We start from the raw sequence: 48,204 nt of genomic DNA, 5'->3' as shown, positions 1-48,204 counted from the left end.
GCGCGCGCCCTGTCGAAGACCCTCTTCGCCCGCCTCGGCGACCTGGAGGAGACCCGGCCGCCGGAACCCGTACGACCGAGCCGCCCGCCCGTCCGCGTACCACCGCGCCGCCCCGCGACCCGGCCGCCGGAACCCGTACGACCGAGCCGCCCGCCCGTCCGCGTACCACCGCACCACCCCGTAACCCGGCCGCCGGAACCCGTACGACCGGGCCGGCCCTCGACCCGTCCGCCCGGCCCCGTACCACCGCCGCCGTCGCCGCCGCCACGGCCGTCACCCTCACCGCCCCCGCCCCCGCCCGCGCCCGCGCCCGCGCCCGCCGAACGGAGTTCCCGGCATGACCCGTCTGATCCGCAGCCTCTCCGACCCCACCGCCCCCGGGCCGAACTACGCGGAGGTCGGCGCCACCCGCACCGGCCCGCTGCCCGCCGGCTACCACCACCTGCACCACACCGTCCGGGTCGGCCAGGGGTCTGCCGCCTACCGGGCCGCGGGCGAGGCCGTGACCACCTGGGCCATGCACCGGACCACCGGCGCCCGGGTGACGAGCGCGGCCGGGCGCGCCGAGCCGGGGGTGACCCTGGAGGTGTCGCTGGGCTTCGGCCCGGTCCGGTTCACCGCGCCGTGCCAGGTGATATGGACGACGCACACCGCGTCGGAGACCGGCTTCGCGTACGGCACGCGGCCGGGGCACCCGGAGTGCGGCGAGGAGTCCTTCGTGGTCGCCCTGCACGAGGACGGCTCGGTGTGGTTCACGGTGACCGCGTTCAGCCGGGCCGCCGCCTGGTACACCCGGCTCGGCGGCCCGGTCGTACGGGCGCTGCAGCACGCGTACGCCCGCATGCTCGGCCGGGCCCTCACGGAGCTCGTCGCGGATCTCCCCGATCTCCCCGAGGACCGATGAGAGCTACGCTCGTTCTGTACTCACCCGTGCTCCTCGAAGGAGGCGGCCATGAGCCAGTACGACGAGTACACCAACCCCTCGCAGGCCGAGGGCGAGCGCCTCGACGAGGACATGGACGCGACACAGAAGGCGCACCTCCACGCCGAGGTCACCCGTACCACTCCCTCCCAGGCCGAGGGCGAGCGGACGGCGGACGACGAGGACGACCGGAAGCGCTGACCGGCCGCGCTGACCGCGGGCGATGGACTGGTTCACGGCTCCCGACTACTGGCTGACCCGGATCGTCTTCCAGCGGGGCCTCGCCGGGCTCTACCTCGTCGCGTTCGTGTCGGCGGCGCTCCAGTTCCGGGCGCTGATCGGCGAGCGCGGGATGCTGCCCGTGCCGGAGTACGTGCTCCGGGTCCCGGCCCGCCGGGCGCCCAGCCTGTTCCAGTGGCGCTACTCCGACCGGCTCTTCGCGGCCGTCGCCTGGGGCGGCGCCGCGCTGGCCCTCGCCCTGGTGGCGGGCGCGGGCGACGCGGTGCCGCTCGCCGTGTCGATGCTGCTGTGGCTGCTGATCTGGGCGCTGTACCTGTCGATCGTGAACGTGGGGCAGACCTGGTACTCCTTCGGCTGGGAGTCGCTGCTCCTGGAGACCGGCTTCCTCGCCGTGCTGCTCGGCAACGACGACACCGGCCCGCCGATCGTCGTCCTGTTCCTGCTGCGCTGGCTGCTGTTCCGGGTCGAGTTCGGCGCCGGGCTGATCAAGATCCGCGGGGACCCGTGCTGGCGGGACCTGACCTGCCTCTACCACCACCATGAGACCCAGCCGATGCCCGGCCCGCTGAGCTGGTTCTTCCACCATCTGCCGCGGCCGCTGCACAAGGTCGAGTGCGCCGCCAACCACGTCGTGCAGCTGGGTGTGCCGGTGCTCCTCTTCACCCCGCAACCAGTGGCGACGGTCGCGGCCGGGCTGATGATCGCGACCCAGCTGTGGCTGGTGCTCTCCGGGAACTTCGCCTGGCTGAACTGGCTGACCATCGTCCTCGCGCTGTCCGCCCTGGACGGCTCGCTCGTCGCGGGCCACGACCACTCGCAGCCCGAAGCGCCGCTCTGGTACGTGGTCGTGGTGTGCGCGGCGGCGGTCCTGATCCTCGTCCAGAGCCGGCATCCGGTGCGCAACCTGCTCTCCCGGAGCCAGGCGATGAACCGGTCCTTCGACCCGCTGCACCTGGTCAACACGTACGGGGCCTTCGGCACGGTCGGCCGGGTGCGCGACGAGATCGCGGTCGAGGGCACGGACGACCCGGAGCCGCACGCGGGCACGGTGTGGCGGGAGTACGGCTTCAAGGGCAAGCCGGGCGACCCGCGCCGGCTGCCGCGCCAGTTCGCCCCGTACCACCTGCGGCTCGACTGGCTGATGTGGTTCGCGGCGCTCTCCCCCGGCTACGCCCGCGACTGGTTCGGGCCGTTCGTGGAGCGGCTGCTCGCCGGGGACCGCGACACGCTGCGGCTGCTGCGTCATAACCCGTTCCCGGACGCGCCGCCGACCCATGTGCGGGCCCGGCTCTACCGCTACCGGTACACGACGTGGCGGGAGCTGCGGGAGACCGGGGCGTGGTGGCACCGGACGCTGCTGCGGGAGTACATGCCTCCGGTACGGCTGCGGGAGCAGCCGGAGGAGGACTGAGCCCGCCCCCGGGACGTCCTCCGGCCGGGGGACCGCACCCCGGGCGCCGGACGTACCCGCGTGCCCCCGGCGTGCCCGCGCCCCGAGCGCCGGACGTACCCGCGTACCCCCGGCGTACCTGTGCCCCGGGCCGAGGGGGCTCGGCCGGGGCACGGGGCGAAGCGTCGTTGCGGTTCAGTCGATGCCGGGCAGGATGTGCGGCTCGGCGAGGTCGTCCTCGTAACCGGCGAGGCGGATCGGGGCCGAGCGGGCCCACACTTCGAGGCTGCCCAGCTCTCCGGGCCGGCGCTTCCGCTCGGTCGGTTCGGCCGGGCGCTGCTCCTGCTGCGTCAGTTCTGATGTCACCGCGCACTCCTTCGTGTCGCGTGTCGATGGGGACTTGAGGCCGTTCGGTCGCGGTTGCGCCGTCTTCCGGGCGGGACCGCGGCCTTGGTGGCAGGCCAGTCCCCCGGCCGGCCGTGGAGGTTCGGTGAAACCTCGGATGGCCGACCGTGGACATCAGACTAACCAGATGAGCGCCTCAGCGCTCTATGGGGCGCGAAAGTGTGACGCGATCGAGTGACATTGGCCCGTTTACCGGCCCTCACCAGGCGAAACGCTCGATCATCGATCAGAATCCGGTCACCACTTGCCGGGGTTGTAGTCCTTCAGGAACACGCCGTAGACGTCGTCGCCCTGCTCGCCGCGGACGATCGGGTCGTAGACCCGGGCGGCGCCGTCGACCAGGTCGAGCGGGGCGTGGAAGCCCTCCTCGGCGAGCCGCAGCTTGTCGAAGTGCGGACGCTCGTCGGTGATCCAGCCGGTGTCGACCGAGGTCATGAGGATGCCGTCGGCGTCGAACATCTCCTGCGCGCTGGTCCGCGTCACCATGTTCATGGCGGCCTTGGCGGCGTTGGTGTTCGGGTGCCCGGCGCCCTTGTAGCCGCGGCCGAAGACACCCTCCATGGCGGAGACGTTGACGACGTACGCGCGCTTGCTGGCGGCCTTGGCGGCGGCCTCGGCCATGACCGGACGCAGCTTGCTGATCAGGATGAACGGCGAGGTGTAGTTGCACAGCTGGGTCTCCAGCAGCTCCACCGGGGAGATCTGGTCGATGGTCTGCACCCAGGTGTTGGACTCCACGACGTCCGGGACCAGGCCGCCGGCGTCGATGGCCGTGCCGGCGTGGTGCCGCTCGATGCTGGCGTTGCCGGCGACGAGGGCGAGGTCGGCGACCTTCTGCGCGTCGAGGCCGCTGACGCCGACCGGCAGCGCGGCCAGACCGTCGACCGCACCGGAGTTGAAGGCGCCGATGACGTGGTGCGCGGGCAGCTCGCCGGCGGGCAGCGGGGCGCTCTCGCCCTCGACCAGGGCGGCGTACGCGGAGGGCAGCCGGCGCACGGTCTGGGTGGCGTTGTTGACCAGGATGTCGAGCGGGCCGGCGTCGGCGACCTGGTCGGCGAGGGCCACGGCCTGCGCCGGGTCGCGCAGGTCGATGCCGACGACCTCCAGGCGGTGCATCCAGTCCGCGGAGTCCTCCATCGCCTTGAAGCGGCGGATGGCGTCCTTGGGGAAGCGGGTGGTGACGGTGGTGTGGGCGCCGTCGCGCAGCAGCCGCAGCGCGATGTACATGCCGATCTTGGCGCGGCCGCCGGTGAGCAGCGCGCGCTTGCCGGTGAGGTCGGCGCGGGCGTCGCGCTTGGTCCGGTTGAGACGGGCGCAGTCCTGGCAGAGCTGGTGGTAGAAGTAGTCGACCTCGACGTAGCGGGTCTTGCAGGTGTAGCAGGAGCGCGGGCGCTGGAGTATGCCCGCGATCTTGCCTTCCTCGGTGATCGACGACGGCAGGATGCCCTCGGTCTCGTCGTCGATGCGCTGGGCGGAGCCGGTCGCGGTCGCCTCGGTGACCGCCTTGTCGTGGGCGGTCTTGGCGGCCCGGCGCTCCTGGCGGCGGCGCTGCTTCACGGTCCGGTAGATGCCGGCGGTGGCACGGCGGACGGCGATGGCGTCCGGGTGGTCGACGTCCAGCTTGTCGAGCTCGTCGAGCACGCTCAGGCAGACGGCCAGGCGCTCGGGGTCGATTCCCGGCCCGTACTCCTGGGACCCGTTCTCCTGGGACTGGGTCTCTTCGGTCACCGTCATGGCCTTCGTCGTTCCTCGATCGCTCGCGCCTGCAGTAATTCCGGTACTTCCGGTACTTCCAAAGACGCAACTTTACGGAGCCGGGGGCCGCCGCTCCAAACCTGTGCGCGGAGGGTGGTCGAACACACAGTCGCCGCACAGACCGCCGGACGGGCTGCGGTAGTAGAGACAGCAGCTGGTACGGCGCAGGGCGGGGCCGCGGACGGTGCCGGCCAGGTCGGGGTGGTCGAGGAGGCCCCGGACCAGGGCGGCGGCGCGTTCGGCGGCGTCGGGGCGGTCGTGGGCGCGGGCCCAGCGGAGGAGTTCGCGCAGCGCGCCGGCGAGCGCGGAGCCGGCGTTGCCCCGGAGCAGGCGCGGGGAGATCCGGCTGTCACGGGCGAAGGCGGCGTGCAGCGGGAGGAGGTGGGCGTCGTGGACGGCGGCGTGCAGCTCGGCGACGGTGGCGGGGCGGGTGGCCGTGCCGGACCACCAGAGGTCGTCGGGCGCGGCGAGGGCGCTGTCCCAGTGCAGGGTCGCGGGCGCGAGGTCGGGGAAGCGGCCGTGCAGGGCGGCCGGGCCGAGGGCGGTGGACCAGAGGCGGGCGGCGAGGCCGAGCTGGGCGACGGAGGCGGCGACCCGCCGCTCGGTGACTCCGAGGCGGGCGGCGACCGTGTCGACGCGCGCGGCGAGCGGGCCGTCGTCGAGGCCGTCGTACAGCTCGGCGAGCGGGCGGTGGGCGGCGAGGTCCGGCCGCGGGGGCGTGGCGGGCGGGGGCGGCGGAGTGGGCCCGGCCGGCGGAGTGGGCCCGGCCGGCGGAGTGGGCGGGGCGGTGCGCAGCACGAAGAAGCCGCCGAGTTGTGCGCTGAGATCGGGTCCGTCGACATCCACCCGGGCATCCTTCCATCCCTTGAGATGAAATCGATCACGTCCGGCCACTTTTGGTCATCTATTGGTCAAGTGGCGATCAAGGGGCTCTCAAGAGCGCAGGTCGGCCGCGACTCTCAGCGCATGTCTGTCACGACTCCCACCTCTCCCACCACCACGAAGACCGGCCGCCGCGGTGCCCTCGCGCTCGGCCTGGCCGCCCTGACGACGGCCACCGTCGGGGCGGCCGCCCCGGTCGCCGTGCCGGCGCCCCGCCACGCGCCGGGCGGCCCGCTCGACGCGGCCGCCGCGCTCGCCGAACTCCGGGCCGGCAACGCCCGGTTCGCCGCGCTACGGCAGCGGCACCCGCACCAGGACGCGGCCCGGAGAGCCGACGTCGCCGTCGCCCAGCACCCCTTCGCCACCGTCATCGGCTGCATAGACTCGCGCGTCCCGCCGGAGCTGGTCTTCGACCAGGGCCTCGGCGACCTGCTCATCGTGCGCTCGGCGGGCCAGGCGCTCGACGAGGCCGTGCTCGGCTCGCTCCAGTACGGCGTCGAGGAGCTGCACGTACCGCTGATCCTCGTCCTCGGCCACGAGCGCTGCGGGGCCGCGGCCGCCGCCGTCGAGTACGTGCGCACCGGAAACCCGGTCGAGGGACACCTGGAGCGGGTCATCGAGGAACTGGCCCCGGCGGCCCGCGCGACCCGGCACCTGCCCGGCGACTGGGTGGAGAACACGGTGCGGGCCAATGTGGACCGGGTCACCCGCCGACTGGCTCGGGATGCGGCTTTTTCCGGTGCGCGCGTCGTCGGCGCCCGCTTCGACCTGGACACCGGAAGGGTCGCGTTCCACCACGCCTGACCTGGGCGGGCGTACACCCCAGGGCGTACGAGGCGGCTTCGTACTCCATCCGCGGTACGTCCGATCGCGTTCCCGGGTACGACGACGGGAGCGCGCTGAAGAGAGATCGTGGAGTCATGAGCTCCCTGGTGCTGTCCGTGCTCCTCTCGCTGGTCTCCGCGGTCGCCTACGCCGCCGCGGCGATCGTGCAGGAGCGGGTGGCGGCCTCGGCCGCCGCTCCCCGTTACGCGCCCCTGCGCCGCCCGGCGTGGTGGGGCGCCGTGCTGCTCACCGGCGTGGGCGCGGCCCTGCACGTGGCCGCGCTCGCGTACGGGCCGCTGAGCCTGGTCCAGCCGCTGGGCGCCCTCACGATCGTGTTCGCGCTGCCGATGGCGGCGCTCTTCGCGGGCCGCCGGGCCGGCCGCACGGCCTGGCGGGGCGCGCTCATGGCCACCGCCGGGCTCGCCGGACTGCTCAGCCTGACCGGTGGCACGGCCTCCCAGTCCCTCGCCGCGGGCGACCGGCGGCTGCTCGCGTTCGTCACCTTCGGCGCGGTGGCGGTGCTCTTCGCCGTGGCGCACATGATCGGCCGCTCGGCGCTGCGCGGCGTCGTCCTGGCCACCGCGGCCGGCATCGCCTTCGGCATCGCCTCCGTCTTCACGAAGACCGTCGCCGTCGACTTCCGCCTCGACGCGCCGCTCGCGCAGTGGCCGAGTCTGCTCGTCCTCTCCGCGCTCGCGGTCACCGGTCTGCTGCTCTCCCAGGCCTCGTACCGCGGTGCCGGGCTCGCCGCCCCGCTCGCCACGCTCACGGTGGTCAACCCCGTGGTCGCCGCGACCGTCGGCCTCACCCTCTTCGGCGAGTCCTTCCGTTACGGGACGGCCGGCGGCGTCGCCGCGCTGATCTGCGGCGCCGTGGCGGCGGGCGGCCTGGTGCAGCTCACCCTGGAGCGGATGACGCGTCCCGAGGACTCCCCGTCGGTGTCAGAGCCGGGGAACGTGTCAGATCGAGACGCCCCGGGCCCTGAGGTACGCCAGCGGGTCGATGTCGGAGCCGTACCCGGGACCCGTACGCATCTCGAAGTGGAGATGCGGCCCCGTGGTGTTGCCGGTCGACCCTGAACGCCCGATCCGCTGCCCGGTGTTGACCCGCTGGCCCTCGCGCACGGTGAGCGCCGAGAGGTGCGCGTACTGGCTGTAGCGGCCGTCGGCGTGCCGGATGACCACCTGGTAGCCGTACGCCCCGCCCCAGCCCGCGGACACGACCCGGCCGGCGCCGACGGCCCGCACGGAGGTGCCGGTGGGGACGGGGAAGTCGACGCCGGTGTGATATCCGCTGGACCAGGAGGAGCCGGCGACGCGGTAACGGGTGCCGATGTCGGTGTCGGCGACGGGCGAGATGAAGTGCTGCGCCGAATGCTCGGGAGCGGGCCTCGGGGCCGGCTTGTGCACCGGCTTGGCGGCCGGGGGCTTGGCGGCGGGGTGCGGGGCGGGCTTGGTCTCGGTCTTGGGCTTGCTGCCGGTCTTCGGCCGGGGGGCCGGCGTGGTCTGCGGCTTGGTCTGCGGCCTGGACTCGGGCCGGGTGTCGGGCCTGGTCTGGGGCCGGGCGTCGGGCCTGGTCTCGGGGTGCGGCTTGGGCTTGGCGGGGGCCGCCGGAGCGGTCATCCGCAGCGTGAGCCGCTGACCGGGGAGGATCAGGTCGGGGTCGCCGCCGACGACGGTGCGGTTGGCCTCGTAGAGGCGCGGCCAGCCGCCCCGGACGTGCTCGTCGCGGGCGATCTTCGAGAGCGAGTCGCCGGGCTCGACCGTGTACATCTCGCGCACGGTCGGCACGGTGGTGGGGGTGGCCGCCTTCGTCCGCTGAGCGGGGAAGGAGGCCTGGGAGAGCGGGCGGGTGCGCTCGGTCTGTGTGGTGGCGCCGCCGGGGCCGCGTTCGGGGGCGGCGTCGCGGGCGTCGCCCCGGTGGAGTCCGGCGCCCGGGCCGCAGGCGGGCCAGGCGCCGGGGCCCTGACCCTTGAGCACCCGTTCGGCGATCGCGATCTGCTGGTCCTTCGAGGCGAGGTCGGCGCGCGGCGCGTAGTGCGTGCCGCCGTACCGCTCCCAGGTGGACTGGCTGAACTGGAGTCCGCCGAAGTAGCCGTTGCCGGTGTTGATCTGCCAGTGGGCGGAGGACTCGCAGTCGGCGAGCTTCTCCCAGACGTCCAGCGAGGCCGCCTGCGCCGTCCCGGCCCCGATCAGCGGCAGGGCCATGCCGGCGCCGCCGGCGGTGACGGTCAGCGAGGCCCGGTTGATCCGGCTCGGCTGGTACCGGCGGTGCTTTCCGCGTGTTCCGCGTACGGCCATGGGCCCCCCTCGAACGCATCGGCAGTCGCCCACGGTAAGGGCGGGCAACCGTGCGTGACAAGGGCTTCGGCCCAATCCCCCGTATCGTCCGTCACCTCCGCACCGCGCGCCCGGGCCTCAGAGCCCGGCGGGACCCGGCGCCGGCTGCGGTTCGGGCTCCGGCACGGGTACGGGGTTGGGCGGCGGCGTCGGTACGGGCCCGGGCGGCGGCACCGGCTGAGGCGTCGGCGGCGGCTGAGGCGTCGGCCAGGGATCCGGGACGGGTGGCTGTGTCATGACGCGCTCCGTGGACGGTACCGGGGTTCGGGAGAGGACGGGCGGATGCCCGCTCCAGCCTCCCCTGCTGCGCCTGCCCCCGCTCGCGGAGCCCATTCATTCGGGTGGCGGCCCGGCCGCCGACCGACCCGCGGGGTCAGCTCCCCGCGGGCACCGCGTGCGGAGCCCGCACGGTGTCACTCCCCGGCACGGGCGCGGACGCGTCACCGCCCAGCTCCACGATCCGGTTCTCCGCGTCCACATGCACGACACGCGGCACGAGCGCCCGCGCCTCCGCGTCCGAAACCTGCGCGTAGCTGATGAGGATCACCAGGTCCCCCGGGTGCACCAGATGAGCGGCGGCCCCGTTGATCCCGATCACCCCGGAACCGCGCTCGCCCTCGATGACGTACGTCTCCAGCCGGGCCCCGTTGTCGATGTCGACGATGTGCACCAGCTCACCGGGCAGGAGGTCGGCGGCCTCCATCAACTCGGCGTCGATGGTGACGGAGCCGACGTAGTGCAGGTCGGCCTGGGTCACGGTGGCGCGATGGATCTTGGACTTGAACATTGTACGTATCATCGAGGTACTCCTGGACATAGGCTCCCTGCCTGCGTTTTTGCAGGTCAAGGGCTGTTTCCACACCCTACAACGAGTCGCAGGTTCGGGCAGCTGTCCCCAGGTTTTTCAGGACTCATGCTGACCACTTGCTGACTTTCCTGACGCATCATCAGGCGCCGCTCAGGAGCTTCGCCTACTCTCCCTGCCCCACCGCGATGACCCCACAAGCCTACGCAGCAGGCACTCAAGAGCCCTCGTGATCACCGTCACTCTCACAGGGTGGCGACGCTCGATCCGCGCGTGCACGAGGACTCGTCACCGCAGGAACCCTCGAAATACGGCGCGGCAACTTAGCAGCGAATCCCGGCCCAGCAAAACCGGTGCTCCTCATGACCATGGCCTTAGCCCGCCCGGTGACTCTTGACAGCGACACAGGGCGGCCGCCGAAGACCTCAGAATCCCGCCAGGGCGGAGAGCAACTCGGCACTGCGATCACGCTCAGCCCAGCCTCGAAGGAGCCGTCTCACCCATGGAACCGCAGCCTTCCGACACCACCCGACCGCGACGGCGTCAACCCGTCGAACCCGTCCTCATGGAAACCTCCGAGGTCGCCGCGATGCTCAGCATGTCCGCGAGCTGGGTCTACAGGGAAGCGTCGAAACTGGGCTTGAAGGGGTACAAACTCGGCCGAGGTAGGAACGCCAAGGTCCTGTACAAGAGGGCCGAGGTCTTCAAATGGCTGGAGCAGCAGAAGATCCATTGAGGCTTCGTCTGCTCAGCACCTACCGCTCCAATAAGCCCCGCGTCAGGCACTCCCCAGAGACCGGAGGGCGCGGTGCTCCGATGGTGCCGGGTAGGGGACAGGGCTCACATAGGCCCGAGAAGAGGCGCGTGTTTTGGGCCAGGCGCTCACAGTAGACCGCGCTGCCGCGCCCAGTCGGCGACGGCTCCCGAGGTCCGCTGCGAGAAGCCGGAGGGGTTGATCTCCCCGTCCCGGGTGATGAGCCCTGTCTCGGGATAGCCGTAGGTCTGCAGGAGTTCGTCGGCGAGGAAGGCGGTGGCCTGCAGGAGACCACGCTCACAGTCGGCGAGGTCATCCAGAAGGACGCCGGCTTCTGCCATCGCAAGTGGGTAGGTGTGGTGACTCTGCGGTTTCGGTCGGCCTGTAGCCGGATCGATCCGGTCGACCCGGAAGGGTACGGTCTCAGACCTTCCAAGATCGATAGCCCTGGATTGCGACGGATGGACGGCCATGTCGGCCACCAGGGTGACCCTGGCCTGCGCGAGACCGCTGGCGCCTGTCCGATCCCGTGCGTGGACGGCCAGGAAAGGCAAGGCGCACAGCAACGGGTATACGACGTCTCCCGGCTCTGCGGTGTGGAGCTGGGCCTCTTCGTAGTCGTCCACGTGGACACGCCCAGCCAGGGGTAGGGCGATGGTGGCGCTACCGTCACGGTGAAGCTCGGCGCGCGTGGACCTTGCAGAAGGCGCCCCGTCCTTCACAATCAGCCGTCGTGGGCCGACCCTTACCGACCTGTACCTGGTGGCCGACTGCCCCAGGTAGAGCGGGACGTCAAGGATCTCTTGCTGATAGCGGGTGAAACGTGCCGAGTCGATCACCATATTGCCGGCCTGCTCGGGAACGAGGGTGACGATCAGATGCGGTGTGGTGCGCGCCGCCAGTGCCTCAACGAGATCCTCTTCGATTTCAGCAAGGCGCTTCTCGCGCTCGGCAGCCGCTGTGAACCGTGCCCGGTAGGCTGTGGCGATGTCGGTTTCCGTCAGCCACTCGGTTCTACTGCCACCACGTCGGGGGTAGCGCAGAGCCTCTCTGGACGCCTTGCTCACCGGGGCTGTCACGGCGTGTGGACTAGCAGGGCTGCGTGGCACGGCCAGCAGCAGGAAGCCAGTACCCGGCGCGTTGGGGTTGTGTACGGGGATGGACTCGTAGGGGACGGGCGGGGCCGTATTGGCCGCGATGACCTGCCGGATGTGGCGCAGTCGGGCATCGTCCAAGTCCACGTCGAACACCTTGCTGGGGACGCCCCTGCTCTCCGCCATCCCGATGACAAGGAGGCCGCCGGTGTGGTTGGCGAAGGCGGCGATGTCCTTGGCTAGTTCCTCGCGGCCTCGCTCGTCCTGGCTGTAGTGCGCCTGCTTGTAGTCGAGGTCTTCACTCTCGGCTGCTTCAGGGATGCCCACCAAGTCGGTGATGCTTTGATAGTCGACCTCATCGAGCCGCCGGCCCAATAGGCCTTCGATCCGGCCAAGTCGCGTCACCATGTATAGGCCCTCCTTACCCTTCGCCCTGCCGTGTTCGAGCACCCCGGCTTGATCCTCCCCTGCCTCCCTTGGTGTGCTCGTCGGGCGCTTCGGCCACGCACCTCTGCGACCCATCGAAGGCGGCTTCCGTTCGCGACAGCCAGGACACCCCGCCCTTCGCGACACCCCGAGCCCAGGGGCTCAGACAGGCTGGTCCGCCACTGCCAACAGCGCGGCGGCAATGGCAATCAGCGCCTTAGCCTCCTCCCTGTTGTACGTAAACGTCGACGTGACCTTGTCCGCGTGCACCGATCCGCTGGCCTGGTCCTCCACAGCCACGCGAATCGCTGCCCACCGCTCGTCCTTGCCTCGCTGGCGGGTGTCCTTGTTGAGGGGCCACGTCCACCCGCTGTGAAGCCGGATCCATTCCAGGGCCTGGCGAGCTTCCAGGATCGCGCCGTGAATGTCATCGTCCAGGAGCCGGCGCTGCGCGGCGCGCAAACGCTGGGCGGGCTCAGCGCGGGGGTCGTCCTCCAGCGGGAACGGGACCTGCATCTCGAAGGCGATGGAAGGGCCGAGAGCGTTGACCTGATCAAGCCAGCGGCTCTTGGCGACGCTGAAGTGCAGTACCTCCGTCGTGCTCCCGGGGTAGCTGGCGACTTGGGGAAGCGTTCCGACGACCTCCAGCTCCATCCGCAGGTCGCCGTCACGGGCCTCGTTAATGGCATGGAGCTGGGCCGAAGTTAGCAGAAACTTCAGCGTGCGGCGCTCAATGCCGATCTCGGGGGTGAACGAGACCATCTCCGTCGACCGCCCAATGAGCGTCCGCTGGTAGGAGCCGCGGATCCCGTAGAGGTCAGCCTGGAGGGCCAGAAGCCTGCCAGCCTCGGAGCCCTTCGGCACCTTCACCTCCAGGTTCATCTGGAGGCAGATCGTGCCCATGCCCCGGAGGAGCTGCACGCTCTCCTCCTGGACGTCAAGGGCGAAGTCTCCGACTCCCCCGTCGAAACGCATCACGATCACGGTTGGTTCCTCCACAGGGACGCTTCTGCCTGCCGATTCTTCATCAGCAGCCGGCGAGAAGCCCCAGATTTTCTGAAACAGGGATCATGCAGTCTTCTCCGGTCCCCGCGCCGTCCCGGTCACCCCTGAGGAAGGCGGCCACACTACGCCAGCCGACAGGTAAGCGGCGGGCCTGGAAACAGCGACAAACGGTCGCACACAGGTTGATCGGGCCATCGAAATCACCGGAGACATGATCTTCGAATCGCCCGGCACTCCAAGCACCCTCAGTTCGTCGGCGAACACCAGCCAAGGCACAGCCCGGACAGTACACATACGGCCCCATAGCTCAAGCCGCCGCCGACTCGGTTCCGTGCTCTCCGTCGGGCCGACAAGGCGGAGCCGTCGACCGTCCTGATCCAGCTTGTACTCTCCAGCCCCGAACAACGTCTTGCCTGAACCGCTCGGCCCGATGGTGCACCTACGCTCACCATCGTTCCACTCCTCTGGCACGAACGCCGCCTGCCGCACAGCCGTCCCCACTGTCCCCGCGCACGAGTTCACCGCTCGCACTACTCCCCCGTCTTATAGAGATCTTCCAAGCCCCTTCCGAGGGGCTTCGGGCCGTGGACTGCGAATGCACCCTTGGCGCCGCCTGACCGACGAGGGCTTTCAGACGCCCGCTCGTCCATCGTGCTGCAGGCTCGCTGTCCGTCTGTCTACCGGGGATGTTGGCACAAATTAGCACGCAACGACCCTCCGCTGACACGCTGGCACCACGAAGGCTTGTCCCACCTCAGTAGCTCACGCGCTTGCAGAGGTCCAACCACTGCCCGCCCCGTCAGCTCTGTCGTTTCGTGAACCAGATATAGCCGAGATGGGCGGCGCCAGGCGCGGGGCTCGGAGGGCATCGAGACTCTGCGGCGCCAAGACCGGAGTCCTCGCTATCTGTTCCTGGCCTTAGCCCGGTCGACCTGGCGCAGCAGCAGGTCGGCGAACTGGATAATCTCGGCCGCTTCGATCGGGTCGTCGAAGTCGACGGTGCGGTGGCTGGAGGGGTTCTTGTAACGTCCCATGGCACCGGCGAACAGCGCGGACTCGGCCTCCTGCTCGCCGCCCTCGGCGCCCGCGTCGGCCAGCGGGCCCCCGGGCTTGCCGTTCTGGTGCGGTTGGAACGCCTTGCGCATCAACGCGACGCCAACGAGGGAGTTGTCGAGCCCGGAGGCATCGCGGACGGCCACCTCGACCGCCTTCATGGCGGCAAAGCACGCGGTCTCGTAGTCCCCGAGGTCGAAGTTGGTGCGCACCGTCTTCTCCAGGTCCGGGTGGAGCGGGCCGGCGAGCCGTGTGCGGGCTTCGAAGCGTGCTACGCCCTTCGGATCTGCGGCCAGTTCCCGTCCGTCGCGGGAGAGCTGTCGGAAGTTCTCGGATTGCCTAGGGACACGTGACAGCAGTGCGTGTGCCTCCAGCCAGCTCCAGGCGTCGGATAGTCGGTTCACCAGCCTCTCACCGTCCGGCTCTTCCCGGAACGCCTGACGGGCGCTGCCCATCGTCCCGGGGTACTGCAGGTAATCGTTGCTGCGTGCAAGGCTCTGCAGCAGGAGGAGCGCGACGTCGCGAGTGGGAAGTTGTCGGAGCTGGTCCGCCGGTACCGGCGACTCGAACGTGTACATGCATACACGCTACGCGGGCGGCTCGGACACCCGCTGGATTTTTCGGCTCACCCGGCCGCTTGAACACACAGGCCGTGCGGAAGCCCGTGCTTCGACTTAGGCGGAATATCCTGAGCCCTCCCGCGATTGGTCTTCGTGCGGAGATCTCGGGAGGGGGCGCTGGTGGCCGAGCTGATGCTGTTCCGGCAGGACGCGGACGGGCGGGATGTCGAGCTGTCCGGTTCGACGGTGGCGCTGGAGGTGGAGCTGCAGCGGCGGGTCGAGGCCGGGCTGGAGCAGATGCTCGGTATCCGGTTCGTGGCGTCGGAGTATGCGACTGGTCCGTGGCATCGGGGGCGGATCGACACGCTGGGGCTGGATGAGAACGGCAGCCCGGTGGTGATCGAGTTCAAGAAGGGCTCCGACAGCGGGGTGCTGTCGCAGGCTGTCTCGTACCTGTCGTGGCTGCGTTCGGCGCAGCACGAGTTCGAGGCGCTCGTCCGGAAGGTGCTGGGCGCGGAGGTGGCCGAGTCGATCGACTGGCGGCGTCCGCGGATGGTCTGCATCGCGGCGAGCTTCTCCCACCACGACCGGGTGGCCGTGCAGTGGCTGCCCGAGCGGATCGACCTGGTGCGCTACCGGGTCTTCGAGGGTGGCCTGCTGAGCCTGCTGCTCGTCGATTCCTCGCCCGGCTCGCCGACCGCCGCTTCGTCTCGGCGGAGCCGGGAGCGGGACGCGGTGGTCGGCAGCGCGCCGGCGGCACCGGCGACTCCTGCGCCGGCGGGCGCTGGCCTCGTGCCGGAGTGCTTGCGGGACCTGTACGCGGAGCTGGACGAGGCGTTCACGGTGTGGGGCGAGGTCGAGGTGGCGGCGCTGCGGCACTACATCGCCTACCGACGGTTGGTGAACGTGGCGTCGGTGATTTTCCGTCCGAAGCACGAGGTGATCCTGGTCTATCTCAGACTCGACCCGGACGCAGTCGTGCTGGAGGAGGGCTTCACCCGGGACATGCGCGGTGTCGGGCATCTCGGGACGGGGGACCTGGAGGTGCGTCTCGCTTCGGTGGCGGACTTGGAGAAGGCGGCGCCGTTGATCCGGCGGGCGTTCGAGGCGGCCTGACAGAAGCGGAAGGGCGGCTGGAGCATCGGTTTCTCGATGTTCCAGCCGCCCTTCGACGTCTGCGGCCCGTTGGCCCCGGGCTCTTCGTTCTCATGATCACTCCTCCGGGCCGGCCAGGGCGAAGTCGTCCTGTTCCAGCTCGGCGCGCAGGCGCCGTTCGGCGATGTCGGCGTAGTGCGGGGACAGTTCGACGCCCACGAACTTCCGGCCCTCTCGGAGGGCCGCGACGCCCGTGGAGCCGCTGCCGGTGAACGGGTCGAGGACGGTGCCGCCTTCGGGGCAGACCTGTACGAGCTGCTGCATGATCTCGACGGGCTTCTGGGTGATGTGGACCCGGCCCTTGCGGGGCTGCGAGGCGATGTAGTGGCCGGGCAGGTAGAGGTCGCGGGTGTTGTCGACGGATCCCTTGACACCCCAGACGATGAACTCGGAGTCCTGCTTCGGCGCGCCCTTGCGGGGCCGGCTGGCCGGCTTGATCCACGGGAGCGTGCCGCTCCAGGTCCAGCCTGCCATCTGCAGGGCGTCGGTCGTGGTCGGTTCCTGGCGCCAGTCGGTAAAGACCATGGCCACCGCGTGCTCGGTCGAGGCCCGGTACGCCTCGGTGAGCAGTTCGGTCAGCCAGGAGCGGTAGGAGCGCTGGTCGCGGTTCTCGCCGGGGAAGTTGGCGAGTTCGTGGGCCGCGTCGCTGGTGACGTACTTGGCGCGCGCGGAGCGTCCGGTGCGCTCGGAGCTTGTGCGGCCGCCGGAGTTGTACGGCGGGTCGGTGATCACGGCGTTGACGCTCTCGTCCGGAAGGGACTTCAGCACGGTCAGGGCGTCGCCTCGGTGCAGCGTGTAGCTCATGGGAAGGGCCTCTCTCAGGACATGGCAGGGCTGGGGACCGCTCCGGGCAGCGCTCAACGGCGGTCTTCCGGGGCGGGGTTGTGCTGGAGGTTAGCCGTGCTTTCCGGCCGGGCCTAACGAGGCGGGCCGTGCTGCTGAACCCGGTTCGGGAGTCGTTTGGTGCGGCCGGAATCCCGGTCTACTGTCTCGCCGTGTCACCGGGCAGGAGCCTCGCTCCACCCTCGCTGACCTGTGCTTTCCGTGCTTTCTCGTGCAGTCGAGCCGTACCGGAGGCACGTTGCTCTCCTTCTTCCCGCACACCATCAGGAGCCCCGGTGTACTGCCTGAGATTACGAGCGCGGCTGGCTGCCGCGCGTGACCTGAGACCGGCGTCCGGGAGCTACCAACTCCTCTGACCCGGGCCCGCCCGAGCGGCGGATGCACATCGGCGCGGTGCCGGCGGCTTTGCACGAGAAGTCGGCACCGCGCCTCCTACGAACAGCGAGGAGCCGCTGCGATGCAGCATGCCCTGACACATCCGCGTCCCGACCCGACGCCGTCACCCGGCCGGCACCGCCGCCTCGGTGAACGGCGGCGGCGATGAAAAAGACCACCAAGGGCGTCGTCGGTCTCTGTGCAACCGCTCCGCTGCTGCTGGCCGTTCCGATTCTCGCCGTTGGGGCCGGGACCGCCTCGGCCGCCTGCTCGACCGGCGGGGCACAGGATGTGGATACCGCCGCCGTCGCCGCCCAGGTGAAGGCCATCCTGGACGGCGGCGACAAGGGTTCAGTGTCCGTACCGGGCCTGGACGACCCGGCCGAGCAGGTGCCCAACGCCAAGGCGATCCAGGCCACCGGCGTCGCGATGAACATCCCGGCCCGCGGGCAGGTCGTAGCCCTGGCGACCGCCCTGCAGGAGAGCGGCCTGCGGAACCTGACCTACGGCGACCGCGACTCGCTGGGGCTCTTTCAGCAGCGGCCGTCGCAGGGCTGGGGCACGGCGAACGAGATCCTCGACCCGGTGCACGCCTCGACCAAGTTCTACGAGGGACTAGGGAAGGTCTCGGGCTGGCAGTCCCTGTCCGTCACGCAGGCCGCCCAGGCGGTGCAGCGGTCTGGCTTCCCGGAGGCGTACGCGAAGTGGGAGCCCCTGGCCACCGCCCTGCAGAAGGCCATCGAACCCCTGCTGCCGAAGCCCAGTGGCGCGTCACCGGACTCTTCGCCGTCCGGCTCGGCCGGCACCGGCAGTCCTGCGCCCGGTATCGCGGGCAATTGCAGTGCCGAGGGGGACGGGACCGACTTCGGCACCATCCCGCCCGGCGCGCTGCCGGCCGAGTACAAGATCCCCGCAAACGCTCCGCGAGAGGTCCAGACGGCGATCCGGTGGGCGCTCGGCCAGCTCGGCACGCCATACCAGTGGGGCGGGACCTGCACGAACTCCCACGGCAAGGACGCCATGGGCCGGTGTGACTGCTCCTCTCTGATGCAGCAGGCGTACAAGGCCGCCGGGGTCACCCTGACGCGGACGACGTACACGCAGGTCAAGGAGGGCAAGGCAGTGTCGGTCGATGCCCTTCAGCCGGGTGACCTGCTCTTCACCGAGGGGACGGCCTCCGTACCCGAGCACATCGGGATGGCCATCGGGCTGGGCCTGATCGTCCACGCCCCGCGCACCGGCGACGTGGTCCGCATCACGACCCTCGCCTCCTGGAAACCGCGGATTCTCGCGGCCCGCCGAGTCGTCTGACCGGCGCTTCTCCCCCTCTCCCCTTTTCCTCGCACCGCCGCTTCACCCCAGCGGGGCTTTGGCGTGCACGTAATCAAACTGGAGTTCTTCATGTATCTCGCCGACCAGGTCATACAGCTCGCCTACGACCCCGGAATCAAGCCGAACGAGGGCGGCCTGCCGGGCCTGTCCGTCCTCAAGCAGGTGATGGGCTCCATCAACCTCTTCGGGCTCATCGCCGTGGTCGGCGCCCTCGCCGTCAGCGCGGGCGTGTGGGCCTGGGGCCACCACTCCGGCGGCCACCAGGCCGAGGCCAACGGCAAGAAGGGCGTGCTGGTGAGCGCCGGCGCGGCCCTTCTGCTCGGCGCGGCGAACGGCGTGGTGGCCTTCTTCAGCACGCTGGGGACGCAGGTCCACTGATGGCTCAGCACTCCACCCACCCCGGCGGCGCATCTCGCGTGCGCCGCCGGGCGCTGCTCGGCACCGTCGTCCTGGTGGTGCTCGTCGCCCTCGCCGGCCTGGCCGCGTACCTCACCCGCGATGGCAGGGGCCCTTCCGAAGCCCCTGCTCCGCCACCGAGTTCGCCCTCGGTCTCCTCTTCGGCCCCATCGCCATCCGGGTCATCCACCCCACACACCCGTCCTCGTGCTCTTCCGGTCCCGCCGAAGACCCATGACCCGATCGCGTACGGGAAGGCGGCCGCAGCAGCGCTGTGGTCCTACGACACCCGTGCGTACTCGCAGCCCGAGCTGCGGAAGGCTCTGCGCGGGTGGCTGACCACGGAGGCGAAGTACGCCGATCCGGCCTCGGTCGACAAGGTCGTTCCCTCGGCGGTGCTGTGGAAGGAGATGGCCGCCAACGGCCAGTTCGCCACCGCCAAGGTGTACGAGGGGCACTTCCCGAACGCGTTCACCCGGGCCCTTCAGGAAGACTCGGGGGCGATCACTCAGGCGTACGTCTACGCCGTCACGGTCTCCGGCAAGCAGTCGATCGCCTGGAAGGGCTCGCCGGCCGGCGGTGCGGAGAGCCGTGCCACCACGCTCGCGGTCCAGTGCCGGCCCGACCGTCCCTGCGCCCTGGTCGGCGTCATGCCGTCCGTCGCGCCCTGATCCCCGTTCGAGAAAGGAGGTATCGCCATGGGAGTCTGCGACTTCCCGCTGATGGACAAGGTATGCGGTGCCGTCGACTTCGCCACCAACCCCGCCGGAACCGTCACGGACGGCATCGGCGCGTGGATCGCGAAGTCGATGGGCGAGCTGGCGGCCAGCGCGGCCGATCTCGCCGCGAAGGCCGTCAACGAGACGACCGCCATCGACCTCAGCGCCGGATGGTTCCGGGACAACTACGAGCTCCTGCTGCCCATCGGGCTCGCTCTGACCGTCGGCATCTTCTGCATCCAGCTCATGACCGCGGCCTGGCGACGCGACGAACGCGCTCTTGCTCAGGCTGCGTTCGGCACCATGACCGGCGTCCTGTTCAGCTTCTCCGCCATCGCCTTCACTACCGTCGCCATCACCGTGGTCGACGCCCTCTCCGACGGGCTGTTCCAAGCGGCCAATACCTCCGTCGACGACGCGATCCGGCGCGTGGTGAAGGTCAACGAGTTGGGGGCGATGTACGGCCTCGGCTGGGGGGTCCCAGCCCTGGTCGCCCTGGGGTGCGCGATCGGTGCCTTCTTGTACTGGGGCGTCATGGTCGCCCGCAAGGTCGGCGTCCTGATCATGGTCTCGCTCGCCGTGTTCGCCGGTGCCGGCGGCGGCTGGGAGGTCGCCAAGCGGTGGCGGCGCGGCTGGATCGAGGCCACCGCCACCCTGGTCGTCTCCAAGCTGTTGATGACCGTGGTCTTCCTGATCGGCGTCTCCGCCATGGGCAAGAGCGACGCCGGCGACGGGATGGCGGCCCTGTCCGACGCGATGGCGGGCATCGTCGTGATGGTCCTCGTGCTGCTCTGCCCGTACGCGACGTACAAGTTCGTGCACTGGGCCAGCGACGGCGGCGGCCACGACGACCTGCACCGCACCGGCGTCGCCGGCATGGCGGTCGCCGCCGGGGCGGCGAAGACCGCGGCCAGCCTGGCGATGCGGGTCGGCACCGGCGCTCCCGCTCCCCAGGGCCCGAGCCAGGTTCCCGGCGCGGGTGCAGACGGTGTCGCCTCCGGCATCAATCCCGTCGGCGGCAGCCTCAGCAAGGAGGGTATCGACGCCGGTCCGCCCAAGCAGCAGACCCGCTTCCGGTACGGCGAGGACCCGAACGCGACCGGCGACAAGGGCCGGGCCCTGATCCAGCGGCCCGGGATCCCACCGCTGATCACGCGTCCCGGCGCGGACGAAGCGGAAGGGTCCGGGGTGGTCATCCACGGCGTCACCGGCAGTTCCGCTCATCTTGTCGGCGCGTCGGCACCGGGCGGCAGCATGACCTCCCTGCCGCCTGCCGGCCCCGCGACTGCGCCGCCGCCTCCCGCCGGACCGTCGGCCACCGCTTCTCCCACGCCGACGAACTGGGTGTTCCCCAACCCGCCGCCGTCGGGTTCCTGACCCACCACACCCGGGGCGGGCCGTACACCACGGCCCGCCCCACCCTGACCGACCAGCAGAGGAGTCCCCCCATGACCTGCAGAAGAGCGCCGCGCGCCCCGTCCTTCGCCCGCCCTCACCGTCTGGAATCACCATGTCCGGCAAGCACCAGGCTCCTACAGCCACCGTGAAGTTCCCCCACCGCAGCAGGCGCGGCATCCTGCTCGGCCTGACCGCACCGCAGCTGTTCGTCGCCGGCCTCACCGGCCTTCTCCTTCTCGCCGTCGTCCTCACCCGCGGCGTGGTCGGCGCCCTCCAGCTCATCCCGCTGTGGGCCGTCATCGCCCTGTTCGTCTTCGTCCGCCACCGTGGCCGTGCCCTGGCGGACTGGGCTCCGATCGTCACCCGGTACGTCCTACGCCGGATGCGCGGCCAGCTCGTCTGGCTCACCCGGCCCTCCCGTCGGCCGACCCGCGAAGGACTCCTCCACCTTCCCGGCACCGCCGCCAGCCTGCGCGTGGTCACCGCCCCCGACGGCCGGTACGGTGCGGTCCACGATCCCCACAACGGCACGCTGACCGCCGTGGTCAAGGTCTCCTCCCGCGCCTACGCGCTGCTCGACCCGGGCACCCAGCAGGCCAACGTCAACGGCTGGGGACGCGCGCTGGCCGCGCTGGCCCGTACCGGGCAGATCGCCCGCATCCAGGTGATCGAGCGCACCGTCCCGGACTCCGGCGACGCGCTTCGCCGCTACTGGGAAGAGCACGGCCGACCCCACGCCCCCATGGCCGGCGCGATCTACAGCGAGCTGATCCAGAGCGCTGGCCCGGCGGCGGCACCCCACGAGGCATACGTCGCGGTGGCGCTGGACACCAAGGCCGCGCGACGGCTGATCAACCAGGCCGGCGGTGGCCTGACCGGCTCCTTCAGCGTCCTGGCGCAGCTGACCTCCACCTTCGACCAGGCCGCGCGGACCGCCGGGCTCAACCCCACCGGCTGGCTCACCGCCCGCGAGATCGCCGCCGTCGTGCGCACCGCCTACGATCCCAAGGCCCTCACGGCGCTGGACCGGTGGTCCACTGCCGGCCGTCCCGAGGCCGAGCCCGCCGCCGCCGGACCCGTCGTGGTCGTCGAGAAGGCGGACCACATCGCGACCGACTCGGCCGTCCACGCCACGTACTGGGTGGAGAACTGGCCGAGGACCGAGACGTCGGCCGGCTTCCTGCACCAGCTCCTGTTCACCGGCGGCGTCCGGCGCACGCTGTCGCTCTCCTACGAGCCGAAGGGACTGGACGCCGCACTGCGCGACGTCCAGCGCAAGAAGGCCAGCGTGATCGCCGATGCCGCCGAGCGGGCCCGGCGCGGCCAGGTCGACTCCGAGGCGGACTCGATCGAGTACCAGGACATCAAGTCCCGCGAGCGCCAGCTCATCGCGGGCCACGCCGATGTCGCCCTGACCGGGCTGCTGACCGTCTCGGCCGACTCCGAGGACGAACTCCGCTCCGCCTGCGCGGTCGTGGAGACCGCCGCCGTCGGCGCCCAGCTCGACGTCCGGCCGCTGACCTGGCAGCAGGCCGAAGCGTTCACCGCCGCCGCCCTGCCGCTCGCGCTCTCCGCCTGACGCCGGCCCTTCCCTCCCTTCGAAAGAGCACCCGCATGTCCCGCACCGCCAGCCCGACCGCGCAGGACTTCGTGCCCTTCGCCACCGCCGCGCTCGACTTCCACCGCACGCTCAACCTCCCCGGCGGCCCGCTCGTCACCAGCCGGGCCGAGCTGGACGCTCTGCACGCGCATCTCGTCTCGGTGCACGGGCTGCTCGACGCCCATGCCGCCCGTACCGGTCAGCTCGTGCCGGTCGAAGGTGACCAGCTGCGCGCCGCCCGCACCCGGATCTGGCAGGCCGCCGACCACGTCCACGCCGCCTACCACGCGGCGCCCCGGCCGGGCACCGGCGAGGTGCCCGAACCCGAGGCGTGCCAGGCCGGCCTGCCCGAAGGGGCACCGGAGCTGACCATCTGCCAGCGCCACCAGCGCGCCGCACACCTGGTCCGCCGCCGCACCACCCCGGCCGACCTGCACGCCCCGTTCACCGGCCTCGTCCACCGCTGACCTCATCACCTGTCTGGAGAAACGTTCATGCCCCGTACCCGCGCCAGCGCCTCTCCCCTGTACGTGCCGCACAAGGCTTCGCGGGCCCAGCAGAGGGCCGCCCGAGCCGGATTCGCCGAGGCCCGCCGCCAGGCGCGCCTCGCCGGGACACCGACCAAGCACCGCGCCGAGGAAACCCTCGCCCCGGAGCTGCGGCCGACCTACCCGCCGACCGGTCGTCCCGGTCCGGCCTCGGCCCGGGGCGGCAAGCTCAGCCTGCCCGCCCACCGGATGACCACCGCCACGGCTTCGGGGGCCTACCCCTTCGTGGCCGAAGGTGGTCTGGGGGCGGAGGGCATCTTCATCGGCCGCGACGTCCACGCCGAAGCCGCCTTCTGTTTCGATCCGTTCTCGCTGTACAGCAGCGGCCGGATCGAGGGCTTCACGAACCCCAACGCGGTCCTCGCCGGGATCATCGGCATGGGCAAGTCCGCGCTGGCGAAGTCCATCGCCACCCGATCGATCGCCCACGGCTACCGGATCTACATCCCCTGCGACCCGAAGGGCGAGTGGACCGGCGTCGCACAGGCCCTCGGCGGCTACAGCATTGCCCTGGGCCCCGGCCTCCCAGGCCGGCTGAACCCACTGGATGCCCCGGCCCGGCCCGCATCCGTCAACGAGGACGACTGGGCGACCGAGGTCCGCAAGCGGCGTCTGCTGCTCCTGGCCGGCCTGGCGCGCACCGTCCTCAAGCGCGACCTGCTGCCGATGGAGCACACCGCCTTGGACGTCGCCCTCGACCTGGTCGTCGCCGAGGCCGCCGCCCGGGGCACAGTGCCGCTGCTTGGAGAGATCGCGCACGCCCTCGGCTCGCCCGAACGCCTCGACCGGGCCCTCGGCCACCAGGCCGGGCACCTCGGGTCGGCCGCCCAGGACCTCGCGCACGCCCTGCGCCGCCTGGTGCACGGCGACCTCAGCGGCATGTTCGACGCCCCCTCGACGGTGACGTTCGATCCGACCGCGCCGATGCTATCCATCGACCTCTCCCGCCTCGGCGGCTCGGGAGACGACACCGCCCTGGTCCTTGCGATGACCTGTGCGAGCGCGTGGATGGAGTCCGCCCTCGCCGACCCCGGCGGCGGCCGGCGCTGGGTGATCTACGACGAGGCGTGGCGGCTGATGAGGCACGTCGGCCTGCTCGAACGGATGCAGAGCCAGTGGAAGCTCTCCCGTGGTCTCGGCATCGCGAACTTGATGGTGATCCACCGGTTGTCGGATCTGCTCTCCGCGGGCGACGCCGGCTCGCGCGGCCGGGTGCTGGCCGAGGGCCTCCTGGCCGACTGCTCGACCCGCATCATCTACCGCCAGGAGCCCGACCAGCTCGCCGCCGCCGCGTCGCTGCTCGGCCTGACCGGCGTCGAGACCCAGGCGGTGTCCGCCCTGACCAAGGGCCGGGGCCTGTGGAAGGTCGCGGGCCGGTCTTTCATTACGCAGCACATCCTGCACCCGGCCGAACGCGAACTGTTCGACACCGACGCCCGCATGTCGGCATAGGGCCTGTCTGGAGGATCGATCATGTCTGCTTCTTCCAGTTCTCCCGGCCTGGCCGAAGATCAGCTGCCTGCGGCCACGGACCGTCTGGCGTGGCGGAGGCACATCCCGGCGCTGGCCTCCGCCGCCGCCGGTATCAGGGAGGCGTCCGACGCCTGGGACGCGGTCTCGGACTCCTTCTGCGACGGCGACGGCTGGCCCGTCGACGAGCAGGGATACGAGGACGGCAAGGTGAAACGCGACGCCGAGGCGTGGAAACACGTGGAGGTCTTCCTCGCCCACGGTCCCGAGGTCCTGGCCGGCGTCCGCACTGCCGCCCGTGGTGCCGACTACGTCGAGGGGCCGGCCAGCGAAGACCTCCGCCGGCTGCGCGGGATCGAGACCACCCTGGAACGGGCGGGCCAGCTCCAGCGCGAGTGGGACCAGATCATGGCCCTCATGGACGCCTCACTCCCCGGCTCCCGGAAGCTCTACGAGAGCCAGGCGGAGGAGGACCGCAACTCCGACGGCTGGCACTACGCCGACGAGTTGTCCATCCGCGGCCCGGCCCTCGTACGGGCCGCCGACTACCTGGTCGGCCGAGCGGACCGCGAACAGTCCTCGCGGACCGAACAGACACGCGTAGCCCTCGCCCGATCCGCCTCCGTGCAGCGCGGGGCACTGCCCGCTTCTCCCCCGGCGCCACCGACACCCGGCCCACCGGTGCCCGGGCGCTCCCGCTGACGCCCGTCCCGTCTCGGAGTACGCCACATGCCTCTCACCAGCAGAACCGTTCCGTTCCTCGCCCCCATCGTCATCGAGCCATCGGATGGATCAGCCGTGATGCCCATCTCCGCCGAAGAACCGCTTGCCGACGTCACCGTCGGCCGCCATCCCGACTACGGCATCGTCGCCGCGAACCCCAAGAACCTCGCCGCCAGCACCTGGATGCTGGAACGGCTCGACTTCCTCCCCGTTCTGGGTGAGCCGACCTTGTACGCCCTGACCGACCAGCAGCATGACGGGCAGGGCCGCGCCACCCGGGCCGTCGCGCTGCTGCGCAACGCCGGCTTCCGGGTCGACACGGACGCCGTGTTCAACTCCTCGCTGGGCCCCGGCGCGGGGCCCGGCCCGTACCGGGCTCGGTCCGTCGAGCCCGATGTCGCATTCGCCGAACATCCACGGCTCGGCATCGTCGCGGCCATCGACAGCCGCGCCTCCGGACTCACCGGACTCGCCCTGGTCGAACACGGCTGGCGGCACGATCACCGCCTGGACATCTACACACTGCCCGGCGCCAGCCGCGACGAGGCCCTGGGGAAGGTCGCCGACGCCACGCTGGCCCTGCACCGTTCCGGTGTCCAGGTTGCGGTGCAGCCCCGCCTCGCCCAGGACGTAGCGGCTCGCCACCGCCCCGCGCCCACCTCGTCCCGCGACCGTATCCAGGGCGCTGGCCGTAGTTCTCCGATCGTGGCCGCCGCGCTCACCGACAGCCCGGCGCTCGCCAATCTCCCGGGCAAGGCGCCAGCGTCGGCTCCCGCCACTTCCGTCGCGGCGGCCCGGCCGGTCGACCCGCGCATCGCGTTCACCCGCGACCGCTGACCCAACTCCCTTAAGGAATAGCTCCCATGGCCGTAAAGACCATCTGGCCGATCAACCACTCATGCGGCCACAAGGCCGACCGTGACCTGTCCAATCGACCGGCCGACCGCCGCGCGGGTTTCGCCGAGTGGCTCGCCAGCCAGGAGTGCAGCGACTGCTGGCGCGCCTCCAGGGAGAACAGCGAGCAGGACAAGGCCGCCTGGGTGAAGGCCAAACGTGCCGAAGAGCAGGCCGAGTCCGAAGCCTGGTCGCAGCAGTACCGGATGCCTCCGCTGGAGGGAACCGAGCGCGCCGTCCCCTGGGGTGTGCGCTGCCGCCACCAGATCCTGGCTGCCGCCTACACCGCCCTGGTCCTCGAAGGCGAAACCACCGAGACGGAGTGGGAGGAGGTTGAGGAGACCGCTCGCACCATCACCCGCGCCGGATGGTGGATCGACCAGCGCTCCTCCGAACCCGACGACCTCACCGAGCTGCTCCGGGCCGCCACTGACGCCGACCGGCCCATCGAGAACCCCCACTTCTAGCTGTCCCCTGCCCCGCTTCGGCGGGGCACCGGTGCCCTCCTCTCCCGCCCGGGCCAGGGGCCGGGTGAGCAGGGCCTCTATCAGGGATCCCCGGCCGGGCCAAATCCCGAATCCTGCGGATTCTCTCCCTGTTGGTCCCTCTCCCCGGCCCCCGTTTCTTCCTTCTCTTTCGAGGTAGACACCGTGATCGCCCACCTGCAGCGCACCAGCGACACCGCCAGCCTGCTCGCGTACCTGTACGGGCCGGCTGAAGGCGGTGTCCACGTCAATCCCCGGCTGATCGCGGGCGACGGTCACGGGGCGCCGATCGAGCTGCTCGCGGAGCCGGGCTCGCTCCCCTACCTGGCCCAGGCTCTCGACGCTCCGGTCGAGCGGCTCGGGGCCCGTGCTCCCGTCCGGCCGACGTGGGTCTGCTCGGTTCGTTCCGATCCTCACCTGCGGGACCTCACTGACGCGCAGTGGGCCGTCGTCGCCCGCCGGTTGGTGTCCGCCGTCGGGATCGCCCCGGAAGGCGATCCTGGTGCCTGCCGATGGATCGCCCTGCGCAACCAGCCCCGGCAGGTGCACGTCGTGGCCACCCTCGCTCGTGAGGACGGCGGCCTGCACCAGGGCTATCGCGACGCCTTCCGCCTCCAGACCGAGTGCCGTCGCATCGCGGCCGAGCTGGGGGACCTGCCCACCGCACCCCATCCGACTCCCCGTGCCCAGGAGACTGCTGTGCCTGCCCCTCTCATCACCATCTCCTCCGAGGCCAGCGGCAGTGTCGTGGCGAAGGGCGCCAATGATGATCTTTCCGCGTTGATCCTCAAGCACGCTGGTTTCCGGCAGATCGAGGACTGGCACGGCCGGCGCCACCGGCTTCCCACCACCACCCCGGTCGCCGACCAGGTCGCCATCGCCAGCCACGCAGCCGAGATGCTCCGTGCCGCCCGTTACGGCGTCGATCTCGCTCCTTCCCTGGACGTGGCCCGGATAAGTACTCCGGCGAATCCCCTTGGGCCCCATGCCGCCGGAGCCGCGCTCCTTCAGATCACGGACCGCATCAGGTCGACCGAGAACGGGGCAGACCTTCGGCAAGCGGTCGACCAGCTTCTTCACCCCGAGCACGGGGCCCTGGAACGTGTCCGGGAGGCGCTGGAGGCGGCGAGCGAGCACATCACCGACCTCGACGACGAGGCGTACGCGCTGGCTGACCGGTTCGGCTTCGCGGCGGAGTTTGTCAGCTCGGCGCAGTCGGAGCTCGTCGACTCGGAGGACGAGCTGCGTCGTGTCGGCAGGCCGTCCCGGTTCCAGGCCGAGACGCGGACACGGTCCTCGGATCTGCCTGCTGCCCAGAGCGCGGCGTTGGCCGTTTCGCCTGCGGCGGCCAAGGCCGAGGTCGTCTCGGTCTTCGGTATCGAGTTCATGGATGCCCGTGCGGCTGCGCGCCCGCCGCGAGCCTCCGCTCCTCGGCGGTGATCGGGTGATCTCCTCGTCCGCTTCATCCGCCGGCCTTGTCGCCTACGTGTTTCATGCGGCGTCACCGCCGGCAGCCCCGCCGCCCGCAACGGCTCTCGCCTCTCGCCTCTCGCCGACAGGCTGTCCCCGCCGGTGCTGCCGTGACTCCGCCGCCTTTGCCTTCCGGCACGAGACCCAGCGCCGTTCCTGCGGGTGGAGCTCGAGGCGACCCGGGCGATCCCGCCTCCTACAGCCTCGCGTCGCACGTCGTCGGCCCGGACCGGCGGCTCGCCTCCTCTGCCGCGAGCATGCTGGCCGACATGGGGTATCGCGTCTCGATCGCCCCGTCCTTGGCCGTCGGCTACGTCGGAGAGGCCGTCGATCCCCAGGCCCGACGGCTGGCCGCTGCCCACCAGGTCTCCCCCGTGGCCGCCCAGACCAACACCGGCACCAGCGCCCCGCCGTCCATCGCGCCACCCCCATCCGCGGCGCATCCCGCCCCCCGCTCGCGATGAAGCATTCCGTTCGATCCGCAAGGAGTAGGCCCGTGAGCTGCACGAGAGCCGAGCGCGCTCCGCCCCGCCCGCTCGCACCCCAAGGAACTTCCCGTGCCTTCCCCGCGCACCAGTGCGCCGTCGACCACCACCGGCTCCGACGCGCTCCTCTATCTCCTGTTCGGCGCCCTCGGAGCCGCCATGGCCTTCGGCTCCCTCGCCTGGCTGACCGGCAACCTCACCAACTCCCTCGTCGGAAGCGGTCCGTGGACCCCGTTCCGCGCCACTGACGCCCTGCTGCACCCCGAGGCGCTGTGGCCGGCCCTGACTTCCACCGCTCTGCTGGTCGGCGTCCGCGTCGTCCCCGGCCTGCTCACCCTGGCGCTGCTCACCACTGGCCTGGTGCTGTGGCTGCGCTGGCGCTCCGGTGCCAAGAACGGTCTCGCCCGCAAGAGCGACCTGACGCCGCTGCTGGACAAGGAGATCACCGCCAAGGCGAAGAGCCTGCGGCCGTCCCTGAGCGGCCGGGAGTGTAAAAGAGGTCGCTCCCGCCGACCGCGGCATCCTGCTCGGCACCCTTGATCCCGGTCGAGCCGATGTCCGTGCTTCCTGGGAGGACGTGATCGTCGCGATCATGGCCCCGCGAAGCGGGAAGACCTCCGGGCTGGCGATCCCCGCGATCCTCGCGGCTCCCGGCCCGGTCCTGCTCACCTCCAACAAGGCGGCGAACGACGCGTTCACCGCGACGGTGGACGCCCGTGCCGAGGTCGGCACGGTCTGGACCCTCGACCCCCAGCAGATCGCCCACCATCCGCGTGAGATGTGGTGGGACATCCTGGCCGACGCCCGCGACCTGGCAGGGGCGAAGCGGCTGGCCGGGCACTTCGTCGCGGCGAGCGTGGACGAGTCGAGTGGCTCCGACTTCTGGTCCACCGCCGCGTCCAACACGCTCGGCGCCCTGTTCCTGGCCGCCGCGAGCCACCGGCGGCCGATCACCGACGTGCTGGCCTGGCTCGCCTCCCCCGCCGACCGGACCCCGGTCGACCTGCTCACCGACGCCGGCCACGACGCCGTCGCCGCCCAGCTCCAGGGCACCGTCTCCGGCGCGACCGAAACCCGCGACGGCATCTACGAGACGGCGAGGCAGTACGCGAGCTGCCTGCTCGATCCGCAGGTGGCCGCCTGGGTCACCCCGAGCAAGGACCTCCCCGAGTTCAAGCCCCTTGCCTTCGCCACCTCCCGCGACACGCTGTACCTGCTGAGCAAGGACGGCGGCGGCAGCGCGTCGGCGATCATCGCGGCGGCGGCCGACGCCGTGATGCGCGCGGCCGTGGTCGTCGCCGAGCAATCCGGTGGACGGCTCGACCCGCCCGCCCTGTGCGTCCTCGACGAGGCGGCGAACGTGTGCCGCATCAGCGACCTCCCGGACCTGTACTCGCACTTGGGGAGCCGGGGTGTCATCCCGATGACGATCCTGCAGTCCTACCGGCAGGGCCAGCGATGCTGGGGCGAGGCCGGTATGGACGCCCTCTGGTCCGCCGCCACCGTCAAGATCGTCGGATCGGGCATCGACGACGCCGACTTCGCCGACCGCCTCAGCCGACAGGTCGGCGACCACGACGTCCAGACCGTCTCGGTCTCCACGAGCGAGAGCGGCAAGTCCACCTCGGTGAGCATGCGCACCGAGAGGATCCTGCCGCCCGACGCGATCCGCGCCCTGCCCAAGGGCAAGGTGCTGCTGCTGGCCACCGGTCTGCGCATCGCCATGCTCAGCATCCGGCCCTGGTACAAGGAGCCCTCCGCCAAGGTGGTCGGGCCGGCCTCCGCCCGCGCCACGAAGGCGATCACCGAGCGGGCCCTGGCGAAGACCGTCGGCCACGACGACTTCGGGCTGTCGGCATGAGCGCGCCCACGCCGCGTTCCGCGCGGCTCGCGCAGTCGCCGGCCGTCCTGCGCGAGGGCCGATGGTGGCTGGTCGCCGATGCCGGGTCGGTTCCCGTCGCCGATCCCGCATTCACCACCGTGCTGGACGGCTTCGCCGAGGCGGTGGCCGCCGCCGACCGGGCGGTCGCCGATCTGCGTGCCCGGCCGAGTGAGCCGTCCGCTTCCAACACGCGAGGTCGTCGATGAACCCGCTTCTGAAGGCCGAGCAGGCGGTCCTCGGCGCGGTGCTGCTCGACCCGGGCCAGCTCTCGCACCTGGAGTGGCTCGCGCCCGATCACTTCTACCGGCCGGTCCACCAGGCGCTGTTCGCCGCACTGAGCAATCTCCGAGGCGATGGCCACCCCGCGGTAGAGGGCGAGGGTCCGGTGCCGCTGTCGTGGGTGACCGACGCGGTCGCCGAGGCCGGCCTCCATGTCCGGGGATTGACCGCGTCGTACGCCCATCTCCTGGTCTCGGCCTGTCCGCGTCCGGCGCACGCTCCGGTGTACGGCCGCATGGTGCTGGAGGGCGCGATCCATCGCACTGTCGCCCAGCACGCGATCCGACTTCACCAGGAAGCTCGCGCGGGCGCTGTGCGAGGCGAGGTCGAGGGAGCGCTGCACCACACGGACGTCCTGACGGGGGTACTCACCGATCTCGCCCGGCGGTGGGGCACCGAACCGCGCCCTGTCGCGCCCGCGACATCGCAGGCCCCCGACCCGCCTGCTCTTCCGCCGGCTCAGGCCGATCGGGTTGCCGAGGACGAGGAGTTCCTTCTGTCCGTCCTCGTCGAGCGGCCGGGGGCCATGGGTGAGGTGGTGGACTGGCTGCGTCCCGGGGATTTCGCCGACCCGGTCCACGGGCAGCTCTACCGGTGCCTCGGGGCGCTGCACCACCGGGGCGAGCCCATCGACCGGATCACCCTGCTCTGGGAGGCCCAGCGGCGCGGCCTGCTGGCCGGCGGCACGCTGTCGGAAGACCGGTTCGCCGCTATCTGCGACGGCGTGGGGGCCGGTGACGCCGAGTGGCTCGGCAAGCAGGTAATGCGTTCCTCCCTCACTCGCACCGCAGCCGCCTCCGCCCGCGCCGTCCGCGCCCTAGCCGAGGACGAAGCCTTGGCCCCTGGGCGGCTCATCAACCACGCCCTGCACGCGCTCGGCCCGCTCGACGAGGTCCGCGCCCGTTGGCAAACCGCGACCGGCCGGCCGGCTTCACGGGCGCCAACGACCGCCGCTTCCGCAGGCGGGCCGCCGGCGGCGCGGGTGCACGCGGCCCTCACCCGCAGTACGCCGCGCCCCGCGCCGTCTCCACCGGGCCGGCTCGGCCCCAGGCCCACCCCGACCGCCGCACGCCCGCCCTCGCGCAACCACAGCTGACACACCCTTATCCACCGCTCGTCCTCACGTACAGGAGTTCCTCGTGACCACGAACCCTCTCGCCGATGCTCTGGCCATACGTGCCATGGCGTCGGCCTTCGATGCCCAGCGCGGCAAGCTCCCGGTCCCCGGCGACCCTCACCGCCTTCCCGGCAGCGTCGCCGTCGCCCAGCAGCTCTCCGAACTCGGCAAGCTGATCACCGAGCTGGGCGACGAGGTCCTGTTCCGCACCGCCAACAGGGACCACAGCTCCCGCACTTCCCTCGCCGTCTCCAGCTTCTCCGTCGCCGTACGACCCGCCGGTGAGGCGGCGGCCGCCCTCGGGGAAGTGGCCCAGCAGCTCGCGTTCCTGGAACGGACCGAGCACCTGCACGACCTACCCGACTCGCGGGATGCCTGGGAGGCGGCGGGGCGGGTGATCGACGAGGCGCTCGGGATGGCAAACACGGCCCTGCGGGAGGCAGCCGACTCCCTGCACGCCGCCTCGACGTCGGTCTCGCCGCCGTCGAGGCGGCTCCGGGCAGCCCTCGGCCGGACCACCACCCCCATGTACGAGGCCGTACCGGCTACCCCCGCAGTGCCGGCACCGGCGACGGCTGTCGCGCCCCGGACCGTACGAGGTCGGTAACATGCCCACCACCATCTCCCGCCCTCCGCTGATCGGGTCCCTCTGCTCCGGGTACGGCGGCCTCGACCTGGGGGTGCAGGCCGCTCTCGGCGGCGCGCTTGCCTGGCACGCGGAGGTCGATCCGAACGCCTCTCGCATCCTGACCCGCCACTGGCCCGGCGTCCCCAACCTGGGCGACATCACCACCGTCGACTGGTCCACCGTCCCCCGCGTGTGCGTCCTGACGGCCGGCTTCCCCTGTCAAAGACGTCTCGGTCGCCGGCCGCCGGGCCGGACTCAACTCCCAGACCCGATCGGGGCTGTGGCTGCACGTCGCCCGTGCGGTCGAGGCCCTCCGACCCTGCTTGGTAGTGATCGAGAATGTGCGCGGCCTCCTCACCTCCCCCGCCGGTTCCCCTGGCGACGTGGAACCCTGCCCGTGGTGTCTGGGAGACACCGCAGGTCAGCCTCCTCTGCGGGCACTCGGTGCCGTACTCGGATCCCTGGCCGATCTCCGGTACGACGCGAAATGGCTCGTGCTTCGCGCCTCTGACATCGGAGCCCCGCACCGGCGCGAGCGGACCTTCCTCACGGCCTGGCCCGCCGGAGACCCTGCTCAAGACGCCGACCAGCAACATCGGCAAGAACGGCGGCTCCCAGCACCCGGCCAAGAGGAAGAGCGGGGGCCACGGCCCGAACCTGGCCGACGAGGTCGAGTGGCTCCTGCTGCCGACCCCGAAGGCGTCGGACGGAATCAAGGGCTCACCCAACCAGCGGCACGGCAATGGGGACATGACCCTGCCCAGTGCGGCGGCATCGCTGTTGCCCACACCGAGGGCCAGCGACACGGGCACCCCGGGCCGTCGCCCCGGCAAGGGGTGGCGACCTCCCCTGTCGGCGGTGGTCCTGCCGCTGTGGGCGGAGCCGTCCCGGGAAGCCGAGGAGTCGAGCCGCGATGGGGACCGTACGCAGCCGCCATCACCCGATGGGAGACACTCACCCGCCCCGCGCCGGCGCCCACCGACGCGGCCGGTCGGCTCCGTGCCGACTTCGTCGAGTGGATGCAGGGCCTCGACGCCGGCTGGGTCACCGCCACTCCGGGACTCGGACGCCCGGCTCAGCTCACCGCGCTCGGCAACGGCGTCGTTCCCCAACAGGCCGCTCGGGCTCTGCAGTTGCTGGCACCTCCGTTCCCGCGCTGTCCGCGCTGCGCGGCCGGGTAGCGGCTCCCTACCGGGATTTCCCGGCCGGGCCAAACCACGGATTATCCGAATCCTGTCGGGCATGTCGCCGTCTCACAGATGGAGCACGCTCTCATGTCCGACACCAGCCCGACCGCCCCCGCCCCCGGCCCTGAGCCGTTCCGGGTCTCCGACGAGAACCTCGACGACCTCGCCAGCGCCCTCGCCAAGACCATCGCGGAGGTCAGGCGCCAAGGCGTCATCCTCGACCGCCTCGGCTCCGAGCCCGATCCCGTACCTCCTGCCGATCAGCAGACGGACGGCGCTGCGGGAGCCGGGGCGGCCGGCCCCGAGAAGGCCGACGGCCCCACCTCGGTGTTCATCCTCGCCCTGGGCGGCGAGGCGTACGCCGTCGAACTCGCCGCCCTCAGCAACTGGGTGAACCACCTCCTCCTGCCGGTGTACGGCCGGGAGATCAGCACGACGCGTCCGTGGTGCGCACAGTGGCACGAGCACCCGGAGGCCGTCGCCCGGCTGCACGCCCTCTGGCTCGCGTGGCAGCAGCTCACCGACACCGAAGCTGGCCTGGCCGGTCCGTCGACCTGGCACCGCGACCACCTGGACCAGGCCCTCGTACACCTCCGCGCCCCGGACGGTCCTTTCGCCGCGTGCACGACGAGCCCGACCCGCCCCAACCACCGGGTACTGACCACTCCCGCCCCCGCGCAGCCGGGGGTGACGGCATGAGCGACGGCTTCGACTTCGCCTTCGACTTCGATCTCGACGAACTCGCCCCCGCCGATGCCGCGTCCGAGGAGGCCGTGGAGAGGTTCTGGTCCGGCGACCTGACAGCGCTGTCCCAGCACCACACCACGCCCAACGGCTACCACAGCTTCGTCATCGCCCACGACCAGTCGGCCACGTGGGGAGTACCCGGCGCTCCTCAGGTGATGGCGATCGCCGTCGCCCGGGACCTGACCCGGTTCACGTACACCCTGGAGACGAGCCACCACGCCACGGTGTCCTTCGCCCAGAACTGGCTGGTCGAACGCGGCTGCCCGCCCGAGAAGATCGCCAAGGTCCGCGACGGCCTATTGAAGCCCGCCGACGACCTCACGGTGTGGGTCGAACGGCAGATCCGCGAGTCGGGCACCCGATACGAGGTCCTCGACAACCACACCTCGGACTCCGACCCGTGCGAGACGTGGACACTGACGCGCGACTCCCGCGCCAACGAGGCACCGATTCGGGTCTTTCACGAAGAGTGGGACCACGACGCCGGCACGTACACGATGCGCGAGGGCGCCTTCGCCGACGTCGGCGCCGCCCGCGCCTGGCTGGACGACCGCAGCGGTCCGCTGCCGGAACCGCCGGAGTACAGCGATCACAACGGCGCTGCCGTCCGGGCCCGCGTCGCCCGCATCGCCCTCGCCCGGTCGGCCGGGGTCTCCGCGACGCCGAAGGCCAGCATGGACGCCCCCCGTACGCCTCCGGCGGGACCGGTCCAGCGTCCGGTGCAGGGGAAGCTGCTGTGAGCCGCGCCCGCTTCGCCTTCGCCGCACACCCTGACGCCATCGCCGATCTTCGGGAACTTCCCGACCGTATCCGCGACTTGGCGCTGCTGGAACTGCAGAACCTTGTCCACGGAAGTGACGACTGCCTGCCGTTGAAGGGCCGCCTCGCCGGCTTCCACAAGGTCTACGTCGACCCCTCCGTCTCCTACCGGATGGTCATCCAGTTCCGCCCGGCCCCGCCGACCTCGAACCACAAGCGCGAGGTCTACCTCGTCGCCGCCGGAAGCCGGAAGGACTACGCGGTCTACCGCTCGGCGCACCTGCGCACCGCCCCTCAGCAGATCACCGAGACGCCCTCCGCCGCCGAGGCCCGCGTCCAGGCCGCTCGGTCCCGTTCCTCCCTCACCGCAAGCCGCCCTACGGCCGCCGCCCCGGTAGCTCCTCCCACAGTGGCTCACTCCACGGCCGGCACTTCCCGAAAGGTCCCCCAGCGATGACCACTGATCGTGCCCCGCTGTCCCGTACCGACCTGGCCGGCCTCCTCACCGGGGCCGCGCAGAGCGTCTCCGGAATCCTCGCCGCCGAGTACCCGACGGCCGCCAGCCGCTCCTACCTGCACCCCGTACTGGGCGCGCTGTCCGCCGGCCCGCACGTGGTGGGCGAACTGACCGACCGGCTCGAAGAGTTCATGGCTGCCGAGCGGCGTCCCGCCAGGCCGGCGGGTCTGTTCACCCTGGCCTCCTACGCCTCCGCGCTGGGCTGGCTCACCGAGTCCCTCGCCGAGCTGACCACCGCCGTCGACCAGATCTGCACACGCGTCGGCATCCCCACGGAACCTCGAAATCTGGACTTCTCCGCGACCGAGGACGCCGAGGAGGAAGACGGGTTCGACTTCGCCCTCAGCGCGCTGGAGCTGACGGCGATCCGCACCGCCGCCCAGGCCGCAGGGCTCCCGCCGGGCGACTACGTCGACGTGCTCTCCCAGTCGCTGCTCGCGGCCTCCCGGATCACCGACGCCTGCATGGAAATCTCCAGCGGCATGATCGAAGACGCCGCGTACGTCCTCGACGAGGCGGCCGACCAGATCTGGACCGGCGGCGAACCAGGAGGACTGCCCACTCTGGTCCGTTCACTGCTCGCCCGGATGGAGGCGGCCGAATGAACCAGCCCCACGTCCCCGCCCGGCCCGTCTTCCCCATCAACTCGTTCGACGCCCAGCGCATCGAGGACGCGTTCGCCCTGATGGGACCGAAGTGGACCACTTGGTCCGTGATGGCCTTGGCCCAGGAGGGCCGCCCCATGCGAATACGGGACATCGCCGCCAAGCTCCCCTTCGTCAGCGAGCAGGTGCTCGGCTTGCGGCTGGCCGCCACGCAAACCGGCGGGCTGGTCACCCGAACCGACACCCGCCACGGAGCGCCATACCGGCTCAGTGCCCTCGGCGAGTCCCTGACGCACGTGCACCGCACGCTGGCCGACTGGTCCCGGATCTACCTGGCGCCCGACGCGACGGCCGAAGCCGAACGCGTCGAGGACGCTGTAGGGCGTCTACGACCACGGCATTCCACTGCCCTGATCCAAGTCCTTGCCGACGGCGGCCCGATGCGGTTCGGCCACATCGCCGAGGGCATCGGCCGGGCCGACGCCTTCACCCGGCAGCGCCTCCTCCGGCTCCAGGCCGACGGCCTGGTCACCCGCACGGGACCGCAACACGGCGCCCCCTACACGCTGACCGATGCCGGCCAGGAGCTGGGCCCCGTCTACGCGACCGTCGAGCGCTGGAGCGCCCCCTTGGTCCACCCGGTGGACCCCGTCGCCCCCTGTCCACGTCGCGACGACCCAGCGGACCCACTCCGCTGTCCCGTTGGGGTCGGACGGCGCCCGAACCGCAGCAGCCCTGCGCCGGAGCGCTGCCGTACCGAGCGCCCTGTTCAGCCACGGCTCCCAGCCGCAACCGCGGGTGCCGACTGCCGTAACCACTCAGTCGGCCCCGGGACGGGGCAGGTGATCCGGGTGGCGCTGAGAACCAGAGGCACCCCGCCATCGCGACGGCGTCCGCGTGCGCCCCGGCCTTTCACCGCGCTGCGGACGCGGGCGCGTTCCCCTCCTCCCACACGCGCCTGGAGCTTCGACCATGTCCGCCCTTCCCGACCCGTCCCGCCACGAAGAGGTACTGGTCAGCCCCAAGTATCTCGCCGGCTCCAACGGGACCGGAGACGCCGGCTTCGCCCCCGTGGTCCACTGGCCACACCACTACCTCGACGACGGGCCCCTGCCAGCTCCTCGTCACCTCTCCCGACCAGCGGATCCGGATCGGCTGGTTCGGCGACGACTTCGAGCTGTGGAGGATCACCGCGGCCGAGGACGCCGTCGCCACGCCCCGCTGGACGGCGACCTTCAACCACATCACCCCGGCCGAGATCGTCGCCGGCCTCACCACCGCCCTGGCCCAGGACTACGCCGCATCCGACCCGTACGAGAACAACGGACGCTTCCTGGCGGACCCGTCGTTGTGCTGGGCCGATGCCGTCCAGCCGCTGCTCGATGCCGGCTGGCGCCGAGGGGCAGCCAAGTACGGAACCGTCGAGATCACCGCTCCCGACGGGCTGGCAGGTGTCGAGATCGACACTCTTCGCGGCGGACGGGACGCCGAGACCGTCATGCTGTGGGCCGGTCCCCGGGGCTGGGGTACGCGGGCGGAGGTGGTGTTCACGGCCCGCACCCCGTCCCATCTGATCGCCGAGACGGCGGCCGTCATGGCCAGTCCGGCCCCGGTGGTCCGTGAACGGCACATGATCCACCGCGAGATGGAGCCTCTCGTCACGCTGACCCCCGGTCGGCCCGGCCGCCGATCTCCGGGTCTCTCGCTCTCCGACTCCGCTCGACGTACGCCGCACCGCTGTCACCGAGGCCGTACGCCGTGCCTCGCGCGCTCCGCGGACAGCAGCCGACCTGCGCGTGATGGCGGCCCAGAGCCGCACCACGTCCTCGGCGCAGAAGCGGTCGAGCACCCTCGCGCCCGCAGCGACAGCCCGGCCGTCGGCCGCTGCGTCGGCTCCCCGGCACGGCCGCTGACCCACCGCCCGGACCTTCCCGGACGCCCTCCGCCCCTCCGGACAACAGGAGTTCCTTCATGCCCGACACCACCGCGCTCGACCAGGCCACTTCCATGATCGAGGAGGCCTGGGGTCAGCCCATCGAGGTCCTGGAAGTCCTCGCGGTCCGTCGCCCCTGCGACGACCCGCTCCTGCGCTCGGCCATGCACATCCGTACGGCCCTGGCCATCACCGACAACGCGGTGTCCGTCCACCAGGACCGTCTGCACGCAATGACCCGGCCCAGGTACGTGCCGGCGTTCTACGAGCTGGACCGGCTCTCCAGCTCGGCGGCCGACCTTCGCGTCGCGCTCGCGGAGAGCGGTGCGTACGTGCAGGCGATCCGGCGTGTGGTCGAAGCGCGCGAAGCCGCCTCGACCACGGACCGGGGGCCGGCGGCGAACCTGTCCCGGGCCGCTGTCGCCCGCTCGGGGCTCGCTTCACATGCCCCGGGCCAGGTTGTTCCTGCGGCTGTCGTCGGGCTGGCGGCACCCTCACCAGGGCCGCGCCGCTGAACGGTCAGGCAAGGTCTTCGTCATGGTGGGCGTCCTCGGCGCGGGCACCCACCACGCGGGCCAGCTCCTCCACTGTCAGCTCGACGTGCCGTCCTTCCGCGACCCGGTGCTCCACCAGCGCTTCCTCGTCCGCCCACCTGTCGGACTGCGCGCCGACGCCCCACGGGCCGTCGGCGACCATAGCGATGTCACCCACGGTCCATGGCCGCCCAGCGGCGCGGATCTTGCGCTCCAGCCCGGCCCTATCCCAATGTCTGCCCGGCTTCGTCAACTCTGCTCCCCCTTCGGCCCCGTACAGCCCGCCGCCGTAACTCGGTTACGACAACCCCGGACGTCGGTCCATTCCCGCGCCGACGGCCTCCTGGGCGCCTGGCCGTGGCCAGTTCGCCCACGGCAGACGGGTCATCCCCGGAAACGACTACGGACTTCGGCACCCCCCATGTCAACGTACGGGTGTCGGGAAAACCGCAGGTCAACGAAGGGATCGTCCAACCATGAACGCCTCCGCCACCCTCCTGCCCGCCGTCCTCCGCCCCGCCTCCGAAGACCGCCACTGGCTCTCCTCGGACCACTGCGCCACCCCGGTGCTCGAACTCCTCCACGCCCTCGACTGGACGGTCGTCGACACCCCGGAGGCCAACGTCCACGCGACGAGCCCAGACGGCCGTGTCTACGTCGGCTGGCTTCCCGAGGACCCCGCTGCTTGGACGCTGGGCATCGTCTGGCGGGTCCAGGTGCAGCCCGCCGAAGGCGGCGCGTGGGTCCGAGGCGGTGGCCGGATTCGTCGCCGCCCTCGTCGCCCACTCCTCTCGCTGAATCGGTAAGCGGAGCGGCCCCACTGGCCCGTCTCGCCCACCCGCACCTGTTCGGGACCGCGCCGCTCCGGGCCGAGCGGCCCCGTCCCCTCTCACTGGCCCAGCAGGAGGCTCCGATCGCACGCATGCTCCTGGCCACCCGTCCTGGCTACCGCCGTAAGTGCGCCTTCGCTCGCCGCTGCACCTGCTACTACCTGCCCGGTCAGTACGGCCGCCGCGCCAAGCCCCTTCGCCGACGTGCCGCCCGCCGAGCCGAACGACGTCAGTGGCAACGCGACCTCTCCGAATGACCGAGCGCCCTGACGTCCGCCGCCCCGGCCGTCCGGGGCTCCTACCCCAACACGAGGAACTCACCGTGCTTTTCCACGCCCCGCTCACCAACCACCACGCCGACGGCACCCTCTGCCCGGCGGACCACAAGCACACCAGCTCCGGCAAGCCGCTCCACCCTTACTGCCCGGGGCGCTCATACACCCAGGCCGTCTGCTCGTGCGGCGGCTGGGAGATGTAGCAACGCGGCAAGGGCTACGTCAACGAGTGCCGCAAACGGCACCTCGCCGGCCACGCCCAGGGGCCGAAGGTCCTCCGGGACCTGCTCCGCCTCGACGCTCCCTGACTCGCCGCCCCCGCCCGCCCGTACCGCCTTCGGAGGCTTCCTTGCCCCAGTACCTGACCGTCGGCCACCTGCTCCGGCAGCTCCAGGACCTCGACCTCGACCTGCCGATCCGCCTCGCCGTCAACCCCGACTTCCCCTTCACCCACTACCTGGGGAGCGAGGTCATCGTCCAGGACGGCAAGGCGTTCATCCCCGACGACGGCCAAGAGGACTACCTCCCCACGTCGGTACGCGACGCCCTCACCTGGTCCTGACCGCTTCCCCCGCTCTCCGGAGGCTCTCATCTCGTCGCACATACTCCCGCTGCACGGCCTCGCCCCACATCCCATGCCGGACGGCGCGCGTGGCGCGCTGGTCCAGAGCGTCTCCACCCGCCACGACGGCCCACTCGACGTAACGTGGCTCGCCGCCGGAACCCCGAAGCTCCCCCTCGGCCGCATTCGCCTCCACTGGGAGCCCGCCTCTCGCTCCGGTTGGAACGTCACCGCCCACCTGGGCCTGGCCACCACTGAGGTGCACCTCGCCTCCTGGCCCGCCGCCCCGGACGACTGGCCGCGACTGGTCCGCCCGACCCTGCACGAGGTGACCGGCCTCTGCGCCGCCCTCGCGTTCGCGACCGACGCCCTCGACCTCTCGAACCGCCTGGCCAGAATCTGACCGAGAACCGCGGAAGGCTGCCCCTCGCCCATCAGGCAGGGGCGGCCTTGCCGCACGCCCGGCCGCAGGTGCGTACCCTCATCCCCGACGAACGAGGAGGACACCTTGGCCGGCTAGCTGCTCCGGGGATACCCGGAGGTCGCCGCCCACTTGGGCATCAGTGTCCAGGTCCCCCGCGGCCCACAAGAGCCGGGGCAGCCTACCCGCTCCCGACGGCACCAGTGTGTCGGACCGCCCCCGCTGGAAGCCGGACACGTTCCAGGGCTCGAAGCCAATCGGCCGAGGGTTCCGTAGCGATCCGCACGGAGGGTCGACTCCCACGCCCTCATCGGTGCCCGTGGGCTCGGGAGCATCAGGAACCTCTGGTACAAGTGTCATCTTCTCCATCGGTCCGCGTCGATCGGTAGCTCCCTTCGCGGTGGTTCCGTGGGCGCCGAGGCTGCGGATGGATCAAACTCCACCCACCCCCGTTTCTGATGGGCGATGACCAACCCCGTCCTAAGCTCATCAACGGCTGGTCAACCACCCCCACAAGAGGCCCGCCAACGTCCTCAGCACGGCACTGGCCATCCACCGCACAACGACCGTGGCCACCCGCCGCCGCAATCTAGGCGTGTGCCACACATATCGCGCTTTTCGACAGAGATTCCGCATTGCCTGTCCTATCCGTTGTTCGGCCAACCAAGCGATCGGCGCACACGCCACCTGACCGGTTCGGATGGGCGTTCGGCGACATGCAACTCCCCCGAACTGCGGGGAAGTGGTGGTCAGACGGCCAAGGAATAGGGTTCGGAGAAGGTTCGGAACGAACGAGGAGTGGCAAGATGGACGTCCCGGCAGCTGCCTCGCGCCTGGCCGAGGAACTGAGGGCAAGCCGGCAAGCATCTGGGCTCACGTTCGGTCAGATCATCCAGCGTGGCAAGCAACAGTCTCCTCCCGTTGCCCTGACCAAGAGCACTCTCAGCGCGTGGTTCAACGCTCAGAGCGTTCCGCGGGGCGGGCGGCCTTTTACTTTCCTGACCGAACTCCTGGATAGCCGCGCCACTCCGAGGCCCGGGCCACGGTCCCGCTCCCGGTGGGAAGATCTGCGTCGAGCGGCCGAGCAGAGCAGGACCACTGCTTCCCGCGACACTGCGACATCAGGCCCCAGCGCCCAGCAGCAACAGAGCGATAGCACCCGCAACCCAGGGCCGCTGCGTATCGGTCTAGTCCCCGACGCAATCGATGTGCTCGTCGAGCGGGCACATCGCGAGACCTTGGCACGTGCCCTGGACGGCTCCGAAGACGATAAGGCCGCGAATGCAGCCGTCAGGGGGCGCGTGATCACGGGAACCGGGGGTGTCGGCAAGACCTCCCTGGCGGCCGAATACTGCTGCCGCGCCACCGACGGGGTAGATCTTGGAGCGGACGTGATGTTGTGGGTGACGGCAAACACCATTCCTGCCGTGACCGGCGCCTACGCTCAGGCAGCCCGCGAGCTTAGGCTGGTACCCAGTGGCGAGACCACCACGTCTGCCGCTGAGCAGTTCCTCAACTGGCTCCGTGTCACCGATCGCAATTGGATCATCGTCCTCGACGACGTGCAGTCCGCTGGCGCACTGGAGGGACTGTGGCCGCCTCGACACACGGCCGGTCGCGGCAGGGTCATCATCACCACGCGCAGCCGCGAGCCAGATCTCGCCACGGCAAGTGGCCATTCTTTCCTACCTGTTGGCGTCTTCACTCCTGACGAGTCCCTCAGCCACCTGCGCAACACACTACAGCGAGCCATGCCCGGCGACGCCGATGTGGACGTGGAGCTGGCGGGACTCGCCCATGACCTCGGCCACCTTCCATTGGCGCTGTCGCGAGCGGCCGCATACCTCGACTACAACACCTCGTGCAGCATCGCTCGCTACCGGCGCCTGCTCGCGGACCGCCGGCTTACCCTCCAACGACTGGTCCCTGCCGTGCGCGGCAATGCTGCAGCAAGCTCACTGGCAGCGCTGTGGGATATTTCCGTCGACCAGGCCGACCATCACACTGGCATGCTGGCCCGGCCGATGCTGGAATTGGCTGCCGTCCTCGACGGGACAACCGGCATTCCTGCCCCGCTGTTCACCAGCGAGGCCGCCCGCGCTTGGCTAACCGAGCGCAGCGGAACAGAGCGGCCCGTCGACGAGTTCGATGCCGACCACACCCTAGCGACACTGGATCGGCTTCACCTTCTCGATCACACCCCCGGCGAGGCCTGTGATGACGCATGGCTGGTCCGTGTGCACCAGCTCATCCAGCGTGCTGTGCGCGAACAGCAACTGCCTGGTTCATCACCCGACGTTCGGACACAGCGCAGGAACGCCGTCCTGCCGGCAGCTGCACACGCCTTGCTTGATATCTGGCCCGACACTGGGCACGACCAGGGCCACGCACAGCGGCTGCGAGCCAACGCACGCTCACTTGCCGCCCACGATCAGGACGGCGAGAGCCACCCTCTATGGCTGGACGACACCGCCTACATCCTCCTGTTTAAGCTGGGTACAAGCGGAGGTGAATCTGGCGACGTGTCAGGGGCTCGTGCCTATTTCGACGCGCTCTGTTCCCTTGCCCGCCACCATCTTGGAGCCGACCACCCACACTCTCTTGCCGCCCGCGCCGAGCTGTCCCGCTGGCAAAGCCGAGCCGGAGATCACGTCGGAGCGGTCCAGACCCTGCAGAGTCTTGAGTCGGACCACATCCGGTTGTTCGGCTACGAAGCCTCCGAGACACTCGTGACTCGTCACAACCTTGCAGTCGAACGGGGAGAGACGGGCGACACACATGGCACCATCGCCGCCCTCGCTGAGATTCTGGCTGTCCGACAACGCAACGGAGCAGACCGTGGGTCAATACTCTCCACCATCCACAACCTTTCCTATTGGAAGGGTGTTGCGGGTGATGCAGTAGGGGCCGCTGCCGCCTACCGCGATCTGATCCCCCTTATGGAGGAAGAGTTCGGCCCCGACGCCGATGGCACCCTGACCGCCCGCCACAATCTGGCCCGGTGGCAGGGTGAGTCGGGCAACGCTGCTCAGGCCGTCAGCTTGCTGGAAGCGCTACTACCCGACCAGACACGAACTCTCGGACGCCGACACCTGCGCGTACTGACCACCAGGCAAAGCCTCGCCCGATGGCAAGGAGCTGCGGGCGAAACAGATAAAGCGGTTGCTGGTTATCAGGCGCTGATCGCCGACATGGACGAAATCCTGGGGCCAGACCATCCGGAGCTGCTCGCCTCCCGCCATAACCTCGCCCATTTGCAGTCAAGAATCGATCCGGCCACCGCAGCCGAAAGCTTCGCCTCCATCACTGCCGACAGAACCCGAGTCCTCGGTCCTAGCCACCGTGACACACTCAACTCACGACACAGCCATGCCCTGTGCTTGGGCTGGGCAGGAAAGCCTCACGAGGCAGTTCAAGCGTTGGAGGACGTCCTCCACGATCAGCAACACCGTCTCACGGCAGAAGACGTGCAGCTTCTCAACACCCGTTACAGTCTCGCTGTCATGCGTGGGCGTGCAGGAGCACCCGAGGCAGCCATCGCCGCCTTGCAAGAGCTCCTCCTCGATCAGGAACGCGCCCTTGGTCCGAGCCACCTCCAGACCCTGGAGACCTTCGATGCCCTCGGCCACTGGCAGGGCGCCTTGGGCAACGCGCCGGCGGCAAGCGACACCTACCATGCCCTACTCACCCACATAGAACGCCACCTCGGTCCTGATCACGTCGCCACACTGTCAGTACTGGACAAACTCGCCATGTGGCGCGGACGCGCTGGCCACCCCAGGGAAGCAGTCCGCATACTCACCCGGATGCTCACCGATATACAACGCCTCGTTGACCCTGCCCACCCCGACGTATCCGTAATCGCCAACAACATCGCCTACTGGCGGACTCAGGCCGCCAATGCGGGACATCAGCACGGAGACTGAGGGCCACATGTGGGCGCTCACGAAATTCCCCAGGCAGAAGTTCACGGTCTTCCTCAGGGGGATCCCGGAGTCCGTGTCATGGCACCATCGCCTGGAGGTGGAACGTGATGCCCGCCCCTGCATCCTGCCTCGGCTGAACGCGTTGATAGAACCCCGCCATGACGTACCGATTCACTGCGCGTGTCGCCACGACCGAGATCGACCATGACGGGTACTTCACTGAGGCAGCTCTGGCCGAGGGCGGGGACGGAAGCGGCTTCATCTTGATGTTCACGGCAGGTGAGGAAGACCCGGATGGGCAGGAGGTCGCTCTGGGCATGGACACGCACTGCCTGGTCACTGCAGGGCAGGGGACCGCGTACGGCTGTGTACGCGAAGCGGTTCTGACAGGCAACGTCCTGCGCATCTCGCTCCACCCCGAAGCGCTGGCGGACCTGCGGTTGAGCGACGGCGAGATCGAGGCCGTCATCGAAGCCCCAGCCGAGGAAGTCCTGCGGTTCCGCGATGTCCTCGCCAAGGTGCTCGCCTACGGACGTGCCGACGCGCGGCCCACTCGTGTAACGGTCTGAGCCGGCCACCGGATCTGGTCCGGCGGGGTGGGGAATTACGTGAAGCCGAACGCACGGCTCGTGGGGAATTGCGTGACCGTCGACACCACAACCACGGATCCAACAGCCGGGGGGAGTTTCCCCGTCAGTGTGGCTGTCGGCGTTCAGGGTCGGCCAGACTTTCATGTAGTCGCGTGTCTCTGGGCAGGTGCCGTACCGCAGGTTCCGGCGCATGCCAGGCCCCCGTCGGCGTCTGATGCTTTGGTCGTCTACTCCAAGTAGCTCCCTGCGAAGGGGCCGTCGAAGCCGAGCACGGCGAGGCCCTGCTCGACGGTGGGGTAGGTCGTGCCGTACGGGCTGGCGATCAGGGCTTCGAAGTCGGCGCGACTGATCTCGGGTTCGAGCCACTGGTTGCTGCACCGGCAGCGGATCCAGACGTTGCGGCCGTGGTTGATGAGCAGCCAGTCGCGTCGGGCCCGGCAGGCCGAGCACGTCACGGGGATGCCGCCGAGGGCGAGTTCGTGTGGGTGGCTGACGCAGCGTGTCGCGCCGGGGCCGTCGGCCAGCTGCGTCTCGTACTGGAGTTGTAGCAGGGGGTCGGTGCCGGTGGGAAGGACGGGCAGCGTGGGTGCCGGCTCCGTGGTGCGGTCGATGGTTCTGAGCACGAGCGTCATCTCCCGGTCGAGTGCTTCCTGTTTTCATCCGTAACAGCCAGTGGAACCGGCTGTCCATGCATTTCGTGGAGTCCGGTGGGTCGGTGGCCGGCCTTCCGGAGGTGCTGATCAGCGGCGCGGTGGGCGGCTGTGCGGGTCAGTGCCGGCAGGGCGCGGCGCCACCGTGGGTGCGTTCCGTTCACTGGTGTGGTTGGCCGCGGTCTTGGTCGGGCGGGTGCCAGCCTGTGGGCGACGGGGCGCTTCGCCCGGGTGGGCGGGGAGCTGGGCGAGGCGGCGCAGGCGCCAGACCAGGACGTCGTTCACGTCCGCGGCGGTGTCGAGTTCGCGCATGTCGATGGCCTGCTGCAGGAGGGCCTCGGGGTCGTGGCCTGCCTGCTCGGCCTGGGCGAGGGTGGCGACCAGGGCGTCTGTCTTCGTCGACGTGCCATCTGCTCGTACGCCCTGCTCTGGCAGAGCAGCGCGGACGGTGGCCTCGTGCGTCCGGCGTTGGGCCTCGGGGAGGGCACGGCCTTGGTCGTGCAGCACCCGCATCGGCGTGGCGGCGGCCTGACGGTAGGCGGCGCGCAGGTGCTCGGCGGCTTGTCGGGAGGCGTGGGCCTGCTGGGCGTGACCGCGGGCGGAGTGCCAGCGGGCGGCGGCGAGGGTGACCAGGACCAGGGTGGAGAGGAGCATGGCGGTGGTGCCGCCGTCTTCGCCCCGGCCGAGTGCGCCGCCGGCCTGGACGATGCCCCGGGCGGCCGTGCGGAGAGCCCGGGTGTCGGCGCGCTGTGCGCGGACGTGGCTGCGGGTTGCCCGCTCGAAGGCTCGGGCCGCGGCAGCCAGTTCGGCGCGGGTGGCGGCTGGGGAGGTCTGGGCGACCGCGTCCAGGAGTTCTCCGACGCCGACGAGCTGGGCGGCGGCCTCATCGTCGTCGCCGTCGAGCAGGACGGCGGCACGCTCGGCGATCCCGGTGGCACTCCGTCGTTCTCGGGCGGGCGGGGACCAGTCCGCGCGGCCGCCGGCGGACGAAGGTGATACCCGCTCGGCGGTACCGTCGGCAAGCCGGAGGCGGATCTTCGGAAGGGACAGGTCGGGAGCCAGCTCGGATCCGGGATACCAGACCGGTTCGCCGTGGCGGTTGCGGTCGCCGGGCAGGGCCACGTTGTAGCCGAGCGCGTCACCGGACGGGGCGTGGCGCACTTTCACGCGCAGGCCCGCCTCGCGGAGCCGGGTGAAGAACTCATTCTCGTCGTCCGCTCCCGCGACGGCCTGGCGGACGGCTTCGCGGAGCGTCTCGCGGGCGGTCTCGGGTCGGCCGGTGCGTTCGGCCTTGAACTTCTCGGCGCTGGTGGGGTTCTTCGCTGCGGTGCCGTCGCCGGCGTTGAGGCGGCGCAGGCCCATCTCCTTCTCGATGCGCCGGCATTCGTCCTGGGCCTTGTTGAAGTCGTAGTTGAGGCGGGGATTGCGCAGGTCACCGCGGACCAGGGTGGCGACGATGTGGATGTGGTCTTCCGCGTGGCGGACGGCGATCCACCGGCAGCCGTCGGGATCACCGCCCGGGGCGATGCCGGTGGCGTGGACGATGCGCTGGGCGACGGCGTTCCACTCCTCGTCGGAGAGCCGCCGGTCGCCGGGCGCGGTCCGGACCGAGCAGTGCCACACGTGTTTGGCGGGCGCACGGTCGCCGGCCTGCTTGACCCGGAGGTCGAGGGCGGCGGTGAGGCGGGCGAGGGTGACGTGCGGGTCGGTGTCGCGGCCGGGGTCGGGGGCGAAGCCGTCCCAGGAGCCGACGAGGTGCGCGTCGGTGTGTTCCTCGCGCCTGCCGGGACCGTAGAGGTAGACGAGGAGTCCGTGGGTGCGGGAGCCGCGTCCGATGTCGGGAACCATCACAGCCGCCTGTTCACCAGGTCGTTCGCTGCGTCGTCGAGGCGACCGAGGGACCGGGTCAGAAAGCTCAGTGCGTGGTCGAGTTCGCCGGGGCGGGGCTGTCCGCCGGCGTTGTGGACGTAGGCGATCTGGTTGATGTTGTTGCCGATCCGGGCCAGGGCGGTACGCAGGGCGGCGAGTTCGTCGATGGCCGTGTCGAGTCGTTCGTTGGTGTGCAGGGCGGTCGAACCGCGGGCGGCTGCGAGGCTGGCGGCGGCGATGAATCGGGCGACGGTGACGCCGCGCTGCGCGGCGGCCGCGACGATCTCGGCTTTCTCGGTGTCGGAGAGGCGGGTGGTCGTCTTGCGGGTGCGCTCGCTCGGGTTGCGGGTGCGGCGGCGCGGCTTGCGGTCGGGGAAGGCGGGCGTGCTCGGGCTCGGCTGCTCGCGGTCGGTGGGGTCGTCTGCTTCTCCCCCGGTGACCGGCGCCCCCTGGTGCCGGTTGCCCGGCTGGTTCCCGAGTGCCCTCGCTCGGGGACCACCCGGGCTTGCCCCGCCCGCGGGGGCGGGGGCGAGTGGGTGGGTCGGG

Annotated in this window: 48 protein-coding genes and 4 pseudogenes; 39 read left to right on the top strand and 13 right to left on the bottom strand. The window is 70.7% G+C overall.

Going from position 1 to position 48,204, the window contains the following annotated elements; translation table 11 throughout:
• From ACWEJX_RS24220 to ACWEJX_RS24205, 4 genes and pseudogenes are all read left to right on the top strand, one after another.
• Positions 1 to 341: pseudogene (locus tag ACWEJX_RS24220) on the top strand (hypothetical protein); the annotation flags it as partial.
• Positions 338 to 904: a DUF1990 family protein gene (locus ACWEJX_RS24215; protein ID WP_451609500.1), complete on the top strand. Its 567-nt coding sequence runs from the start codon at positions 338 to 340 to the stop codon at positions 902 to 904. The pseudogene ACWEJX_RS24220 and the gene ACWEJX_RS24215, both read left to right, overlap by 4 nt.
• Before the next feature lie 48 nt (positions 905 to 952).
• Entirely contained in the window at positions 953 to 1,123 is a 171-nt protein-coding gene (locus tag ACWEJX_RS24210; RefSeq protein ID WP_451609499.1) for a hypothetical protein, read from the top strand.
• Between the two features lie 22 nt (positions 1,124 to 1,145).
• Positions 1,146 to 2,573: a lipase maturation factor family protein gene (locus ACWEJX_RS24205; RefSeq protein ID WP_451609498.1), complete on the top strand. Its 1,428-nt coding sequence runs from the start codon at positions 1,146 to 1,148 to the stop codon at positions 2,571 to 2,573.
• 174 nt (positions 2,574 to 2,747) lie between these two features.
• Here ACWEJX_RS24205 and ACWEJX_RS24200 read toward each other — a convergent pair whose 3' ends face one another.
• From ACWEJX_RS24200 to ACWEJX_RS24190, 3 genes are all read right to left on the bottom strand, one after another.
• Positions 2,748 to 2,918 carry a hypothetical protein gene (locus ACWEJX_RS24200; protein ID WP_451609497.1) on the bottom strand — a complete coding sequence of 57 codons (171 nt, stop codon included), beginning with the start codon at positions 2,916 to 2,918 and terminating at the stop codon, positions 2,748 to 2,750.
• A 276-nt stretch (positions 2,919 to 3,194) separates the two neighbouring features.
• Positions 3,195 to 4,691 carry an SDR family NAD(P)-dependent oxidoreductase gene (locus ACWEJX_RS24195; RefSeq protein ID WP_451609496.1) on the bottom strand — a complete coding sequence of 499 codons (1,497 nt, stop codon included), beginning with the start codon at positions 4,689 to 4,691 and terminating at the stop codon, positions 3,195 to 3,197.
• A gap of 72 nt (positions 4,692 to 4,763) precedes the next feature.
• On the bottom strand, positions 4,764 to 5,558 hold the full coding sequence (locus ACWEJX_RS24190) for a (2Fe-2S)-binding protein (protein WP_451609495.1): 795 nt from the start codon (positions 5,556 to 5,558) through the stop codon (positions 4,764 to 4,766).
• A gap of 120 nt (positions 5,559 to 5,678) precedes the next feature.
• On the opposite strand from ACWEJX_RS24190, the gene ACWEJX_RS24185 reads away from it, so the two are divergent.
• Both ACWEJX_RS24185 and ACWEJX_RS24180 read left to right on the top strand, forming a co-directional pair.
• Positions 5,679 to 6,398: a carbonic anhydrase gene (locus ACWEJX_RS24185; protein ID WP_451609494.1), complete on the top strand. Its 720-nt coding sequence runs from the start codon at positions 5,679 to 5,681 to the stop codon at positions 6,396 to 6,398.
• A 116-nt stretch (positions 6,399 to 6,514) separates the two neighbouring features.
• Positions 6,515 to 7,498 (top strand): DMT family transporter, encoded by a 984-nt coding sequence (locus ACWEJX_RS24180; RefSeq protein WP_451609493.1) that lies wholly within the window; start codon positions 6,515 to 6,517, stop codon positions 7,496 to 7,498.
• Here ACWEJX_RS24180 and ACWEJX_RS24175 read toward each other — a convergent pair.
• On the bottom strand, positions 7,379 to 8,719 hold the full coding sequence (locus ACWEJX_RS24175; protein ID WP_451609492.1) for a transglycosylase family protein: 1,341 nt from the start codon (positions 8,717 to 8,719) through the stop codon (positions 7,379 to 7,381). The two genes, ACWEJX_RS24180 and ACWEJX_RS24175, sit on opposite strands and share 120 nt — an antisense overlap.
• 412 nt (positions 8,720 to 9,131) lie before the next feature.
• The gene (panD, locus tag ACWEJX_RS24170; protein WP_451609491.1) at positions 9,132 to 9,557 is read right to left on the bottom strand and encodes an aspartate 1-decarboxylase; all 426 of its coding nucleotides are present in this window, start codon (positions 9,555 to 9,557) and stop codon (positions 9,132 to 9,134) included.
• A gap of 508 nt (positions 9,558 to 10,065) precedes the next feature.
• Here panD and ACWEJX_RS24165 point away from each other — a divergent pair.
• Positions 10,066 to 10,299, top strand: a complete 234-nt coding sequence (locus ACWEJX_RS24165; RefSeq protein ID WP_451609490.1) for a helix-turn-helix domain-containing protein — start codon at positions 10,066 to 10,068, stop codon at positions 10,297 to 10,299.
• A gap of 146 nt (positions 10,300 to 10,445) precedes the next feature.
• Here ACWEJX_RS24165 and ACWEJX_RS24160 read toward each other — a convergent pair whose 3' ends face one another.
• From ACWEJX_RS24160 to ACWEJX_RS24150, 3 genes are all read right to left on the bottom strand, one after another.
• Positions 10,446 to 11,861, bottom strand: coding sequence for an AlbA family DNA-binding domain-containing protein (locus tag ACWEJX_RS24160; protein ID WP_451609489.1), 1,416 nt, complete (start codon positions 11,859 to 11,861; stop codon positions 10,446 to 10,448).
• Between the two features lie 138 nt (positions 11,862 to 11,999).
• Positions 12,000 to 12,821 carry a hypothetical protein gene (locus ACWEJX_RS24155; RefSeq protein WP_451609488.1) on the bottom strand — a complete coding sequence of 274 codons (822 nt, stop codon included), beginning with the start codon at positions 12,819 to 12,821 and terminating at the stop codon, positions 12,000 to 12,002.
• Positions 12,822 to 13,744: 923 nt separating this feature from the next.
• Positions 13,745 to 14,473, bottom strand: coding sequence for a TIGR02391 family protein (locus ACWEJX_RS24150; RefSeq protein ID WP_451609487.1), 729 nt, complete (start codon positions 14,471 to 14,473; stop codon positions 13,745 to 13,747).
• A gap of 162 nt (positions 14,474 to 14,635) precedes the next feature.
• Here ACWEJX_RS24150 and ACWEJX_RS24145 point away from each other — a divergent pair, with 162 nt between their 5' ends.
• The gene (locus ACWEJX_RS24145) at positions 14,636 to 15,571 is read left to right on the top strand and encodes a DUF5655 domain-containing protein (protein WP_451609486.1); all 936 of its coding nucleotides are present in this window, start codon (positions 14,636 to 14,638) and stop codon (positions 15,569 to 15,571) included.
• A 96-nt stretch (positions 15,572 to 15,667) separates the two neighbouring features.
• On the opposite strand, the gene ACWEJX_RS24140 is transcribed toward ACWEJX_RS24145, so the two are convergent.
• A complete protein-coding gene (locus tag ACWEJX_RS24140) occupies positions 15,668 to 16,414 on the bottom strand; it encodes a DNA-methyltransferase (protein WP_451609485.1) in 747 nt (248 codons plus the stop codon).
• Positions 16,415 to 16,993: 579 nt separating this feature from the next.
• On the opposite strand from ACWEJX_RS24140, the gene ACWEJX_RS24135 reads away from it, so the two are divergent.
• From ACWEJX_RS24135 to ACWEJX_RS24015, 25 genes and pseudogenes are all read left to right on the top strand, one after another.
• The gene (locus ACWEJX_RS24135) at positions 16,994 to 18,139 is read left to right on the top strand and encodes a C40 family peptidase (protein WP_451609484.1); all 1,146 of its coding nucleotides are present in this window, start codon (positions 16,994 to 16,996) and stop codon (positions 18,137 to 18,139) included.
• Between the two features lie 90 nt (positions 18,140 to 18,229).
• Positions 18,230 to 18,538, top strand: a complete 309-nt coding sequence (locus ACWEJX_RS24130) for a DUF6112 family protein (protein WP_030195549.1) — start codon at positions 18,230 to 18,232, stop codon at positions 18,536 to 18,538.
• A complete protein-coding gene (locus ACWEJX_RS24125) occupies positions 18,538 to 19,227 on the top strand; it encodes a hypothetical protein (protein ID WP_451609483.1) in 690 nt (229 codons plus the stop codon). The genes ACWEJX_RS24130 and ACWEJX_RS24125 overlap by 1 nt, the downstream gene beginning before the upstream one ends.
• A 27-nt stretch (positions 19,228 to 19,254) precedes the next feature.
• Complete coding sequence (locus tag ACWEJX_RS24120) at positions 19,255 to 20,652, top strand: SCO6881 family protein (protein ID WP_451609482.1); 1,398 nt, start codon at positions 19,255 to 19,257, stop codon at positions 20,650 to 20,652.
• Positions 20,653 to 20,785: 133 nt separating this feature from the next.
• Positions 20,786 to 22,252 (top strand): SCO6880 family protein, encoded by a 1,467-nt coding sequence (locus ACWEJX_RS24115; RefSeq protein ID WP_451609481.1) that lies wholly within the window; start codon positions 20,786 to 20,788, stop codon positions 22,250 to 22,252.
• Positions 22,253 to 22,287: 35 nt separating this feature from the next.
• Positions 22,288 to 22,740, top strand: coding sequence for a DUF6238 family protein (locus ACWEJX_RS24110; RefSeq protein WP_451609480.1), 453 nt, complete (start codon positions 22,288 to 22,290; stop codon positions 22,738 to 22,740).
• 27 nt (positions 22,741 to 22,767) lie between these two features.
• The gene (locus ACWEJX_RS24105; RefSeq protein ID WP_451609479.1) at positions 22,768 to 24,273 is read left to right on the top strand and encodes an ATP-binding protein; all 1,506 of its coding nucleotides are present in this window, start codon (positions 22,768 to 22,770) and stop codon (positions 24,271 to 24,273) included.
• A 21-nt stretch (positions 24,274 to 24,294) separates the two neighbouring features.
• A complete protein-coding gene (locus tag ACWEJX_RS24100) occupies positions 24,295 to 24,993 on the top strand; it encodes a hypothetical protein (protein WP_451609478.1) in 699 nt (232 codons plus the stop codon).
• Positions 24,994 to 25,092: 99 nt separating this feature from the next.
• A complete protein-coding gene (locus ACWEJX_RS24095; protein WP_451609477.1) occupies positions 25,093 to 25,851 on the top strand; it encodes a hypothetical protein in 759 nt (252 codons plus the stop codon).
• Positions 25,852 to 25,877: 26 nt separating this feature from the next.
• On the top strand, positions 25,878 to 26,375 hold the full coding sequence (locus tag ACWEJX_RS24090; protein ID WP_451609476.1) for a hypothetical protein: 498 nt from the start codon (positions 25,878 to 25,880) through the stop codon (positions 26,373 to 26,375).
• Between the two features lie 183 nt (positions 26,376 to 26,558).
• The gene (locus ACWEJX_RS24085; protein ID WP_451609475.1) at positions 26,559 to 27,833 is read left to right on the top strand and encodes a hypothetical protein; all 1,275 of its coding nucleotides are present in this window, start codon (positions 26,559 to 26,561) and stop codon (positions 27,831 to 27,833) included.
• Between the two features lie 299 nt (positions 27,834 to 28,132).
• On the top strand, positions 28,133 to 28,327 hold the full coding sequence (locus ACWEJX_RS24080; protein ID WP_451609474.1) for a hypothetical protein: 195 nt from the start codon (positions 28,133 to 28,135) through the stop codon (positions 28,325 to 28,327).
• A gap of 93 nt (positions 28,328 to 28,420) precedes the next feature.
• A pseudogene (locus ACWEJX_RS24075) lies at positions 28,421 to 30,209 on the top strand (type IV secretory system conjugative DNA transfer family protein).
• A complete protein-coding gene (locus ACWEJX_RS24070) occupies positions 30,206 to 30,436 on the top strand; it encodes a hypothetical protein (protein ID WP_041132489.1) in 231 nt (76 codons plus the stop codon). The pseudogene ACWEJX_RS24075 and the gene ACWEJX_RS24070 overlap by 4 nt, the downstream one beginning before the upstream one ends.
• The gene (locus ACWEJX_RS24065; RefSeq protein WP_451609473.1) at positions 30,433 to 31,605 is read left to right on the top strand and encodes a DnaB-like helicase N-terminal domain-containing protein; all 1,173 of its coding nucleotides are present in this window, start codon (positions 30,433 to 30,435) and stop codon (positions 31,603 to 31,605) included. Before ACWEJX_RS24070 ends, ACWEJX_RS24065 begins: the two co-directional genes overlap by 4 nt.
• Before the next feature lie 43 nt (positions 31,606 to 31,648).
• Positions 31,649 to 32,233 carry a hypothetical protein gene (locus ACWEJX_RS24060; protein ID WP_451609472.1) on the top strand — a complete coding sequence of 195 codons (585 nt, stop codon included), beginning with the start codon at positions 31,649 to 31,651 and terminating at the stop codon, positions 32,231 to 32,233.
• 1 nt (position 32,234) lies between these two features.
• Positions 32,235 to 32,417: pseudogene (locus tag ACWEJX_RS24055) on the top strand (DNA cytosine methyltransferase); the annotation flags it as partial.
• Between the two features lie 115 nt (positions 32,418 to 32,532).
• A complete protein-coding gene (locus ACWEJX_RS24050; protein ID WP_451609502.1) occupies positions 32,533 to 33,435 on the top strand; it encodes a DNA cytosine methyltransferase in 903 nt (300 codons plus the stop codon).
• Positions 33,436 to 33,528: 93 nt separating this feature from the next.
• On the top strand, positions 33,529 to 34,140 hold the full coding sequence (locus tag ACWEJX_RS24045) for a DUF4913 domain-containing protein (RefSeq protein WP_451609471.1): 612 nt from the start codon (positions 33,529 to 33,531) through the stop codon (positions 34,138 to 34,140).
• On the top strand, positions 34,137 to 34,928 hold the full coding sequence (locus ACWEJX_RS24040) for a glycosyl hydrolase (RefSeq protein WP_451609470.1): 792 nt from the start codon (positions 34,137 to 34,139) through the stop codon (positions 34,926 to 34,928). Before ACWEJX_RS24045 ends, ACWEJX_RS24040 begins: the two co-directional genes overlap by 4 nt.
• Positions 34,925 to 35,404 (top strand): hypothetical protein, encoded by a 480-nt coding sequence (locus tag ACWEJX_RS24035; protein WP_451609469.1) that lies wholly within the window; start codon positions 34,925 to 34,927, stop codon positions 35,402 to 35,404. The genes ACWEJX_RS24040 and ACWEJX_RS24035 overlap by 4 nt, the downstream gene beginning before the upstream one ends.
• A complete protein-coding gene (locus tag ACWEJX_RS24030; protein WP_451609468.1) occupies positions 35,401 to 36,069 on the top strand; it encodes a hypothetical protein in 669 nt (222 codons plus the stop codon). Before ACWEJX_RS24035 ends, ACWEJX_RS24030 begins: the two co-directional genes overlap by 4 nt.
• A pseudogene (locus ACWEJX_RS24025) lies at positions 36,066 to 36,635 on the top strand (winged helix-turn-helix transcriptional regulator); the annotation flags it as partial. The gene ACWEJX_RS24030 and the pseudogene ACWEJX_RS24025, both read left to right, overlap by 4 nt.
• 314 nt (positions 36,636 to 36,949) lie before the next feature.
• The gene (locus tag ACWEJX_RS24020) at positions 36,950 to 38,080 is read left to right on the top strand and encodes a DUF317 domain-containing protein (RefSeq protein ID WP_451609501.1); all 1,131 of its coding nucleotides are present in this window, start codon (positions 36,950 to 36,952) and stop codon (positions 38,078 to 38,080) included.
• Positions 38,041 to 38,517, top strand: a complete 477-nt coding sequence (locus ACWEJX_RS24015) for a hypothetical protein (protein WP_451609467.1) — start codon at positions 38,041 to 38,043, stop codon at positions 38,515 to 38,517. The genes ACWEJX_RS24020 and ACWEJX_RS24015 overlap by 40 nt, the downstream gene beginning before the upstream one ends.
• A gap of 4 nt (positions 38,518 to 38,521) precedes the next feature.
• Here ACWEJX_RS24015 and ACWEJX_RS24010 read toward each other — a convergent pair whose 3' ends face one another.
• Positions 38,522 to 38,713, bottom strand: coding sequence for a hypothetical protein (locus ACWEJX_RS24010; RefSeq protein ID WP_451609466.1), 192 nt, complete (start codon positions 38,711 to 38,713; stop codon positions 38,522 to 38,524).
• 298 nt (positions 38,714 to 39,011) lie between these two features.
• Between ACWEJX_RS24010 and ACWEJX_RS24005 the strand changes: the two genes are divergently transcribed.
• The 6 genes from ACWEJX_RS24005 (at position 39,012) to ACWEJX_RS23980 (ending at position 45,118) form a co-directional block, all read left to right on the top strand.
• Entirely contained in the window at positions 39,012 to 39,341 is a 330-nt protein-coding gene (locus ACWEJX_RS24005) for a DUF317 domain-containing protein (protein ID WP_451609465.1), read from the top strand.
• Positions 39,342 to 39,687: 346 nt separating this feature from the next.
• A complete protein-coding gene (locus ACWEJX_RS24000) occupies positions 39,688 to 39,843 on the top strand; it encodes a hypothetical protein (RefSeq protein WP_451609464.1) in 156 nt (51 codons plus the stop codon).
• Positions 39,844 to 39,989: 146 nt separating this feature from the next.
• Positions 39,990 to 40,202 carry a hypothetical protein gene (locus tag ACWEJX_RS23995; RefSeq protein WP_451609463.1) on the top strand — a complete coding sequence of 71 codons (213 nt, stop codon included), beginning with the start codon at positions 39,990 to 39,992 and terminating at the stop codon, positions 40,200 to 40,202.
• 73 nt (positions 40,203 to 40,275) lie between these two features.
• Positions 40,276 to 40,605, top strand: a complete 330-nt coding sequence (locus ACWEJX_RS23990) for an esterase (protein ID WP_451609462.1) — start codon at positions 40,276 to 40,278, stop codon at positions 40,603 to 40,605.
• Positions 40,606 to 41,429: 824 nt separating this feature from the next.
• Positions 41,430 to 44,549, top strand: coding sequence for a tetratricopeptide repeat protein (locus ACWEJX_RS23985; RefSeq protein ID WP_451609461.1), 3,120 nt, complete (start codon positions 41,430 to 41,432; stop codon positions 44,547 to 44,549).
• Between the two features lie 158 nt (positions 44,550 to 44,707).
• A complete protein-coding gene (locus ACWEJX_RS23980; RefSeq protein WP_451609460.1) occupies positions 44,708 to 45,118 on the top strand; it encodes an Imm10 family immunity protein in 411 nt (136 codons plus the stop codon).
• Positions 45,119 to 45,366: 248 nt separating this feature from the next.
• Here ACWEJX_RS23980 and ACWEJX_RS23975 read toward each other — a convergent pair whose 3' ends face one another.
• From ACWEJX_RS23975 to ACWEJX_RS23965, 3 genes are all read right to left on the bottom strand, one after another.
• The gene (locus ACWEJX_RS23975) at positions 45,367 to 45,771 is read right to left on the bottom strand and encodes a hypothetical protein (protein WP_451609459.1); all 405 of its coding nucleotides are present in this window, start codon (positions 45,769 to 45,771) and stop codon (positions 45,367 to 45,369) included.
• A 108-nt stretch (positions 45,772 to 45,879) separates the two neighbouring features.
• Positions 45,880 to 47,637, bottom strand: a complete 1,758-nt coding sequence (locus ACWEJX_RS23970; RefSeq protein ID WP_451609458.1) for a relaxase/mobilization nuclease domain-containing protein — start codon at positions 47,635 to 47,637, stop codon at positions 45,880 to 45,882.
• Positions 47,637 to 48,204: plasmid mobilization protein (locus ACWEJX_RS23965; RefSeq protein WP_451609457.1), on the bottom strand; the 568-nt coding region annotated here is incomplete at its 5' end. The genes ACWEJX_RS23970 and ACWEJX_RS23965, both read right to left, overlap by 1 nt.

The organism is Streptomyces sp. NPDC004788, from assembly GCF_053601115.1.
The sequence above is the reverse complement of the archived record's forward strand: the minus strand, read 5'-3'. Positions and strand labels throughout refer to the sequence as shown.

Excerpts from the sequence above, each read along its gene's own strand:
- ACWEJX_RS24215 (WP_451609500.1), top strand. The coding sequence starts at position 338 with ATGACCCGTCTGATCCGCAGCCTCTCCGACCCCACCGCCCCCGGGCCG.
- ACWEJX_RS24210 (WP_451609499.1), top strand. The coding sequence starts at position 953 with ATGAGCCAGTACGACGAGTACACCAACCCCTCGCAGGCCGAGGGCGAG.
- ACWEJX_RS24205 (WP_451609498.1), top strand. The coding sequence starts at position 1,146 with ATGGACTGGTTCACGGCTCCCGACTACTGGCTGACCCGGATCGTCTTC.
- ACWEJX_RS24195 (WP_451609496.1), bottom strand. The coding sequence starts at position 4,691 with ATGACGGTGACCGAAGAGACCCAGTCCCAGGAGAACGGGTCCCAGGAG.
- ACWEJX_RS24185 (WP_451609494.1), top strand. The coding sequence starts at position 5,679 with ATGTCTGTCACGACTCCCACCTCTCCCACCACCACGAAGACCGGCCGC.
- ACWEJX_RS24180 (WP_451609493.1), top strand. The coding sequence starts at position 6,515 with ATGAGCTCCCTGGTGCTGTCCGTGCTCCTCTCGCTGGTCTCCGCGGTC.
- ACWEJX_RS24175 (WP_451609492.1), bottom strand. The coding sequence starts at position 8,719 with ATGGCCGTACGCGGAACACGCGGAAAGCACCGCCGGTACCAGCCGAGC.
- panD (WP_451609491.1), bottom strand. The coding sequence starts at position 9,557 with ATGATACGTACAATGTTCAAGTCCAAGATCCATCGCGCCACCGTGACC.
- ACWEJX_RS24165 (WP_451609490.1), top strand. The coding sequence starts at position 10,066 with ATGGAACCGCAGCCTTCCGACACCACCCGACCGCGACGGCGTCAACCC.
- ACWEJX_RS24150 (WP_451609487.1), bottom strand. The coding sequence starts at position 14,473 with ATGTACACGTTCGAGTCGCCGGTACCGGCGGACCAGCTCCGACAACTT.
- ACWEJX_RS24140 (WP_451609485.1), bottom strand. The coding sequence starts at position 16,414 with ATGAGCTACACGCTGCACCGAGGCGACGCCCTGACCGTGCTGAAGTCC.
- ACWEJX_RS24135 (WP_451609484.1), top strand. The coding sequence starts at position 16,994 with ATGAAAAAGACCACCAAGGGCGTCGTCGGTCTCTGTGCAACCGCTCCG.
- ACWEJX_RS24130 (WP_030195549.1), top strand. The coding sequence starts at position 18,230 with ATGTATCTCGCCGACCAGGTCATACAGCTCGCCTACGACCCCGGAATC.
- ACWEJX_RS24125 (WP_451609483.1), top strand. The coding sequence starts at position 18,538 with ATGGCTCAGCACTCCACCCACCCCGGCGGCGCATCTCGCGTGCGCCGC.
- ACWEJX_RS24120 (WP_451609482.1), top strand. The coding sequence starts at position 19,255 with ATGGGAGTCTGCGACTTCCCGCTGATGGACAAGGTATGCGGTGCCGTC.
- ACWEJX_RS24115 (WP_451609481.1), top strand. The coding sequence starts at position 20,786 with ATGTCCGGCAAGCACCAGGCTCCTACAGCCACCGTGAAGTTCCCCCAC.
- ACWEJX_RS24110 (WP_451609480.1), top strand. The coding sequence starts at position 22,288 with ATGTCCCGCACCGCCAGCCCGACCGCGCAGGACTTCGTGCCCTTCGCC.
- ACWEJX_RS24105 (WP_451609479.1), top strand. The coding sequence starts at position 22,768 with ATGCCCCGTACCCGCGCCAGCGCCTCTCCCCTGTACGTGCCGCACAAG.
- ACWEJX_RS24100 (WP_451609478.1), top strand. The coding sequence starts at position 24,295 with ATGTCTGCTTCTTCCAGTTCTCCCGGCCTGGCCGAAGATCAGCTGCCT.
- ACWEJX_RS24095 (WP_451609477.1), top strand. The coding sequence starts at position 25,093 with ATGCCCATCTCCGCCGAAGAACCGCTTGCCGACGTCACCGTCGGCCGC.
- ACWEJX_RS24090 (WP_451609476.1), top strand. The coding sequence starts at position 25,878 with ATGGCCGTAAAGACCATCTGGCCGATCAACCACTCATGCGGCCACAAG.
- ACWEJX_RS24080 (WP_451609474.1), top strand. The coding sequence starts at position 28,133 with ATGGGGTATCGCGTCTCGATCGCCCCGTCCTTGGCCGTCGGCTACGTC.
- ACWEJX_RS24070 (WP_041132489.1), top strand. The coding sequence starts at position 30,206 with ATGAGCGCGCCCACGCCGCGTTCCGCGCGGCTCGCGCAGTCGCCGGCC.
- ACWEJX_RS24065 (WP_451609473.1), top strand. The coding sequence starts at position 30,433 with ATGAACCCGCTTCTGAAGGCCGAGCAGGCGGTCCTCGGCGCGGTGCTG.
- ACWEJX_RS24045 (WP_451609471.1), top strand. The coding sequence starts at position 33,529 with ATGTCCGACACCAGCCCGACCGCCCCCGCCCCCGGCCCTGAGCCGTTC.
- ACWEJX_RS24040 (WP_451609470.1), top strand. The coding sequence starts at position 34,137 with ATGAGCGACGGCTTCGACTTCGCCTTCGACTTCGATCTCGACGAACTC.
- ACWEJX_RS24030 (WP_451609468.1), top strand. The coding sequence starts at position 35,401 with ATGACCACTGATCGTGCCCCGCTGTCCCGTACCGACCTGGCCGGCCTC.
- ACWEJX_RS24015 (WP_451609467.1), top strand. The coding sequence starts at position 38,041 with ATGCCCGACACCACCGCGCTCGACCAGGCCACTTCCATGATCGAGGAG.
- ACWEJX_RS24005 (WP_451609465.1), top strand. The coding sequence starts at position 39,012 with ATGAACGCCTCCGCCACCCTCCTGCCCGCCGTCCTCCGCCCCGCCTCC.
- ACWEJX_RS23990 (WP_451609462.1), top strand. The coding sequence starts at position 40,276 with ATGCCGGACGGCGCGCGTGGCGCGCTGGTCCAGAGCGTCTCCACCCGC.
- ACWEJX_RS23985 (WP_451609461.1), top strand. The coding sequence starts at position 41,430 with ATGGACGTCCCGGCAGCTGCCTCGCGCCTGGCCGAGGAACTGAGGGCA.
- ACWEJX_RS23980 (WP_451609460.1), top strand. The coding sequence starts at position 44,708 with ATGACGTACCGATTCACTGCGCGTGTCGCCACGACCGAGATCGACCAT.
- ACWEJX_RS23975 (WP_451609459.1), bottom strand. The coding sequence starts at position 45,771 with ATGACGCTCGTGCTCAGAACCATCGACCGCACCACGGAGCCGGCACCC.
- ACWEJX_RS23970 (WP_451609458.1), bottom strand. The coding sequence starts at position 47,637 with ATGGTTCCCGACATCGGACGCGGCTCCCGCACCCACGGACTCCTCGTC.